Source organism: Emticicia aquatica (assembly GCF_923079645.1).
GTDB lineage: Bacteria > Bacteroidota > Bacteroidia > Cytophagales > Spirosomataceae > Emticicia > Emticicia aquatica.
In genome coordinates this window covers 115,344-173,014 of the sequence record NZ_CAKLPY010000003.1, presented here as the reverse complement: position 1 = coordinate 173,014, position 57,671 = coordinate 115,344, and the positions used below count along the sequence as shown (strand labels likewise).

51 protein-coding genes (1 of these 51 only partly in view) are annotated in these 57,671 nt (G+C 35.2%); 28 read left to right on the top strand and 23 right to left on the bottom strand.

Features of this window, described 5'->3' with window-relative positions:
- On the bottom strand, positions 1–2,194 hold the 5' portion of the coding sequence (locus MJQ71_RS17460) for a 3-coathanger stack domain-containing protein (RefSeq protein WP_238808088.1). 794 nt of this gene lie to the left of the window's left edge; the window shows 2,194 of its 2,988 coding nt (coding positions 1–2,194); its start codon is at positions 2,192–2,194; the stop codon falls past the left edge of the window.
- A 391-nt stretch (positions 2,195–2,585) separates the two neighbouring features.
- Between MJQ71_RS17460 and MJQ71_RS17455 the strand changes: the two genes are divergently transcribed.
- From MJQ71_RS17455 to MJQ71_RS17420, 8 genes are all read left to right on the top strand, one after another.
- Entirely contained in the window at positions 2,586–3,689 is a 1,104-nt protein-coding gene (locus MJQ71_RS17455; RefSeq protein ID WP_238808086.1) for a Re/Si-specific NAD(P)(+) transhydrogenase subunit alpha, read from the top strand.
- A gap of 110 nt (positions 3,690–3,799) precedes the next feature.
- Positions 3,800–4,069 (top strand): NAD(P) transhydrogenase subunit alpha part 2, encoded by a 270-nt coding sequence (locus MJQ71_RS17450; protein ID WP_238808084.1) that lies wholly within the window; start codon positions 3,800–3,802, stop codon positions 4,067–4,069.
- A gap of 7 nt (positions 4,070–4,076) precedes the next feature.
- A complete protein-coding gene (locus MJQ71_RS17445; protein ID WP_238808082.1) occupies positions 4,077–5,477 on the top strand; it encodes an NAD(P)(+) transhydrogenase (Re/Si-specific) subunit beta in 1,401 nt (466 codons plus the stop codon).
- Positions 5,478–5,606: 129 nt separating this feature from the next.
- Positions 5,607–7,397, top strand: coding sequence for an FAD-dependent oxidoreductase (locus MJQ71_RS17440; RefSeq protein WP_238808080.1), 1,791 nt, complete (start codon positions 5,607–5,609; stop codon positions 7,395–7,397).
- Between the two features lie 110 nt (positions 7,398–7,507).
- Positions 7,508–9,307: a 2-oxoacid:acceptor oxidoreductase subunit alpha gene (locus MJQ71_RS17435; RefSeq protein ID WP_238808079.1), complete on the top strand. Its 1,800-nt coding sequence runs from the start codon at positions 7,508–7,510 to the stop codon at positions 9,305–9,307.
- Between the two features lie 4 nt (positions 9,308–9,311).
- On the top strand, positions 9,312–10,358 hold the full coding sequence (locus tag MJQ71_RS17430) for a 2-oxoacid:ferredoxin oxidoreductase subunit beta (RefSeq protein ID WP_238808077.1): 1,047 nt from the start codon (positions 9,312–9,314) through the stop codon (positions 10,356–10,358).
- Positions 10,359–10,468: 110 nt separating this feature from the next.
- Positions 10,469–10,909: a DUF5990 family protein gene (locus MJQ71_RS17425; protein ID WP_238808075.1), complete on the top strand. Its 441-nt coding sequence runs from the start codon at positions 10,469–10,471 to the stop codon at positions 10,907–10,909.
- 203 nt (positions 10,910–11,112) lie between these two features.
- Positions 11,113–12,930: a hypothetical protein gene (locus MJQ71_RS17420; RefSeq protein ID WP_238808073.1), complete on the top strand. Its 1,818-nt coding sequence runs from the start codon at positions 11,113–11,115 to the stop codon at positions 12,928–12,930.
- 43 nt (positions 12,931–12,973) lie between these two features.
- Here the strand turns inward: MJQ71_RS17420 and MJQ71_RS17415 are convergent, their stop codons facing one another.
- Positions 12,974–13,834 (bottom strand): TolB family protein, encoded by an 861-nt coding sequence (locus tag MJQ71_RS17415; protein WP_238808071.1) that lies wholly within the window; start codon positions 13,832–13,834, stop codon positions 12,974–12,976.
- A gap of 70 nt (positions 13,835–13,904) precedes the next feature.
- A complete protein-coding gene (locus tag MJQ71_RS17410; RefSeq protein WP_238808070.1) occupies positions 13,905–15,998 on the bottom strand; it encodes a BatA domain-containing protein in 2,094 nt (697 codons plus the stop codon).
- 269 nt (positions 15,999–16,267) lie between these two features.
- Here MJQ71_RS17410 and MJQ71_RS17405 point away from each other — a divergent pair, with 269 nt between their 5' ends.
- From MJQ71_RS17405 to MJQ71_RS17380, 6 genes are all read left to right on the top strand, one after another.
- Positions 16,268–17,098, top strand: coding sequence for a hypothetical protein (locus MJQ71_RS17405; RefSeq protein WP_238808069.1), 831 nt, complete (start codon positions 16,268–16,270; stop codon positions 17,096–17,098).
- A 188-nt stretch (positions 17,099–17,286) separates the two neighbouring features.
- A complete protein-coding gene (locus tag MJQ71_RS17400; protein WP_238808068.1) occupies positions 17,287–17,538 on the top strand; it encodes a hypothetical protein in 252 nt (83 codons plus the stop codon).
- 8 nt (positions 17,539–17,546) lie between these two features.
- On the top strand, positions 17,547–18,047 hold the full coding sequence (locus tag MJQ71_RS17395; protein WP_238808067.1) for a hypothetical protein: 501 nt from the start codon (positions 17,547–17,549) through the stop codon (positions 18,045–18,047).
- A gap of 20 nt (positions 18,048–18,067) precedes the next feature.
- The gene (locus MJQ71_RS17390; protein WP_238808066.1) at positions 18,068–18,334 is read left to right on the top strand and encodes a hypothetical protein; all 267 of its coding nucleotides are present in this window, start codon (positions 18,068–18,070) and stop codon (positions 18,332–18,334) included.
- A 102-nt stretch (positions 18,335–18,436) separates the two neighbouring features.
- Positions 18,437–19,651, top strand: a complete 1,215-nt coding sequence (locus MJQ71_RS17385; protein WP_238808065.1) for a sensor histidine kinase — start codon at positions 18,437–18,439, stop codon at positions 19,649–19,651.
- A 27-nt stretch (positions 19,652–19,678) separates the two neighbouring features.
- Positions 19,679–20,371, top strand: a complete 693-nt coding sequence (locus MJQ71_RS17380; protein WP_238808064.1) for a LytR/AlgR family response regulator transcription factor — start codon at positions 19,679–19,681, stop codon at positions 20,369–20,371.
- A gap of 7 nt (positions 20,372–20,378) precedes the next feature.
- Here the strand turns inward: MJQ71_RS17380 and MJQ71_RS17375 are convergent, their stop codons facing one another.
- The 8 genes from MJQ71_RS17375 to MJQ71_RS17340 all read right to left on the bottom strand — a co-directional run bounded on the left by MJQ71_RS17375 (position 20,379) and on the right by MJQ71_RS17340 (position 27,345).
- Positions 20,379–20,942 (bottom strand): LutC/YkgG family protein, encoded by a 564-nt coding sequence (locus tag MJQ71_RS17375; RefSeq protein ID WP_238808062.1) that lies wholly within the window; start codon positions 20,940–20,942, stop codon positions 20,379–20,381.
- 1 nt (position 20,943) lies between these two features.
- Positions 20,944–22,338, bottom strand: a complete 1,395-nt coding sequence (locus MJQ71_RS17370) for a lactate utilization protein B (RefSeq protein WP_238808060.1) — start codon at positions 22,336–22,338, stop codon at positions 20,944–20,946.
- A complete protein-coding gene (locus MJQ71_RS17365) occupies positions 22,335–23,075 on the bottom strand; it encodes a (Fe-S)-binding protein (RefSeq protein WP_238808058.1) in 741 nt (246 codons plus the stop codon). The genes MJQ71_RS17370 and MJQ71_RS17365 overlap by 4 nt, the downstream gene beginning before the upstream one ends.
- A gap of 43 nt (positions 23,076–23,118) precedes the next feature.
- Complete coding sequence (locus tag MJQ71_RS17360) at positions 23,119–23,847, bottom strand: hypothetical protein (protein ID WP_238808056.1); 729 nt, start codon at positions 23,845–23,847, stop codon at positions 23,119–23,121.
- A 118-nt stretch (positions 23,848–23,965) separates the two neighbouring features.
- Positions 23,966–25,243 carry a sugar isomerase gene (locus MJQ71_RS17355; protein WP_238808055.1) on the bottom strand — a complete coding sequence of 426 codons (1,278 nt, stop codon included), beginning with the start codon at positions 25,241–25,243 and terminating at the stop codon, positions 23,966–23,968.
- 90 nt (positions 25,244–25,333) lie between these two features.
- Positions 25,334–25,987 carry a nicotinamide riboside transporter PnuC gene (gene pnuC, locus MJQ71_RS17350; RefSeq protein WP_238808054.1) on the bottom strand — a complete coding sequence of 218 codons (654 nt, stop codon included), beginning with the start codon at positions 25,985–25,987 and terminating at the stop codon, positions 25,334–25,336.
- A gap of 23 nt (positions 25,988–26,010) precedes the next feature.
- Positions 26,011–26,865, bottom strand: coding sequence for a YwqG family protein (locus tag MJQ71_RS17345; RefSeq protein WP_238808053.1), 855 nt, complete (start codon positions 26,863–26,865; stop codon positions 26,011–26,013).
- A 123-nt stretch (positions 26,866–26,988) separates the two neighbouring features.
- Positions 26,989–27,345, bottom strand: a complete 357-nt coding sequence (locus tag MJQ71_RS17340) for a winged helix-turn-helix transcriptional regulator (RefSeq protein WP_238808052.1) — start codon at positions 27,343–27,345, stop codon at positions 26,989–26,991.
- 116 nt (positions 27,346–27,461) lie between these two features.
- Here MJQ71_RS17340 and MJQ71_RS17335 point away from each other — a divergent pair, with 116 nt between their 5' ends.
- Positions 27,462–27,833, top strand: a complete 372-nt coding sequence (locus tag MJQ71_RS17335) for a DoxX family protein (protein WP_238808051.1) — start codon at positions 27,462–27,464, stop codon at positions 27,831–27,833.
- 92 nt (positions 27,834–27,925) lie between these two features.
- Here the strand turns inward: MJQ71_RS17335 and MJQ71_RS17330 are convergent, their stop codons facing one another.
- Both MJQ71_RS17330 and MJQ71_RS17325 read right to left on the bottom strand, forming a co-directional pair.
- On the bottom strand, positions 27,926–31,579 hold the full coding sequence (locus MJQ71_RS17330; protein ID WP_238808049.1) for a sensor histidine kinase: 3,654 nt from the start codon (positions 31,577–31,579) through the stop codon (positions 27,926–27,928).
- 131 nt (positions 31,580–31,710) lie between these two features.
- Positions 31,711–31,989, bottom strand: a complete 279-nt coding sequence (locus tag MJQ71_RS17325) for a HesB/IscA family protein (protein WP_238808047.1) — start codon at positions 31,987–31,989, stop codon at positions 31,711–31,713.
- A gap of 104 nt (positions 31,990–32,093) precedes the next feature.
- On the opposite strand from MJQ71_RS17325, the gene MJQ71_RS17320 reads away from it, so the two are divergent.
- A complete protein-coding gene (locus MJQ71_RS17320; RefSeq protein WP_310587541.1) occupies positions 32,094–32,621 on the top strand; it encodes a DUF7935 family protein in 528 nt (175 codons plus the stop codon).
- 55 nt (positions 32,622–32,676) lie between these two features.
- On the opposite strand, the gene MJQ71_RS17315 is transcribed toward MJQ71_RS17320, so the two are convergent.
- Positions 32,677–33,183: a DUF421 domain-containing protein gene (locus tag MJQ71_RS17315; protein ID WP_238808045.1), complete on the bottom strand. Its 507-nt coding sequence runs from the start codon at positions 33,181–33,183 to the stop codon at positions 32,677–32,679.
- 159 nt (positions 33,184–33,342) lie between these two features.
- Here MJQ71_RS17315 and MJQ71_RS17310 point away from each other — a divergent pair, with 159 nt between their 5' ends.
- The 3 genes from MJQ71_RS17310 to MJQ71_RS17300 all read left to right on the top strand — a co-directional run bounded on the left by MJQ71_RS17310 (position 33,343) and on the right by MJQ71_RS17300 (position 36,146).
- Positions 33,343–33,924 (top strand): RNA polymerase sigma factor, encoded by a 582-nt coding sequence (locus MJQ71_RS17310; RefSeq protein ID WP_238808043.1) that lies wholly within the window; start codon positions 33,343–33,345, stop codon positions 33,922–33,924.
- Between the two features lie 16 nt (positions 33,925–33,940).
- Complete coding sequence (locus MJQ71_RS17305) at positions 33,941–35,500, top strand: porin family protein (protein ID WP_238808040.1); 1,560 nt, start codon at positions 33,941–33,943, stop codon at positions 35,498–35,500.
- Between the two features lie 85 nt (positions 35,501–35,585).
- Complete coding sequence (locus tag MJQ71_RS17300; RefSeq protein WP_238808038.1) at positions 35,586–36,146, top strand: thioredoxin family protein; 561 nt, start codon at positions 35,586–35,588, stop codon at positions 36,144–36,146.
- 391 nt (positions 36,147–36,537) lie between these two features.
- Here MJQ71_RS17300 and MJQ71_RS17295 read toward each other — a convergent pair whose 3' ends face one another.
- Both MJQ71_RS17295 and MJQ71_RS17290 read right to left on the bottom strand, forming a co-directional pair.
- A complete protein-coding gene (locus tag MJQ71_RS17295; RefSeq protein ID WP_238808036.1) occupies positions 36,538–36,990 on the bottom strand; it encodes a thioredoxin family protein in 453 nt (150 codons plus the stop codon).
- Between the two features lie 104 nt (positions 36,991–37,094).
- On the bottom strand, positions 37,095–38,432 hold the full coding sequence (locus MJQ71_RS17290) for a thioredoxin family protein (RefSeq protein ID WP_238808035.1): 1,338 nt from the start codon (positions 38,430–38,432) through the stop codon (positions 37,095–37,097).
- Between the two features lie 179 nt (positions 38,433–38,611).
- Between MJQ71_RS17290 and MJQ71_RS17285 the strand changes: the two genes are divergently transcribed.
- The gene (locus MJQ71_RS17285) at positions 38,612–39,859 is read left to right on the top strand and encodes a chorismate-binding protein (RefSeq protein WP_238808034.1); all 1,248 of its coding nucleotides are present in this window, start codon (positions 38,612–38,614) and stop codon (positions 39,857–39,859) included.
- A 28-nt stretch (positions 39,860–39,887) separates the two neighbouring features.
- Here MJQ71_RS17285 and MJQ71_RS17280 read toward each other — a convergent pair whose 3' ends face one another.
- Positions 39,888–41,207, bottom strand: a complete 1,320-nt coding sequence (locus MJQ71_RS17280; RefSeq protein ID WP_238808033.1) for a porin family protein — start codon at positions 41,205–41,207, stop codon at positions 39,888–39,890.
- Between the two features lie 379 nt (positions 41,208–41,586).
- On the opposite strand from MJQ71_RS17280, the gene MJQ71_RS17275 reads away from it, so the two are divergent.
- From MJQ71_RS17275 to MJQ71_RS17255, 5 genes are all read left to right on the top strand, one after another.
- Positions 41,587–42,192, top strand: a complete 606-nt coding sequence (locus tag MJQ71_RS17275; RefSeq protein WP_188766864.1) for an RNA polymerase sigma factor — start codon at positions 41,587–41,589, stop codon at positions 42,190–42,192.
- Positions 42,161–42,397: a hypothetical protein gene (locus tag MJQ71_RS17270; protein WP_238808032.1), complete on the top strand. Its 237-nt coding sequence runs from the start codon at positions 42,161–42,163 to the stop codon at positions 42,395–42,397. The genes MJQ71_RS17275 and MJQ71_RS17270 overlap by 32 nt, the downstream gene beginning before the upstream one ends.
- 178 nt (positions 42,398–42,575) lie before the next feature.
- Entirely contained in the window at positions 42,576–43,721 is a 1,146-nt protein-coding gene (locus MJQ71_RS17265; RefSeq protein ID WP_238808031.1) for a hypothetical protein, read from the top strand.
- 44 nt (positions 43,722–43,765) lie between these two features.
- Positions 43,766–44,719 carry a glycosyltransferase family 2 protein gene (locus tag MJQ71_RS17260; RefSeq protein ID WP_238808030.1) on the top strand — a complete coding sequence of 318 codons (954 nt, stop codon included), beginning with the start codon at positions 43,766–43,768 and terminating at the stop codon, positions 44,717–44,719.
- On the top strand, positions 44,703–46,469 hold the full coding sequence (locus MJQ71_RS17255) for a PorZ beta-propeller-like domain-containing protein (RefSeq protein ID WP_238808028.1): 1,767 nt from the start codon (positions 44,703–44,705) through the stop codon (positions 46,467–46,469). Before MJQ71_RS17260 ends, MJQ71_RS17255 begins: the two co-directional genes overlap by 17 nt.
- Here MJQ71_RS17255 and MJQ71_RS17250 read toward each other — a convergent pair whose 3' ends face one another.
- Together MJQ71_RS17250 and MJQ71_RS17245 are read right to left on the bottom strand one after the other, a co-directional pair.
- Positions 46,470–46,685, bottom strand: a complete 216-nt coding sequence (locus MJQ71_RS17250; RefSeq protein WP_238808026.1) for a hypothetical protein — start codon at positions 46,683–46,685, stop codon at positions 46,470–46,472.
- 6 nt (positions 46,686–46,691) lie between these two features.
- A complete protein-coding gene (locus MJQ71_RS17245) occupies positions 46,692–48,335 on the bottom strand; it encodes a M1 family metallopeptidase (RefSeq protein WP_238808024.1) in 1,644 nt (547 codons plus the stop codon).
- Positions 48,336–48,476: 141 nt separating this feature from the next.
- Here MJQ71_RS17245 and MJQ71_RS17240 point away from each other — a divergent pair, with 141 nt between their 5' ends.
- Positions 48,477–49,724, top strand: a complete 1,248-nt coding sequence (locus MJQ71_RS17240) for an MFS transporter (protein ID WP_238808023.1) — start codon at positions 48,477–48,479, stop codon at positions 49,722–49,724.
- 5 nt (positions 49,725–49,729) lie between these two features.
- On the opposite strand, the gene MJQ71_RS17235 is transcribed toward MJQ71_RS17240, so the two are convergent.
- The 4 genes from MJQ71_RS17235 to gldB all read right to left on the bottom strand — a co-directional run bounded on the left by MJQ71_RS17235 (position 49,730) and on the right by gldB (position 54,107).
- Positions 49,730–50,641 carry an EamA family transporter gene (locus MJQ71_RS17235; protein WP_238808022.1) on the bottom strand — a complete coding sequence of 304 codons (912 nt, stop codon included), beginning with the start codon at positions 50,639–50,641 and terminating at the stop codon, positions 49,730–49,732.
- Between the two features lie 82 nt (positions 50,642–50,723).
- On the bottom strand, positions 50,724–51,146 hold the full coding sequence (locus MJQ71_RS17230) for a Fur family transcriptional regulator (RefSeq protein WP_238808021.1): 423 nt from the start codon (positions 51,144–51,146) through the stop codon (positions 50,724–50,726).
- A 31-nt stretch (positions 51,147–51,177) separates the two neighbouring features.
- Positions 51,178–53,076 (bottom strand): ABC transporter ATP-binding protein, encoded by a 1,899-nt coding sequence (locus MJQ71_RS17225; protein ID WP_238808020.1) that lies wholly within the window; start codon positions 53,074–53,076, stop codon positions 51,178–51,180.
- A 32-nt stretch (positions 53,077–53,108) separates the two neighbouring features.
- A complete protein-coding gene (gene gldB / locus MJQ71_RS17220; RefSeq protein WP_238808019.1) occupies positions 53,109–54,107 on the bottom strand; it encodes a gliding motility lipoprotein GldB in 999 nt (332 codons plus the stop codon).
- A gap of 157 nt (positions 54,108–54,264) precedes the next feature.
- Between gldB and MJQ71_RS17215 the strand changes: the two genes are divergently transcribed.
- Together MJQ71_RS17215 and MJQ71_RS17210 are read left to right on the top strand one after the other, a co-directional pair.
- A complete protein-coding gene (locus MJQ71_RS17215; protein WP_238808017.1) occupies positions 54,265–55,056 on the top strand; it encodes a hypothetical protein in 792 nt (263 codons plus the stop codon).
- A 304-nt stretch (positions 55,057–55,360) separates the two neighbouring features.
- Positions 55,361–57,502, top strand: coding sequence for a peptidylprolyl isomerase (locus MJQ71_RS17210; RefSeq protein WP_238808015.1), 2,142 nt, complete (start codon positions 55,361–55,363; stop codon positions 57,500–57,502).
- The last annotated feature ends 169 nt before the right edge of the window (positions 57,503–57,671 follow it).

The following is a 57,671-nucleotide window of genomic DNA, read 5'->3' as shown; positions in this document are numbered from 1 at the left end:
TAACGTGGTTCAATAAAGTAGTCAAAGCCTGCGGAGCATTGGTTGGAGAAGTATGTCCCGCCTGATTCAAAGTACTTTCTCCGTGGCAAGATGTACAAGTTCTAATTTCACCTGCTCTTGTACTTATCCACAGGCGTTCTCGTACGATTCCTTTGTTATTTTCGTCGGTCAATTGCCAAGACAATGCTCTTTTTGCGGGAACAACCATCGCTACCGAGCCATCGGGATGAATATTTGCACTACCTTGTGAACCCGTTGTTGGAGGATTATAAGTCATTGCAGTTGGGTCATGTAGAAATCTTGCAATACCTCTTCTACCATCTTTTGGTGTTTCCATTCCGCCAATGCCTCGCACCAAGTCGTTCTGTAAAAATTGTAAATGTTTTACTTCATAAATTGGTGAAGGAGTACTTGGATTAACCGTCTGATGCACACTGCCAAACACTTTTAAGTTAAAAGGTTGTTGCTGGTCGGCATCGTCACGGCTTGTCACATCTCTAATTGCAAGTACTGATAAATTATTACGACTCAAAAATTTATGGAAATCATGAACATCCACACCAGCGGCAGTAAAAAGAGCTTGCTCGGTTGAGCCAACTGATTCTTTGTTTAGTGTTGGTGTACTTGGCAACGACCTTGCTCGAACCTCAACTGGATACGTTTCCCAAAGCACACCACTGTAACTATAAAGTTCATCAGGACTCCACCAAGAAACCGTTTTAGTGATTCCTGCTCCAGTAATCGCTGTTGCACTGGCTTTAAAATAGCCTCCAGTTGGCTCTAAAAGCCTAATTCTATAATCATACTTACTGAGCGGTTCGGTAGATGTGCCAATATTTTGGTCAGAATCTGTTTCGTGCGAATGAGAAACAACCACTTGTCCATCAGAAAGTGGCATTGGATTACGGTACAATCCTGAATGATTAACGCTTGGGGTTGCATCAGGAAACCGAGTATCGGGGTGCGTAATATAGGTAAATGTAATTTGTTCGGGGTGCATTCCAGGAGGAGCATTTACTGAAACAACCATTCCTGAGCCATGCGTTCCAAATTCGGGAGCTTCAATACCATAATAAAGCCCAGGCGTTACGGGCGATTCTTGGATGTGAAACATTGCTCGAATCGGTGTTGGACTAATTGGCGTATAAAAATCATGCAAATTGGCATCATTGGTAAAGTTTTGTGTCAAATAATTTCCCATTTCGTGCCGACCCACATGATTCAACATTTCTACATCCGTACCATCTTCATTCATCATCCACGGGTTGAATATATTAAAATTTTGAGGATTTGTATTTGCCCATTGAGGAAGAGATAATAAATCTGTTCGACCAGGTCGAGGTTCTGGAAATATCTCTGTGTCTGGTAAGATACTTGATTTTGCAGCATTAACGGTTTCATCAGCATAATTAAAAGTACCATAAAGATAATTACCTGTATTATTCAAAATATTCTCAATATCAGCGTCGGCTTGTTGGTCACGTTGTAAATGGTCCCATCTTGTAAAAATAAGACGGCCTGCATTATCGATACTCGGAGTAAAATCTCCTGATGGCGAATGAGTAAGCATTTCTAATCCACTTGTTATCGAACAAGCTTTGGGGTCGAGTCGCCAAATACCCGAAACGGTTGGCGAAGACTCATATTCATCGTGCTGTGGATAAAGATGGGCTAAACCGCCACGTGGCATATCAGAAGTAAAAATGATTCGGTCGTCAGTTCCATAAATTGGTTGAATATTATTGTACCCAGTCGGTTGATTTGGCACGAGTGTAATCACAGGCGTATCAAATTTACCTAAACCTGTTATTTCATAAATTTTCCATGTATAACTCTGTATTTGATAACGTGCCGTGGCAGAGCCAACTACCATACTAAACAACGCTTTATTCCCACTCCAATGAACTGATGGGTCACGGACTGCAATAGACGTAGCTCCTTGCATACCTGTTTGACCATAACCAGCAGTTTGAGTCAAATTTTTCAACGAACCATCCGTATATCTAATATACAAATCGCCGCCTCTAGGTGCTGAAAATATACTCGCTTGATGATTTCCAAAAGATTCTAAACTCGTTCCAAATCCAACTGGTTGCGGTACTTGTGTGCAGAACATTATTGGATTTGGTAGGCTTTGAGCATTGGTAATGATGGCGTAAATCCATACAATTACTAAAGTAAAATACTTTTTCATTTCTTAATTATATTAGAAAATAGAATGTTTTAATTGGCTATAAAGTGTGTGTTAAAAGCTAAGTCAAAATAAACTCAAATAAGCACTATTTTACAACTAAAGGTTTGTAAAATAGTGCTATTAAATCTGGTTCAGTTTGACTTTGTATTAATTAATTTCAAATGTAAGCGTATCATTTATCATTCTCTAAAATAGTATCAAGTTTGATGACGAAAATTTACTAAGTGGCAATTCTTGTCGAAATGTAAGCTTAAATTCTGCCTCTTCATGTCATTTTACACGCATTCTTAAACGTCTAATTTCCTTTTAATAAATTATTTTATAAATAAATTGATAAATAATTGAATAATTTCTACATTAGCCCCACGAACAAAATCTGAATGATTGTACTGTGAAATTAGCTGTAATTAAGGAAACCAAACCATTTGAACGCCGAGTTGCTCTCACTCCCGAAGTCTGCAAACAACTTATCCTCGCAGGATTTGAATGTCACATAGAAAAGGATGCTGGAATCTCCTCTTTTTTTGAAGATGTTGCCTATACAAACATAGGAGCAATTGTTCAAAATGATAAATCTGCTTTACTCGCCTCCGCTGATGTGGTTTTGAAGGTCAATCCACTCACCAACGACGAAATTAGTTCCATGAAAAAAGGGGCAGTTGCCATTTCTTTCATGTACGCTACAACTAACCGTGAAATGCTCGATACTTGTGCAAAACAAGGTATTTCAGCCTTTTCGGTTGATGCTATTCCTCGTATTTCGAGAGCCCAAAAAATGGATGCATTAAGCTCTCAGGCCAATTTGGCTGGTTATAAATCGGTCATTATTGGAGCATATCATTTGGGCAAAATTTTCCCACTTTTAATGACTGCTGCTGGCACAATCAAACCCGCAAAAGTAGTTATTATGGGTGCTGGTGTGGCTGGTTTACAAGCCATTGCAACTGCCAAACGGCTCGGTGCGGTAGTTGAAGTAAGTGATATTCGCCCAGAAACCAAAGAACAAGTAGAATCTTTGGGTGGAAAATTTATCGAAGTAAAAGGCGATGATTCTATCAAAATTGAAGGAGGTTACGTTAAAGGTGTTTCCGACGATTTCTTGAAAAAACAACAAGAAGTAATTGCAAAACATATTTGCGAGGCAGATTTAGTCATAACAACGGCTTTAATTCCAGGAAAAAAAGCTCCAATGCTTATTCCTGAAGAAGTCGTAAAAAACATGAAACTTGGTTCAGTAATCGTCGATATGGCGGTTGAACAAGGAGGAAATTGTGCTTGTAGTGAATTTGCAAAAACCGTTGAAAAATACGGCGTAACCATCGTTGGAGAAGCAAATATTCCTTCGATGTTACCACTAAATGCAAGCGAACTTTACGCCAAAAACATTGCAACATTTTTGCTTCATTTGGCCACAAAAGATGCTTTTAAATGGGAAATGGATGAAGAAATCACGAAAGGCTCGTTGATTGTTCATGAAGGAAAAGTATTAAAGTAGCTACCTTCGGATCAGGCCAAAATGCCTATTCGTAGCAGCGAACCACTCTAAACTCGTAATTACTATATATGTTAAACGAAATTATAAACTTCCTCGGCGAAAACATTCAGATGATATACATCATTATATTGTCTGTTTTCGTAGGCGTTGAGGTTATCGGAAAAGTACCTGCCGTACTACATACACCTTTAATGAGTGGAGCAAATGCCATTCATGGAGTTGTCATTGTCGGAGCAATAATTGTCATGCTCAATACTCCTGCCGAAAACATATTGGCTCTAGCACTTGGTTTTGTGGCAGTTGTGTTTGGTACACTCAACGTAGTCGGTGGCTTTGCAGTTACTGATAGAATGTTAGAAATGTTTAAAAAGAAAAAATAGACCCCTCATGGAAGTAAAATATATTCTTGACATTATTTATTTAATTGCTTCGGTAACTTTCGTGCTTGGTTTAAAAATGCTCAGCCACCCCGATACAGCTCGTAAAGGAAATCTTTATGCAGCTTTTGGTATGGCTTTGGCAATTATTGGCACTATTTTGTTGTATAATCATGCCGACGGCTACACCACTCGTGAGCCAATAAAAATCATTTTAATTTTGGCAGCCATCGGTATTGGAACAATTGCTGGCTGGCTTACCGCTCGACGAGTTCAGATGACCAAAATGCCCGAATTAGTTTCACTTTTCAATGGAATGGGTGGAGCTTGTGCCGCCATCATTGGCTTGATGGAATACGAACATAATTTGGGTAAAACTGGTGCTTTAGCTACAATTATTGCAGGATTAATCATCGGTTCAGTTTCATTTAGCGGCAGTATTATTGCTTTCTTGAAACTCAACGAAACAATGAAAAAACCAATCCGAATTCCATCGTATAATATTCTGAATACGGTTGTGATGATTACGCTTATTTTATGTGGCATTTTCATTGTTTATACACAACCTGAGCATCTGTTATTGGTCGTACTACTATTTGTTTTTGCCTTGATTTATGGTGTTTTATTTGTAATTCCGATTGGTGGAGCAGATATGCCAGTAGTCATTTCATTGCTCAATTCATTTACTGGTTTAGCTGCTGCATTTGGTGGATTTTTGTACCAAAACCAAGTAATGCTAACAGGCGGTATTTTGGTTGGTTCAGCTGGTACAATCTTAACTTTAGCTATGTGCAAAGCCATGAATCGTCCGTTAAGCAACGTGATTTTTGGGGCTTTTGGAAGTGGAGCTGCCGCAGGTGCTGGGGCGGAAGTAAATGGTAGTATCAAAGATATTTCTATTTCTGATACCGCTATTTTGATGAATTACGCCAAAAAAGTAGTCATTGTACCAGGTTATGGCTTAGCTGTTGCACAAGCTCAACACGTGATTCATGAGTTAGAACTTTTATTAGAAGAACGAGGAGTTGAAGTGGTTTATGCCATTCATCCAGTTGCAGGTCGAATGCCCGGCCACATGAATGTCCTTTTGGCAGAAAGCAATGTTTCTTATGATAAATTGATTGAAATGGAAGAAATAAATCCACAATTTGCAACAACCGATGTCGTTTTGGTTGTCGGAGCAAATGATGTGGTAAATCCGGCGGCTAAAACCGACCCATCTTCACCTATTTTCGGAATGCCTATTTTAGATGTTGAAAATGCAAAAAATATCATCGTTAATAAACGAAGTATGAATGCAGGTTATGCAGGAATTGATAACCTTCTTTTCTACCAACCCAAAACAAGTATGCTTTTTGGAGATGCAAAAGGCGTTTTGTCAAAACTTGTTAACGAATTGAAACAAATGTAGTTTTTGTATTCTATTGACAAAAAATCATATAATCATTGCCAATTTTAAGATTTAACAAAATTTTATTTGGTATTGCTTTTTAAAATTAAGTAGTTTTACCCACGATTTCAATTTAAAACTATTCAACCATTGGAACCAACGAATGTACACGACCCCGAATACTATCATAAGGTCGTAGATTGTCAGTATGCTTGCCCAGCTCATACACCTGTGCCTGAGTACATCAGGCTAATTGCCGCCGAAAAATATACCGAGGCATATATGGTCAATTGGGAATCAAATGTTTTCCCAGGCGTTTTAGGCCGAACTTGTGATAGACCATGCGAACCAGCATGTCGCCGTGGTCGTGTGGACGAAGAGCCTGTTGCTATTTGTCGATTGAAACGAGTAGCCGCCGATAACAAAGGTGATATTACTCATTTGCTCCCAAAAATCCCTACCAAAGGAAACGGAAAACGTATTGCTTTGATTGGTGCTGGCCCAGCTTCTCTTACCGTTGCTCGTGATTTAGCTCCTTTAGGTTACGAAATACACGTTTTTGATGAACAAATCAAAGGCGGTGGCATGATGCGTAGCCAAATCCCATCTTTTCGTTTGCCAGAAACAGTTTTAGACGAAGAAGTGAATAACATTCTCAACTTGGGAATTCACCAACATTTCAAAACTTATGTTTCGAGCTTAAAAAGTGTTTTAGATGATGGGTATGATGCCGTTTTCATCGGAACGGGAGCTCCTCGTGGACGTGATTTATCAAATCTTCCAGGCCGTGCCGAAGGTGCAGCCAATATACATATAGGCATTGAATGGCTAGCAAGTGTAGCTTTTGAACATACTAAAAAAATCGGTAAGAAAGTTATCGTTTTAGGTGGTGGAAATACTGCCATGGACTGCTGCCGTACTTCTCGTCGTTTGGGTGGCGAAGAAGTAAAAGTAGTTGTTCGTAGTCCATTTTCTGAAATGCGTGCTTCTCCGTGGGAAAAAGAAGACGCCATGCACGAAGATATTCCGATTCTTGATAACCACGTACCTATTTCGTTTGTATCTGAAAATGGCCAATTAAAAGGTATGACTTTCGAGAAAGTTCATGCTGTTTATGATGAAAAAGGTAAACGTTCTCTTGTGCCAACAGGCGAACCGCACGTTTTCATTGAAGCAGACGATGTTTTAGTTGCAATCGGGCAAGAAAATTATTTCCCTTGGATTGAACGTGATTTAGGAATCGAGTTTGATAAATGGGAAATGCCTAACGTCAATAGTACAACTTTCCAATCAACAAATGAGAAAGTTTTCTTTGGCGGTGATGCAGCTCTTGGCCCTAAAAATGTCATTACGGCGGTTGCTCAAGGTCACTCAGCAGCAGTTTCGATAGATTTATATTGTCAAGGAAAACCACTAGATGTTCGTCCTGACCCATTCACTAATTTGGTCTCACAAAAAATGGGTATCCACGAATGGAGTTACGATAGTATCGTGGCTGACGATGACCGTTTTGTAGTGCCTCAAGCAGCAAAAGCAGTAACACTAAGCGACCGTAAAAAGGAAGTTGAACTTGGTTTTGATAAATTAGTTGGTTTCAAAGAAGCCGAACGTTGCCTCAACTGCGATGTACAAACGGTTTTCACAGAAAATCGTTGTATCGAATGTGACGCTTGTATGGATATTTGTCCAACCGACTGTATCACATTTACTGTTAATGGTACGGAAGAAGACCTTCGTACTCGTCTCAAAGCACCATCTTTGCACTTAAATCAAGACCTTTTAGTGTCAAATACATTAGCTGCAACTGGTAGGGTAATGGTAAAAGACGAAGATGTTTGTTTGCACTGCGGTTTGTGTGCCGAGCGTTGCCCAACTTCCGCTTGGGATATGCAGAAGTTTTTCTACAATACCACAAAAGCACATCATGGGTGTAGTCATTAGGTTATCGACATTTAAAATTTAGGTAAAATTATATACCTACTATTTTAACAAAACCTAAGCATAAAATTTATCAATTAAAAAAACTTCCCTTTTTAGGGGATGTAAGTGATATGACAAAAGTCAACGATTTTGTAGTTCGCTTTGCTAATGTTAATGGAACTGGTTCGGCCAGTGCCAATAGCATGTTTGCCAAAGCCATTTTCAGGATGGGAGTGCCTGTTACACCAAAAAATATTTTCCCATCTAATATTCAAGGATTACCCACTTGGTACGAAGTGCGAGTAAACGAAAAAGGGTATTTGGGTCGTCGTGAAGGCATTGATTTAATGGTTTCTGTGAATCCACAAAGTATGTTGAAAGATGTACAAAGTGTCCGTTCTGGGGGCTATTTTATGTATGATAACACCAAACCTCTACACAAAGAATATATTCGTGAAGACATTACCTATCTCGGAATTCCGTTGATGGGTATTTGTATGGAACAATATACTGACCCGCGTCAACGCCAATTATTCAAAAACATCATTTACGTTGGAGCTTTATCGGCTTTGTTGGATATCGAATTTGCTGTTTTGGAACAGCTCTTAGCCGAACAATTCAAAGGTAAAGAAAAATTAGTTGCTCCTAACGTTCAAGCTTTACAGTTAGGTGTAAAATATGTACAGGAAAACTTTACGTTTCCACTTGAAATTCGTGTAGAAAGACGTGATTTAGTAGGCAAAAGAATCATGTTCGACGGAAACGGTGCTTGTGGCTTGGGAGCTGTTTTTGCAGGTGCAACAGTTGCGGCTTGGTATCCTATTACGCCTTCTACTTCGGTTGTTGAGAAATTTGAAAAATACGCCAAGAAATTCCGTACAGATAAAGAAACTGGTGAAAAAAACTTTGCCATCGTCCAAGCTGAAGACGAACTCGCCGCTATCGGAATGGTTATCGGAGCAAACTGGAACGGGGCAAGGTCATTTACTGCCACTTCTGGCCCAGGTGTTTCGTTGATGAATGAATTTTTAGGTTTAGGTTATTTCGCTGAAATTCCAGCAGTTTTGATTGATGTGCAACGTACTGGCCCTTCAACAGGGATGCCAACTCGTACACAACAATCGGATATTACACTTGCAGCTTATGCCTCCCATGGTGATACTAAACACGTTTTGTTGTTTCCAAGCAACCCAAAAGATTGTTTTGAATTAACGGCAGATGCTTTTGATTTGGCCGAACGTTTACAAACGCCAATTATCGTTTTGACTGATTTAGATTTAGGAATGAACGACCACATGAGTGAGCCTTTTGAGTGGGATGAAAGCAGAAAATACGACCGAGGTAAAGTTTATACTGCCGAAGATTTAGAAAATATGGGACGTTTTGGGCGTTACTTAGATTCTGATGGCGACGGTATTCCGTACAGAACTTACCCAGGTACACACCCAACCAAAGGTTCATACTTTACTCGTGGTACTTCTCGTGATGAATATGCAGTTTACACCGAAGACAGTGCCGTTTATGTGAGAAATATGCAGCGTTTGGAGAAAAAATGGGATACAGCGAAAGACATCGTGCCAAAACCTCATTTCTACCAACAAAAAAATATGAGTCCGCTGGGAGTGATTTTCTTCGGTACATCCACTTATTCTTCAGAGGAAGCCATTGATTTATTGAGAGAACAAGACGTAGTTCTTGATGCAATGCAGCTCAAAGCATTTCCGTTTAACAAAGACGTGGAACAATTCATCGAAGACCACGAAGTTGTTTTTGTGATTGAGCAAAACCGTGATGCTCAAATGCGTTCGTTGCTTATCAATGAATTAGAAATTAATCCTAAAAAATTGATTCGTGTCTTGAATTATGACGGAATGCCGATTACGGCTGATAAAATTGTGAAAGAAATTAGTAAAAATCTTGTAACAAACTGAACAAATGACATACGTTCGTCCGACCTTTAGGCATCCTGATTTGCCAAAAAACAAAATAGATTTTACAAAAAAAGACTACGAAGGAGCTTTATCAACGCTTTGTGCGGGTTGCGGACACGATTCTATCAGTGGAGCAATCATCCAAGCATGTTTCGAGCTTGCCATTGAGCCACATCGAATTGCCAAACTTTCTGGTATTGGCTGTTCGTCAAAAACTCCTGCTTATTTTTTAGGAAATTCGCACGGATTTAACTCCGTTCATGGACGTATGCCTTCGGTAGCTACGGGTGCTTATTTGGCCAACCGTGACTTAGTTTACTTCGGCGTTTCAGGCGATGGTGATTCTGCTTCCATCGGAATGGGGCAATTTGTTCATGCTATTCGTCGTAACCTCAACATGGTTTATTTAGTGATGAACAATGGTTGCTACGGTTTAACAAAAGGGCAAGATTCGGCAACTGCTGATAATGGCTCAAAAAGCAAAGCTGGCTCAACCAATATGTTTAATGCCATTGATTTGGTAGGTTTAGGCCTTGAATTGGGTGCAACTTTTGTAGCTCGCAGTTTTTCGGGCGATAAAGCACAGTTGATTCCTTTGATAAAAGCTGCTATCAAGCACCCTGGTTTTGCATTGATTGATGTGATTTCTCCTTGCGTAACTTTCAATAATAATGTAGGTTCAACCAAATCTTATGATTACGTGCGTGAACACATTGATGCCACTTCGACCGTAGATTTTGTGCCAATAATGGAAGAAATTACTGCAAATTATGAGGATTCAAAAGAAATAACTTTACACGACGGCTCAGCTTTGCAACTTCAAAAATTGCATCAAGGTTGGAATCCAGAAGATAGACTTTCTGCGATGACCGCTTTGCAAAATGCCAAAGAAAAAGGAGAAATTTTGACAGGTTTAGTTTATATCGAACCAAATACAAATGCTCTTCACGACGTGCTTCAAACAACCAAAACTCCATTGAATACACTCAAAGAAGACCTTCTTTGTCCAGGTATTGATGCGTTGGAGGCGTTGAATGAAAGTTTGAGATAAGAATATTTAAAGATAAATTGAAAACGCTCAGGAGATTGTAATTTCTTGAGCGTTTTTTATAGTATAGTTTAACGAAATGGCTAACAATTATTTTCAAGTCAATTAATCAAATGAAAAAAGCTTTGAATCTTCGGATTAATCTAATAAATCCACCTATTGGGGTAGATTTTGGTTTACAAAAAGGTTCTGGAAATAGTTACACAATTATCCAAAAGCAACATGCTACCACTAATGATTTGATTTTTGAATTTTCGGTTCTAGTAAAAGATGATGCCGAGAAAAAGCAGTTGCCGAAATTTTCGGGTGATTTTGTTCAAGGCTCAAGTGATAAGTTTGTTTACATTGGTATCGGAACTTATGCAGGTCAATTCGATTCTATTTGGTCAAGAAGGCTCAAAGTTCCTTTGACTGGAATTACATGGGAGCAAGTGGAGCAATTATACAATAATCCTAATGCAGTTTTAGAAACTTATGTGCCAGGTACAGGAAAAGATGGTAGCCCAAACTGTGCAACGGTAAAACCATTTACAGGATGGCTCATTAAAGAGTAAACAAGAAATCTATACTGGAGCAATTATATCGAATTCATCGCTGGCAGTCTCAGACTGCAATTCATCCAAAGATACAGGTACAAGTGATGCTTCGCTTAATACTTCTACCAACTTCAAACTATCTCCTAAAAACCCAATCCATGACAAATGTCATGTTTCAATTACTAGATTTTGCGTTGCTTTGTTAAATTTTCTGAAAAGCAATGATACAAAAAACCTCTCATACCTTTCATATTCCCGTAATGGGCTTAGGTTTCACTATTGATACTCCACTAAAAGTAGCTCGATTTGGCATTTCGTCGGTAATTTCGATTATCGAACACGAACTTATTGAGAAAATGCGAAAGTTTCATTGCCATGAAAATGGCGAAACTTATCATCCGATTACTGAAAAAGAGGAAGATTATCGAGCTAAACGAATTACCGAATATTTGAATTTATTAGACCGATTGATAAAAAAACAGGTCGAAAAACTTCGTGCAGAACCCTTTGAAGAAGGCTCAGAAATTGTAAAATATTTTGAATTACTTCCTGAAACTTCATCTGTCAAGCAACTTTATATCGGAATGCTTCAATTAGAAGATAGTTCGGTAAAAGAACAAATTCAAGAACAGTTACGTCGGTCGATTGTAGCAGGTTCGATTGATGTAAACGTAATGGCAAAAGTTGATAAAACACATTATGATGAAAATGGTGAAATGCTACCAAAAGAGTTTTCAGATGCTCTTTCATCATTTCGTGGCTATGCTCTAAGTAATTTGACTTCAAGTATCGTTTTTTCGGCTGGTTACAATCCTCGTTTGTATGGCTACATTGATGCTTTCAATGATTTTTTCCCCGATGAAAAAGGTTTTCTCAAAAAGAAAATTATTTTGAAAGTAAGCGATTACCGTTCGGCTCTCACGCAAGGTAAAATCTTAGCAAAAAAAGGTCTTTGGGTTTCCGAATTTAGAATTGAATCTGGCTTAAATTGCGGTGGACACGCATTTGCTACTGATGGACTTTTGCTTGGGCCAATCATGGAAGAATTTAAGCAAAATCGAGCAACTTTACAAAATGAAGTATTTGACATCTGTAATCAAGCATTGGTAAGCCGAGAAATGACTCCATTTGCTTCGCTTCCTGCAATGAAAATTACGGTACAAGGTGGTATTGGAACAGCCAACGAAGATACTTTTTTACTAGAACATTATGATGTTGATGGAACAGGTTGGGCTAGTCCATTTTTGTTAGTTCCAGAAGCTACAAATGTTGATAACGACACCCTCCAAAAAATGGCAAATGCTCAAAAAGACGACTATTTTTTGAGTAATGCTTCACCATTGGGCGTTCCTTTCAATAACTTTAGGTTAACAACTGGTGAGTCTCAACGTTTAATGCGTATTGATAAAAATCGCCCAGGAAGTCCATGTTATAAAAAGTTTCTTTCAACAAATACAGAATTTACGAAAGAACCTATTTGTGAATCTTCACGTGAATATATTAATGCCAAAATAAAACAAATAGAAAGCAGCGATATGACGGCTGAACAAAAGTCTGAAAAAATCAATTTCCTAATTCAAAGAGACTGTTTATGCGAAGGCTTGGGTGTTTCGGCTTTACTGAAACACGATATAAATCCAGCCCATAAATTGACGGCTGTAACGATTTGCCCAGGACCTAATTTAGCCTATTTTTCGGGAATATTTTCGTTGAAACAAATGGTTGACCATATTTATGGCCGAACCAATATTCTCAATTCACTCAAACGTCCAAATATGTTTATAAATGAGCTAGTATTGTACGTAGATTATTATAAAAATCAACTCAATAAGCAAGTTGAAAATCTGTCTATGGCACAAATTCGTACCTTAAAAGCTTTTCATACTAACCTATTATCGGGAATTGATTACTACAAATCGCTGGCTTCGTCGTTTAAAAACGAAACCGAACGCTACATAGAAGAAATGAAAGAAGAACTCAGTGCATTGGAACATACAATCCTGACATTGAATTTGCCTTTTGAAGTTGTTGCAAAATAAAAATACAATAAAAACAGCTACGAGTTAAGGCTCGTAGTTGTTTTTATTCATCAAGTACAATCGCTATTTTACTGCCTTTAACAGCCATTCTGCTAATTTTTTTCTTTGGTAAATTTTCAGGTAAAACCACTGGCTTCCATTGTTTTGCGATAGCATCAAAACTAAAAATTTCGGTAGTTTTACTTTCTAAAATAATGCCATTGCTAGTCCAAGCGTTATAATGCTCCGATGCTGGATTACTTTCAGCAATATCAATTATTGTATTTTTTGATGGATTAAAAGTTCTAATAAGCCATTTTTCATCAATTTTCTGTACAAAACTAAATACTTTTTGTTTAGGAATTAGATGTAGTGAACGACCAATATTTGAAGCAACAATGGCATCTTTTTTTGTACTAAGGCTTTGATAATGAAGCGTTTGTGGTTCACCCAACACAAACGTAATCAACTCCTTCGGATTGAGCCAAGCCTGATAACCTATCTTTCCTGTTTTCTGTGATTCAAAAATAATTTGTGTTTCAATCGGGTTATCAATATTGTACTTTACCAAGTCTTGGTCACCATTGCTTTTGCGTTGAACAATACACGAAAGATATTTTTTATCAGGCGTAACAGTAGGTGAATATTCTGAATCAATGGTATTTGTTATCCGAACGCCGACTCCTGTTTTGTAATTATACGACCAAATATCACTTTGCCCGTCTTGCATTGCCGCATAATAAATCAAGGGTTTTGTCGGGTGAAAAAACGGTTGATTATCGTAACCTAACCTATTAGTAATATTTTTCGGATTTGATAAGGTCAAATTTCCACCCGAATCAGACAAGTCTAATAAATAAATTTCCGTGCCATTTTGAGCCAAAAGTTTGCCCGAGAATAATAATATAGTAAGTAGTTTTTTCATAGATTAGGCTTGTTTTTTACGAAAATACTCAAAATTACTCAAACAATTTTCCTCTCAAAAAGCAATAACATTACCCCTTCATCAATCGAATCAATAAAATTTCAATCAATAAAAATATTAAAGCGAGTATTACGCAGTATTTCCAAAGTGGTGTTCCAACGTTGTTTTCTTGGAAAGTTTTCACAAAATCGCCGTCGAGTAAATTATCAAAAATAGTAACATTTTTTTGTCCTGCAAAGAAAGTTCTTAGTTCTTCGGGCGAATAAAAATCCATTTTTGATTCTTCGTTATCGTGGTTAAAAGCCAAGAGTTTTTCTGTTTTTCCATCTAATTGCAGCTCATAATAACCAGATTCAAGCACCTGATTATCAGTCAATTGTGAAGACTTAGGCAATTCTAAAGTCAGCGTATTTCCTACGATGCGTTGAATTGGAATAATTTCTATTTTATTATTTGGCGTTGAAACATTCTTCAGTTTATAAGTAGCATCTTTTTTGCCATTCGGTAATTCGAGCGTAATACTTCCTTCGCTAAAATTATAAGCCGCACGCTCTTGTTTGGTACTCATTGATGCAATTTTAAACATCGTTGGCACAAAAAAAGCGTGTTCGGCAAAATTTCCGTAAGGTTTATCCAAAGGCGAAGCACATAAATAAATCCGTCCTTGGGAGGCTTGAGTAGAAGTAATAAAGTTTTGTAAATTCTTGAAAGTCAATATTTTTTCGCCCACACCCGACCACGTTAATGTGGGTTGCATCAGTGGCGTATTGACAACTCCTTGCAAAGTAGTTCGCTCGAATACATCAATAAAAAACGGATTTTGTCGATTCGGTTCAGCAATAGCTAATTGGCTTTGTGGCAATGTAGGTTGTCTTAACACATTGATTCCTTGAATACCAAAACTACTCAAAAACTGGCTATAATCATCTATTTCAGGGTTTGCAGGAGGAAATATCAATAAAGTACCACCTTGTTTTACAAATTCATCGAGGCTTGCTCGAAATGTCCCTGCTAGTGTTTCAACACCTTCCAAAACAATTAAATTGGCATTTTTAAACTGTCCAACGTCCACATTTGTAGCATTATACGCACGATAATTAAAAAGGCTATCATTGTCAAAAACTTTTCCTATGTAATCAGCCGCACTGCGTTCTTGATACAGATGTAAAATCTGTATCATTGGCGAAGCATCTAAAACAAAATAATAATCGTTATCAAATGTAATGGGTTGGTCATCAAACGAAACTTTTCCACGATGAAAACCCTTGTCTTTTACCGTAAAGTTGAAAGTTGCTGTTGCAGAACCATTCGGTGCAATATCAACAGAAGCTGTAGAAGCTTGGGCATTATCAATAAACAATTTCACAGGTAATTTTTCTACTTCTTCGCTGCCAGAATTAAATACTTTTACATATAAAATATTGTTTTGCATTTCTCGAATGAATGGCGATGCCAACCAAACTGAATCAGTAAAAACATTTTGGTTTTTCTTACCTTGAACTGGCACTAAAAATAACTTATTGAGCGTATCGGTCTTGATTTTTTTCAAATCCCCTACTGTACTTTTCTGAAAATCTGAAAACCAAAACAATTGATTATTTGCACTTGAATTATGCTTTTGAGCCAAACTATTCTGACGCTTGTAAACACTTTCAAGCGTGCGAGGATTCGACGAAAAACCGACTGAAGTAAGGCGGTCTTTTACTTTTACACCATTGGTAACGGCTTGGTCTTCACTCGAAAAATCGTTGGTAACTAATTGAATATTAGGCGATTGGCGAAACAGCGTAAGTAATTCATCAATTTTCGTAACGGCCAAATCCAAATAACGTTTGTTTTCGGTTGTATTTTGCATACTCAACGAATTATCGAGATAAAGGCTATTAACTCCCAAACCTGAACTTCGATTGGTTGCTGCATTTTTAGCGGGCAAAAATGGTTGTGCAAAAGCCAAAACTAAAAATGCAAGAAACAAAAGTCGAGCCGCCAAAATGAGCCACTGTTTCACTCGACGAAAAGCACTTGTTTGCGTTTCGACGGCTTTCAAGAAAGCTACATTCGTAAAAAAAACTCGTTTGGTACGACGAAAATTAAATAAATGGATAATCAAAGGCACAGAAAGAGCCAATAAACTCCAAAGAAAAGACGGAAAAAGAAATTGCATATCACTCCTAACCCCAAAAGAGGTATGTTTTTTTATGAGTTTTTGTATTTAATTATAACGTAAAAGTCTGAAAATCCTTTCAATAAATCATCATCTTTCCACTTTAAATGCCAATTATTATGCCAAAATATAGTGATTTAGTTGCCTAGGTTTTTCAATAAACTTTTTCGTAGGGAAATTAGTTAATATCTTTCAAAAGCATGTTTTTTATTTTAGAAATAGATATTCTATTTTAGGATCAAAACTAACTAAACACACCTGTTTATTTTATGGATGAGCTACAATTACTAAGAAAAAAAACGGGAATGACCATCGCTAAAGCTTGGATACTTATGGTTTCGGCTGTGATTTTATTTTTAATAGGAATGTTTATTCTTGGAGTAATTGCAGCCTTAAAAAACATCAATCCAATATATTTAATTGAAAATGCCATTTTTGGAATCTTAGCGATAATTATCTTTTTGTGTGCTTTATGGGGGTTCTTTATCAATAAAAGACAACTTCCTTTCTTTCAAAAACAGTCATTATTCAGTGTTCTTGTTTGTATTATTATCGCCTTAGCTTGGAGTTTTATTAGCCCGATTATAGTCGATTTTCTACCTTTTAATGAAGATGAAAGTAATAATCTTCAAAGAGTTGGCGTTCACACACTCCTCGGACTGATACTTTCGCTGCTATTCACTACGCTCCAAATTGGTATTATTGGGCATGGATTACTCAAAAATTATCTCTTCAAGCAAGTTATTTTTACCGTAGCAACTGTGAGTATTGTGATGGTTATTCCACAGGCCGTAATTGGTTTATTCATCCAGACTTTAATTATGTTTTATATTTATTATAAAACGGCATCTTTTCAACTACCCTTATTAATGACCGCAACCCTCAGTTTGGTTGAAGATATTTTTAAGTTCATTTTTGGAAATGGCGTTGAAACCAAAAACTATATCCGAATCTATCTTGTACCAAATGAAATATTATATTATTTAGACATTTTCGCTTGTTTTTGTATAATAATCGGAGGTTTATTTTATATCAAAAATCAAACAAAAGCAATCGAATGGCAAAAACCTCAAGAAGATGAAAACATCGCTTTTTTGTAAAATCTAATATGATTTTGTATAAACCTTTTCAAAAACTCATGACTATGACGTTATGAGTTTTTTTATTTCACAATGTTTCCATATTTCATCACAAAAGTTGAGCAGTTCATCACACGCATTTTAACAAGTGGAAGTTTTGCAAGACCTTTGAATCATCAAAATTTAAAACACAAAAATCACTTTCAACAATGAGATATTTAACATTAAACATCAACAAAAATACAAGAATCGATATTGATAATAGTATTTGGGGAAAAGAAACCATCAGATACAATGGTGAGGTAGTATCAGAAAAACAATCGTTTTTAGGAGCTGTTCATACTTTCGAAAAACCAGAAAATGGCGAAGTTGCTAAATATGAAGTTCGAATTGGATTAAATATGTATAAAGGCGTTACATTCGATATTTTCAGAGATAATCAAGCAATCCTTTTAAACTAAAATATAATATGAAATGGTTTAAAAATAGTTCGGATACAAGTTATTTACTGAAAGATAACGACGAGATTATTTTAAAAATGGACTTTTCCTACAACAGTAAAGGAGCAAAAGCCACCTGTCAAAGTAATTCAGAAAACTTTATTATTGAAAGCGAGAGTTTTTGGAAAACGAATCTCTTAATCAAAGAAAATGAAATTATAATTGCCAAAACATCTACTGATAAATGGTATAGTAGCCTTAGCACTTTAGAAATAAAAGGGGAAAAAGTAAAGTTTAAATTTCGGAATAATCCACTAGCAGAAATAGTTTTTTTTATCGAAACCGAGCAAGATTACATACTTACTTGTGGTTTAAAATCAAATAAAAAAGGTATGCCTGAGATAAAGTTAGATTTAGGAGAATCTCTTATAAACAACCCCTTAAAAGCATACATATTGGCTATTTGCTGGTACATTTTCAAGCCAATTGCGGAAGAAAATACAGTAGATATCCTTGTATTAATTGCTTAATAATCATTAAATCTTACGCAATGGAAACCGCTACCAAACAAGATAAATTGATTTTCTTTTTTATTGCATTTGCTTGGCTTTACGCTCTTGCATTTATTTTTTATTACCTAAATCCTGTTTTGATGGCTCATACGGAATTACTTATTTTAACTCCGTTGCTCCTTTCGGTTTTCTTTACATTTATACGATTTGACTGGAGAAAAATATCAAAAATACTGAAAAACCAATATTCACGCCCATTAGTAGCAGTTATTTTGGCCATTATTGTTTATAAAATATTCAAATAATTGGGTTTAGATGATAGCCGTTTTTTTATGTTGATTGAAACAATTATTGGGTCATTTTTTTAGAAAACTCAGGAAATAAACAAATTAAATCCACATAAAATCATGGAAAAAAGCCTAATTTTAGCACCACAATCAATCAAAATTCTCAAGACATTCAATAAGCAAATGATATTTTCGGTTAAACATATTTTTAGCCTTATTTTTTGGAGAGAAACCATCATTCCTATCCTGAAAAACAACTGGATTTTAATCGTTGCGGTGCTTACGGCTTTTAGCTTGACTCACACAATTTGGTACTACACAGTATCTCATCCATTACACACAATTACTGATGAATACTTTAAAATACTCAAAGAGAAAAGAAATTCTAGTAATCTTTTCACTTTAGGGTTCAACTTCGGATTTATAATTGGCTCATTTGTAAAATCAAAAAGTTTGGTTTTTAGCATAATTGGTACTTCTTTACTAATTGCAGAACTAAATTATCAATATTTATTCAAAAATTTATTCATTGATGAAGGTCGAAAGGGAAAGCTATTTTACTTTATAGTACTTTTTTTCTTTTATTCTTTTATCATTATCATTCTAATGGAATCTTTTGGCAAAAAAGCCGAGCCACTTGGTTTACATAAATTTATAACAAACACTTGGGTTGGTTTTTCGTTGCTTTATTCTGTCATTCAATATGTTTCGGAATCTCACAAACGACTCCGAGAATTAGCAATTCAAAAAACTAGAGTTGAACTTACCGCTCTAAAAGCTCAAATAAATCCACACTTTTTGTTTAATGTACTTAATAATCTCTACGGAACCGCCATTGTAGAAGAAAGTCCAAAAACTGCCGAAGGTATCCAACAATTGTCAAACATTATGCGTCATGTAGTTGAAGGCTCAAAAAACGAACGTATTTCGGCAGAAAAAGAAGTGCAATTTCTTTATGACTTTGTAGAATTAAGCAAAATGAGAATCCCGAAACGGGCTAATATCACGATAAATATAAACATTGATTGGGACGAACAACCAACTCAAATTGCTCCGCTTTTAGTAATTCCTTACATCGAAAATGCCTTTAAATACGGCATCAGTATTACGCAAGAAAGTTTTATTGATTTGAAATTTCAAATACACGACCAAAAACTAAGTTTTTCATGCCGAAATAGCATCATCAAACAATTTGACAAATTGGAAGTTGGCACATCAACTGGTTTAGAAAATACCAAACGCCGTCTCGAACTCAATTACCCAAATAAACACACATTAAATATTTCCAATGAAAACAACATATTTGAGGTTTTGCTGGAAGTGAATTTGAAGTAAATCAACTATAAAATCGTACTCATTGTAATGCTAAAAGCAATTGCCATAGATGATGAGCCAATGGCTCTCGAAGTAATCAAAGCCCACGCCAAAAAAGTTACGTTCCTTGATTTACAAGGCACTTTTGTGAGTGCTTTGGAAGCCTTAGATTTCTTAAAAGCGAATCCTATTGATTTAGTTTTTCTGGACATCAATATGCCTGATGTTACAGGACTAGATTTTTCGCAACTTTTACCCCAAAATACGGCAGTTATTTTTACAACTGCTTATTCACAATATGCAGTTGATGCTTTCAATCTCAATGCGTTAGATTATCTTTTAAAACCTATTGATTTTAGTCGATTCATGAAATCTTGTCAAAAAGCTTATGAAACGATTAATCACGAAACACCGAAAATTCCTTATTTATTTATCAAAGATGGTTATGATTTAGTAAGAATTAGTTTAGAAGGGCTATTATTTATTGAATCTGAAGGAAATTATTTAACTTTCAAAGAATCAGAAAAAAAAACACTTACCCGCATGACACTGACTGATGCCATTGAAATGCTACCAAAAAGCGATTTTTTTAGGGTTCATAAATCATTTGTGATTAATCTTAATCACGTTAAAAAAATCGAACGCCATCAAGTTTGGGTAGGAAACGAAGCCGTTCCAATCGCTGCCAATTATCGAGACGATTTAATGGAAATAGTAAAGAAAATTTGGATGGTAAAATAAACAGTAACTAATAAATCAAAACCATCATACTTCTTGCTCCATGAGCTCCAATAACTAACGCTTGTTCAATATCAGCAGTTTTGGATGGCCCCGCAATAAAAACCCCATAACTTCCTACATCTTCGAGGCGTTGATACGCTTGGTGCATATTGGCTACGATATTGTTTTTGTCAAGCACTAACACTAAATGTTGCGTAATAAAAGGCAAGGCACGGTTGAGCATATTGCTTTCAGGAACCCAAATTGTACCATTTTCGGCTACACCAATTTCGCCTTGAATTACAGCCAAATCAACTTGTTCTAAAATGTCTTTGGGTGTTTCAGGGTTTATCTCAATGCTTGCGTTGACAATGTTAGAAGAAACATTTTTCAAATCACTATAATAAGTATCAATCGCTGCCTGACAATCGGCTTTTGTGGCTATTTCAATGGCTCTGCCACCGATACTTTCCAACACAGTTTTGAAGCGTTCAATACTATTATCTCCTTCAAATATTGGCACATTTGGTAATACCGTCAATGAAGGTTTATTAGTCGCGATTCTCGCTAAAATTTTTTCTCTGCTACTCATTTTATTTTCTATTATCCTCGTACCATTCCTTGAAACTCTGTTTTGGTGCATCAGGCAATTCTCGTGCTTTCGCCCACGGATTCATACTTTGATTGTGTGTCATCCCATGTGGCAAAATTCGCAATGCTCCTCGAGCTAATTTTCCACTTAAATCGTACACTTTTGGCATTGAAAGTACTTTTGCCAAGCCTTTCATTCCCCATTTTTTTGAAGTAGATAATTCATTATTATTCCCTACTATTTGTCGCCATTTGTATAACTGTACGTGAATATCAATTTTCACAGGACACACATCAGTACACGAACCGCAAAGTGTGCTCGCAAAAGGCAAACTACTATATTTATGCAAATCAATATTTGGCGAAAGAATTGCACCGATTGGGCCAGGTACTGTAAAGTCATAGCTATGTCCACCACTTCTACGATAAACTGGGCATGTATTCATACAAGCTCCGCAACGAATACATTTCAAAGAGTTACGAAAATCGGCACGCCCTAATTGTTGTGTTCGACCGTTATCAACAATCACGATGTGCATTTCTTTGCCTTCTGCTGGCTTAGTAAAATGTGAAGTGTAAGATGTAATTGGCTGACCAGTAGCACTTCTAGCGAGTAGTCGAGTATAAACTGACAGGTGATGTAGCTTCGGAATAATCTTCTCAATGCCCATGCACGCAATATGTACTTTTGCCAAATTTACGCCTAAATCGGCATTTCCTTCGTTGGTACAAACAACAAAACTACCTGTTTCAGCAATGGCAAAATTCACGCCTGTGAGTGCTACATCGGCCGCTACAAATTTTTCTCTAAGGTGCTGACGGGCAGCTTCAGTCAAAACTTGCGGGTCTTTTTCGCCTTTGGTTGTACCCAAATGTTCATGGAAAGTTTCGCCGACATCTTCTTTTTTGAGGTGAATGGCAGGCATCACGATATGACTTGGAGGCTCATCACGAAACTGAATGATGCGTTCGCCCAAATCAGTATCCACTACATCAATATTGTTTTTTTGCAAAAAAGCATTCAAATGACACTCTTCCGTTAGCATTGATTTACTTTTAACCAAACGGATATTTCTTTCCTCTGCACCAACTGGGCGAGATTTTTTGATAATATCCATCACAATTTGGTTATGCTCAGTTGCATCTGCCGCCCAATGTACATGAACGCCATTTTTTCGTGCATTTTCCTCAAATTGCAACAAATAATTATCTAAATTACTGAGTGTATGGTCTTTTATTTCAGAAGCAAGTGTACGTAAATCTTGAAATTCTGGAATCGGATACACCGCTTTATCTCGTTTCTGACGCACAAACCAAAGCGTTTCGTCGTGCCAGGTCGTACGTTCAAAATCTTTATTAAAAGCTTCGGCTAATTCTGGATGATTTTGGTGATTCATGGTTGATTTCCGTTCAAAATTTCGGCTATGTGCATTACTTTTATAGGTGCTTTTTGGCGTTTTACAATACCTTCGAGGTGCATCAAACAAGATACATCTCCACCTGTTAAAACTTTTGTACCGTTGCGAAGATGGTCGGCAATTCGGTCATTTCCCATACGAGCCGAAACAGCCTCTTCGGTTACGCAAAACATACCTCCAAAGCCACAACATTCGTCATTACGGTCTAATTCGGTAAGTTCAATACCTTTTAATTTTCGAAGTAATTTTGAAATTTGTCCATCTCTCACACCTGTTATTTCGGAAGCATTGGCTTGTCTAAGTCCACGCTGCCCATGACAACTCAAATGCAAACCCACTTTATGAGGAAAATCAACAGGAATTTCTTCAATTTTTAGTACATTTTCAATAAAATCAACAAGTTCATAAACCGACTTCCTAACTTTCTGAACAGCGGGCGTTTGTTCAATAATATCATAATGTTTTTTGATGTGGTAAGTACAGCTTCCTGATGGCGTAACAATATAATCAAACTCAGCAAAAGTATCCACGAAATGTTCATAAACACCTTTAGAATCTTGCTCGCAACCGCCATTGGCCATTGGTTGTCCACAGCAAGTTTGTTTCATCGGAAACACCACTTCCACACCCAATTTTTCCAATAATTGTAACGTTGCAACCCCTACATTCGGATAAAATTGGTCAACGTAACAAGGAATAAATAAGCCTACTTTCATATTTAGTTTTATAAACCTTTGGTTCTTAACTGCTAACTTCAGTTTACACGAGTGCATGAAGTTCTTTTTTACTAATCCATATTGGCTCTTGATGTGGTTTTACGACCAAAACATCAATGGGACCACCAACTGTTTTTTCCTTTTGCTGAAATCTCATCGTATCAATGGTTGTTCTCACGCCATAGACTGCAAAATCAAGTGCGTCTTGCAAAGTCATAAAATTCCATGGAATTGAATTATTTGCTACTTCTACCCAATCATCTCCACTTGGCATTTTTACTGTTAAAAGGAGTCTAGAAAGAACCTCTGTTTCGCCCCCCCAATTTGTGCCATTAAAAGTCTTCTCTCCATCAAAATTTGACCTATGATATACTTTTTCAGCAATATTGATTGAGTAAGTGTGTGGAACCGAAACACCCTCTTCAACATTATAGCCCACCAAATAAAAATAGGTCGCAGGATAATTAAACTTTTCCCCAAAAAAAGCAATTAGTAATGCTGGTATTTCGTCGATAGTTGTTTCAATGTCAATATTTTCTTCAACAAATTGACTAATAAAACCACAAATATTCACTTCATTGACATATACTTCGCCAAAAACGCCCAATCCAAATTTCTCTGCAATTAAGAATATTTTTGAATACGAATCAGATGTTGTAATCGAATTAAACTGTTCACCTGTTTGTGTTTTATCCGTCCAGTTTAAAGTTAGTCGGCTATCTCCCGCAAGTACAATTCCTTCTGCAACATAGACAGCTATTATTAATGACATATTTTAAAGTTTTAATTAATTTATATTCTTGAAAGTGGTTGTTTTAATACAATATCTGTTAAAATTAAAGAAATTGGCTCAAAAATATGGTTTGAGCCAATTTCTTCTAAATTTTGTTTTATAAGCCAGTTGCTACACTAAATCCTCTTTTTTCAACCAAACTTTCTCTAATTTTTGCACTTCGGAAAGCTGCAATTGGGTCAATTGCACCTCCTACTTGACGGCTTGCTTCGGCTACTAATGCTCTGGCATCTGTCAAGAAAGTATCTCTCAATAGTTCTTCAGCACGCAGCACATCATTGTTTTCTTGAGCATCAACCAATGCAACTCTATCGACCAAAAGTGCTTTTGCATAAGTTGTCAAAATTGCATTCACCGACTGCAATAAATCTTCAATTGGGTCTTTTGTATTATGGCTTGCATCAATCATCCAAGCCAATGGTGGATTTTTTACGCTTGGGTCTTGCATTCCGTCAACTAATTCATTAAAAATCAAGAAAAATTGGTATGGTTTAATGCTCCCCGTTGTCAAATCATCATCGCCATACATAGAACCATTGAAATGAAACCCACCCAAACGGCCGAAGTGCATCAAACGTCCAACAATTTGTTCGATATTTGTGTTTGGTAAATGATGGCCTAAATCTACTAAAACTTGGGCATTTTTTCCAATATTTTGACAAAGGGAATAAGACGTTCCCCAATCAGGAATGACCATTGAGTAGAAATGTGGCTCGTAGGGTTTATATTCTATCAACATCGTCCAATCGTCGGGCATTGATTTGTAAATACTTGACAATGAGTCATTTGTACGTTGATACGCTCCTCGTAAATGTGACTGTCCAGGAAAATTTGAACCATCGGCCAACCAGACTGTCAACACTTTTGAGTCCAACATTTTACCGTATTCAATACACTGAATATTGTGCTGAATTGCCAAATCTCTTACTTCACTTTTGGAATGTGAAAGCGAGCCAAATTTATACGAATAAGGTTGGTCTTTTTGGTCTTGAAAAGTATTAGAATTAACCGAATCAATGGTTAAATCATTAGCTTTGAGCAATTGTTTGATGGCATTTGCATCAGATGGAATATCCCAAGGGATGTGCAAAGAAATCGAATTCGACGAACGATTAAGTTGGTGAATCAAACCAACATCTTCGATTTTTTCTTCTAAATTTCGAGGTTCTCCTCCATTAGGGAAACGTCCGAAACGAGTCCCACCAGTACCCAAAGCCCAACTTGGAATGGCTACTTGAAAAGCCTTTATTTTATCAATAATTGTCTGAATATCAATACCTTTTCGGTCGAGAAGTTCGGTCAAATATGTCAATTTAAACTGGTGTTCGGCCTGTAATTTTTCGTTATGGTGTTGAATAATGTCGTTACTAAGCATTGGTTTGAAGGGTTTTGTAGTACTTAAACAATCTACAATTTTAGACCTAAAAAATCATGTAACATTCCTGTACTGTACTGATGAAATTCATCAAATAGTTTTTCGATATTCTTTTGTCCAGTTAATAGCTCCCAACAGAGCAATTACACAGAAAACGGCATACAGCAACGAATATAATTTTACTTCTTTCACAAAATACATATAAGTACTTATTATATCAATTGCCAACCACATCCACCAAGCCTCAACTTTCTTACGAATCAATAAAAATGTAGCAAAAATACTCATTATTGTTGTAAATGAGTCCATATATGGAAAAGCACTTGGTTTGCTGAAAAGTTCGGGAATCAACTCGCTCAAATTCTTTGCAAAAGTGCCTAATAATGCCGTACATACAAGTCCGACTAACGAATAAACACCAAATTGTCTTGGAGATAATTGACTGATTTTCAATTCATTGTGAATATTTGCTTCTTGTTCTTTCGGAAATTTCCATTGCCAAAAACCAATGATATTTGTAATAAAAAAGAAGATTTGTAAAAACATATCAGGATAAAGCTGAATCTGATAAAACATTACAAATGCCAAAGCCACATTTACTAAGCCAAGTACCCAACTCCATACATTTTCACGTACTGACAAAATAACAGCCACCAAACCTGTAAATGTTGCATAAAATTCGACGTAGCTCATTTTTACCCCTAATAACTCAAAAAAGATATTATTTATGTCGAAGAAATTCATTTTAAAATTTTAAGTATCAAAAATTAATAGCATTGTAAACTAAACCAAAATTTATCAAAATTCTTGTTCAATAAATCTTCTTTTTTAATCCAAAAATATATCCTTCCTCCTCCAGCCCAATCCATTTGAACCTCACCATCTGTGCTATCAACTTGCAATAATAATCTCCAATCTACCGTATTTTTTGCAAGTTCTTTCGCTTTTGGCGTTTCAAAAGCTTCAGGGTCATTTATATCAACTCCATTTGTGATGAGTTCACATTCAATTTCCATCGGATTTTGAAGATTATTCGAGTATCCAAGCATTTTATGAATACTTCCGTCATCAACATCGCTTATCAGTTCATCCAATTTCTCTGCCTCATCTTCATCGAATACTTCAAATAAGAAATCACTGTATGGAATATTGATTTCTTGCTTGGCAGTTATTTTATTGACCGAAAATCTTGCCTCTTTACCTAAATCTTTTGGATAATTTGTACGCTTCAAAGTATTCAAATCACCATCAAAATATAAAACACTGAACTTATTTGCTTCTTTTTCACTCATTTCATAGCCACAAGCCTCTTGCAAGGCATCATAAAAGAAATATAAAATACCTGTTTTGGGCAAAATCTTTTCTGCGTCTAAATCAGTAACTTCAGCAAGATTTATTTGGGCAATAAAGGCGAGTAAATTTCCATCTGAATCTTTTTGCCAAGAAATACTCTCTGGCAAATCAGGTTTTCCACCGATTTTTGATTGTCCCAATTTGAGTTCTTTTTCATTATATTCCTCTGTTTCGAGTCTAATAGAATGGCGAAGTTCAGGCCCTAATTTTTCAAGTAAATGCTCAAGTTTATTTTTCTTTAATAGTTTTTCAAGCTCTTTTTGGTTCATCGCAAATAATAGGTTATTTTTTTGAAAGAAAATGGTTATTTGCTCGAAATGTAGGTACATTTTTCGAGTTTTATCGAATTATCTTTACAAATAAATTCCATGCACATTTTCCTTCTGAGCAGGTTATTTTCCTATTATTTTCCTTCTATGTTCTGTACCCCAATTACGAAGTTCTTCAATTAGTTTTTCAAGTGATTTGCCATGCTCTGTAATCGAATATTCGACCGTAGGCGGAAATGTATCGAGTACAGTACGTTTTATTAATTGATTTAATTCTAAATCTTTCAATTCCTTAGAAAGCATTTTATCTGTAATGCCATTTATTTCTTTTGAAATCTGTTTGAATCGCTTCGTTCCAAACGACACAGACAAAATAATTGGCAATTTCCACTTGCCATTCAATATTTCTAAAGCATCCCTTACTGGCACAATCATTTTCGAGCATTCTTCAGGGCTATGTTCTTGATTATATTTTATCATAATTGCACATTTTTACATTACTATCCTCCAAGAAAGTACTATACTTGAGTATAGTACTATTATTTGTATAGCATATATATATAAGTTTGCAAAATCAAACAAAAACAATTCGTAAAATGAAAAAAGACAAGATTATTTATTGGGTAAGCACTGGCTTAATTGGTGCGATGATGATTTTTAGTGGATATTCATACTTTACAAATCCACAAATGGCTGATGCGTTCAAACACGTTGGTTTTCCAGATTTCTTTCGTATTGAGTTAGGCTATGCAAAGCTTCTAGGTGCTTTTGTACTACTTATTCCACAAATTCCTTCAAAAATAAAAGAGTGGGCTTATGCAGGTTTCGGAATCGTTTTTATTTCGGCGGCTATTGCTCATAATAATAGTGGAGACCCAACTTCGGCAGCCCTAACGCCCCTTATAATGCTAGTTATTTTGGTGGTTTCAAATATTTATTTTTCAAAAGTTAATAAAATTGTCGGGTAAAACCTTTGCCCTAAAATTATAAAAGCACGAAGTTTCACTCAGAATTTTATCGAGTGAAACTTCGTGCTTTTATTGTTATTTTCAACAGGTTTTTATTGTCTAATCGCTAAAGGCAAGTCGATGAAGAAAGTTGTTCCTCGGTCGGTTTCTGTTTCAAACCAAATGTTTCCCCCTGCGTGTTCAACACCCCGACGAGCCATGGCCAATCCAAGTCCTGAACCACCTACTTTTGTAGTAAAGTTTGGAATAAAGACTCGTTGACGAATGTTTTCTGGAATTCCCGAACCGTTATCTTGAATCTCGATAATAGCAATATTATCGTCTTCGTTGCGATACAAACGAAGGTTTATAATAGCTCGTTTTTCTTTCGGAACTGACTGTATTCCATTGATAATCAGATTTGTAATCACTCGACTCATAAACTGACGGTCGCCAACAACCCACGCTTCTCTTTCTTTTATATAAGCATTCAACGAAATTCGTTCATCTTCGGCATATAAATCAGCAGATTTTTGTATCAGTGGCACAAGGTCGAAAACTTCATTTCGAGGAACAGGCATTTTGGCAAATTCTGAGAATGAATTGGCGATTTCACTAATATTATCAATTTGCTCGGTTAAAGAATTCAATGCTCGCCCGATACGTTCTTTTGTTTTCGGATTATCAACAACAATGGTTCGTTGAAGTTGCTGAATTGATAATTTCATTGGTGTTAGTGGATTCTTGATTTCATGAGCTACTTGCTTTGCCATTTCTCGCCAAGCGGTTTGTTTTTCACTCATTGACAATGCCACTTTACTTTCTTCCAACTTTTTCAACATTTTATTGTATTCTCGCATCAAAATACCAATTTCATCATCCGAATTCCATTCTAATCGGTCATTAAGTTTATCTAGATTTGTTTTTTTCAATTTCTGAGCCACCAATCTCAACGGGTTTGTCAGAATATTTGATGCGAAATATGATAGAATCAATAAAATCAAGAAAAGCCAAGCAAAAACACTTAAAATTGACGCTACAACGTCGGTTACTTGACGGTCAAGTGTTGGTTTAGCATCAAAAAAAGGAATCCCGATTACACCAATAGGCTTACTATCATGGCCTTTTATGCTCATATAAGCGGTTTTGTAATGCAAATTTCCGAGTGATTCGGGTAGTAAAACTTCGTTTTCTTTTTCTTCAATAATCCGACGATAGGCCGAAGGATTAATAAAAGTAGAAAGCAAACCATATTCGTAAACCAATGGACGAGTCGTGAGATTCAATTTCCCATCGAGACCGTAAAAATTTATATCTAACTTCGTATCTCTTGCTAAATCATTGATTTCCTGCTCCAAAAACGCTCGACTCATACGTTTTTCAATAAAACCTTCGAGTTGAAGTTGAACCGTAGAAGTAATATTTTTGGTATTATCAAGGTAGCCTTTTTCTTGATTACTAATAAAAGTTGAATCAATAACGCTCAAAGTAATAATGATTACTAATAAAAGCGGCAACAAAAAGGCAGCATTGAGGTAAAGTTGTATTTTAGTCGCAAAATTGACGTTCAAATTCTTGAAACCATACCTAATTGCATACAAAATCATCACAAAAATGATGAAAAGCACTGATAACAAAAACAAAAATGAGAAATTGGAAAATAGGTTTTTCCAAGCTAAATATTTCGCTGAAATGACAATTTTTCGACCATTTTGGCCAATTTTTCCAACATGATTATAGTCATTCAATTGGATTCCGCTCAGATACAAAGTTGAATCCGACAAAATACTTAGCGGGAGCTTTCGTATGTAATTGTAGCTTCCTGAACTAAAAATTAGGTAATTTTTTTTGTCAAAAATAGCGTAACTATAATTTTTCGTATCAGGTGTTTGTGTAAATTTTTTATCTAATAATAATTCAGGATATACACTTTGAGCGAACTCATCACGCAATTTTAAATCCAAAACTATGTAACCAATCAAACTTGAATTTTCTTGAATTGGAATAAAAGTAAGGTATTGTTTGATAAAGTTATTGCCTACATCGTTGATAAAAAACACCGAAGGATTACTGGTTTTATATGTCTCTTGCTTGTAGTTTTTTTCATAAAAAGCCAAATTTTGCGACCCTTCCGAAATATCCAATGAGTTACCATTTTTATCAAATGCAAGTACTTCTGTATCGTATCGGTCAAAATATAGGTCAAGATGATTGCTTTTTACGAGCTGCTGGGTTTGCTCACGAGCGAGCGTTTGACGAGTAATTGCTTGTCGAATTGCGGTGTCTTGTTCAATCGTCTGAATCACTCTCGTTAATAGCCCTTCGCCTAATAAATCATTTTCTGCGAGATATTTTTGCCCAAAAATCTGTTTATCAAAAAAGTCTTTTTTATGCTCTTCGGTACGAATCACGTACATTGCAATTAGGGCAAACACAAAAGCTCCCGTAAAGAAATAAATTGTAGTTTTATACTTAAAACTATATAAAAATCGAGGAAATTTATAGAGATAAATGAGTAAAAAATAAGCCCCAGCCAAAACATAAATCCATCTAAAATGCTCAAAAAAGCTTACGATGGCTAGCCCAATGATTAATCCTAAAAACCAATTAATAATGCCTTCTTTCTGATATTTATTGATTCTCAAAAACAAACTACTTTGTAGATGAATAATGAGAAAAAAGATGACCGAAAGTAAAAGATAAAATAGTAGCGTAGCAATTTTCAAAGAAGTAAACGAAATACTCAGAGCTAAATCCAAACTAAACTGAGATTTCTCGTAAATATTGCACAAATTTCGATAGCAAATGGCCGCTGTTACGATTGCCGCAGCTACCAAAATAATTGAAACCAAACCTTGAATTATCCTTGGAGCTTTAAACAATTTGTAATACAGTGTTGAGCGATAGAAAAAGCGAACCAAGTATATTGCCAAGAAAAAAACAACAACCGCATTCAGTAAAACATCACCCAATGAAGGAGCTAACTCATTGATAGTAAAAAACTTAGGATTAAATAAATTTGATTCGTAAAAAATAAAAGGGATACTATTGGCAAGCATTACCAAACGAACAAAAAACAAATAAAATACCAGTAATATAAATGCTCGTCCAAACTGATGTTTTTTACGAAGTCTATTAACCCAAATAACAATATATAAACCAAACAAAAAAACACTTACGCCTAACAGCAAAAGTGTATTGGTCGGAATATTGGGAGAATTGATTTTTTCGATTTGAGGCGGAATGATAGCAAACAAAAAATCCCCTTTTTCGTCAGGAATATTTTGGTATTTTTTCTCACTCAGGTTATGCGTAATTTCTTTGGGTTCGGTAGCGAAGATTTTGTAATTATACCCATTTTTGAGGTAATCATTTTCATTACGAAACTTGCGATAAAGATTAATAAGAGAGAAAATCTCGACCTGATTACCTTGATAATTCAACGATACCGAATTGGTAATATATTTTCCGTTTTCAGTACTTAATAAACTAGCTTTTTCGCCTTTCACAAGTTGATGATAATCAGGCACAAAACGGTGGTCAGACCAATAAAATAACTGTCCTTTTCGAAAAATATAGTATGGATAAATCGTTGGTGTTTCAAAATTCAAAAACGCATTACCTGAAGATTTTTGGTATTGATTCGCAATATTAACCAACTCTCCTTTCGACACTAATATTTCAGCTTTGACTCTGCTTTGAATCGAAGAAAAATAATGTTGTTCGGAAGCAGCTGGTGCATCTTTTTCAAAAATGAAAAAATTCATTGCCGCACCTCCAAACAATATTACAGAAAGAATTAGGAAAATATGTTTTTTAAGAAACTCCAAATGATTCGATTTAATAAGTAATACCCAACTGTTTAATCGAAAACCATGCCAAAAACAGATTATCCACTTTATTGTTTTTGAATCGTAAATCCCATTCCTGATTCTGTTTCGGCATAATCAATCCGAACACCAATCAAATACATTAAATGTCGCTTATCAATCAAAACATTAACACCTTCGATGTCATAAAGTTCGTCGTGTTCAGTTGCCTTATCAAGCCCCAAAAGGTAGGTTGCCGAGCAAGCCCCGCCTTTCAAACCTACACGAAGAGCGTAGCCCGCAGGAATTTGGGACGAATTTAAAGATTTTAAAATTTCATTACGTGCAACTTCCGAAAGACTTACCATATTTATAATTTTCTACAAATATACTCATAAAAAAGCTCCGTAGGTTTTTGAACCACAAGTTGCTTGCTTACTTTTGTAGCACTCATAGTACAAAAACAAAGTCAATGATGCAATCAATAACCGAATTACTGAAAATCCTTATTCCTTCAGCAGCAGTTTTATACGGAATGTACTTAACTGTACAAACCTTTTTAGAAAAACAGTTTGAGCAAAAACAACTTGAAGTAAAACAAAAAAATACCGAACTTGTCACACCAATTCGCCTACAAGCTTACGAACGAATGACCTTATTTTTAGAACGTATCACTCCTAATAATCTGCTCATAAGAATTAACAATATGGATATTCAAGCAATTGACTATCAGAGACTTATACTTCAAGAAATTAGAGAAGAATTCAATCATAATCTTTCACAGCAAGTCTATATGTCGCATGAAGCATGGGAAAAAATTCGCAAAGCGATGAATGATGTGGTGGCATTAGTTAATACATCTGCCACCGAAATTGACTCAAATTCGGCATCTATCAATCTTTCTAAAAAAATCTTTGAGAAAGTAATTTCTGAAAATCAGCAACCTACAATGGAAGCATTAAAATTTTTGAAAGAAGAAATACAGACAATGTTTATGTAACAAATTAGCTATTTTCTGCTGAACAAAGTTTCCAAAAAATAGCTTGAAAAATATATCATTGATAATTACCTAACGGTTTACGAATTCTTTTTTTTCGGGTTTTGGTCTTAAAATTTTCAGATAATACACTGATATTTCCATCGACTTCAAGCATGGCTAAATCAACTTTTTCAATACTATCAACACCGTGTTCTCGAATAGCGGCTGCCAATTCTTGCATCGAAAAACCTGCTTTTTCTAAATTTCTCTTATTCGCAACGCCGTCATAAATAAGTGTAATTGGCTCACCTTGTATCCATTTACCAATTGGTTGAAAATTATAAATAAGCTTTTTAAGAATATAATTCACAATAAACAAGGCACTTGCGGCAACCATTCCACCAACAAGTGAGGTATTTGGACCGACCATTGCATTCTGCACTGAATTACTAATTAGCAAAATAAATACTAAATCAACTACTGATAATTGTGACAATTCTTTTTTTCCGAAAAGCCTAATTGCGATAATTATAAACCCATAAACTGCAACAGCTCGCAGCACTAAGTCGATATATTCCGTCATAATACAATAAGTCGTTTTGATAAAATGTTATTACTTATCACAGACTGAGAAAAATATTCTTGACAAAGACAACTTGCTTTTTGCCACTTTTTTTTCTAATCTTGGAGTAAAATTATCAATAAACGCAACCATTTAAAAAAAATTTACGTACAATACTAAATGGCGAACAATCAGCCAACAGAAAGTCCGGAAGAATTACTCTATAAGAGTATTAAAGGAGACCGTAAGAGTCAAGAAAAACTCTATCGACAGTTCTATGGGTTTGCTATGGGCGTGTGCATGCGTTACACTCAAAACCGAGAAGAGGCTTTGGAAGTTGTAAATGATGGTTTTTTGAAAGTTTTTACAAAAGGCGACCAGTATGATTCTAAATACCCCTTTAAGGCTTGGTTTAGGCGTATTATTGTCAATACTGCATTAGATTTTTATCGGAGTCAGCAAAAACATTATTTCCACGAAAACATTGAAGAAGCATATAATGTTTCTTCTGTTGATAGCAGTCCGCTAAGCCAACTCAATCACGAAGAACTTATTGAATTAATTCAAAAATTACCATCAGGCTATAAAATGGTCTTTAATTTGTTTGTTATTGATGGATTTTCACATGAGGAAATAGGTGTACAACTCGGAATATCAGTTGGAACGTCAAAATCAAATCTTTCCAGAGCAAGAGAAGCCCTAAGAAAAATGATTTTGAAAGAAGAAAGGTCAATATCGAATCCAGACTTTAAAGAAATATAATCACTTTTTTAAGTTAATGAATATAAACCAACATGATTTATCAGATGATGAGTTAGACAATCTTTTCAGAAATTCGGCTGAAGAATTTGAACTAGACTTTAATGCTGATTCATGGACAAAAATGAGCCAAAAGCTTGATGCGGCATTGCCCCAGTCAAGTAGTCGAGCAGTAAGTTCTCGACTTAGACAAGGTTTATCGCTTTTGATTGGTCTATTACTTTTGATTGGAGGATATTATTTTTATCAACCTTCATCAAGGCAATCAAATGAGATGCAAAGCAATGTGAACCAAAACATTAAAAAAACGCCAATTGAATCACCTAGACAAAAGTATGTAGATACAGATAAAGTTGATACAGATAATTTAAAAACCAAAGAAAACAACGAAAGAAATACAATATTAGCTAATGAAAAAATACAAAAAATCAGTGCAGTAAATATTTCCGATAAACCCATCGTATCTACAACAAAAGAGATTCTTTTAGAAGAAAAAAACTCAATCAAAAATACCGTCAAAGAAACTGATTTTGATGATCAGAATATCAATGCTGGTAAAAATATAACTACTAATAAGCGTAACAAATCAGCAGAAAAAGTTCTGTCTAAAAATAATTCACAATCCTCAAAAATTCAGGTTTTGGAAAAACGAAACTCTTCTGAGTTGCGTTTGAGTTCATTCTCTGAGAAGCAAAATAAAACACAAAAATCAAGCGATATATATTCAAAAATTGACTCAAAACAGACTCATGTTTTTGAAAAAGACAATGATATAGCACAAACATCTGCAAATATAAATAACGTAAATACTCAGAAAGATGTATTGTTTACTTCAAATACTGAGCAAAAAGACATTCGTTTAGCATTAAAAGACCTTTCACTACTTTCACCAAAGCATTTGCTTATTCAATCAAATTTTAATTTACCACAGATTACTTTTGAAGAAAAAGTTGATGCAATCATTATTCCGAAAAGTCAAAGTACTGCGTTTAAAAAAGGTTTATATTTCCGTTTGGCTATTTCACCAGATTTGAGTTTAATCACTACCGATGAAATCACAAAACTTGGCAGTAATTGGGCCGCTCTCATTGAATACCGATTTAACAACCATTTTAGTGTTCAAACAGGTGTTATTCGCTCGATGAAGTACTATGATTCTTATCCAGAATCGTATGAGTGGCCTTACAATTGGCCAAATCCTCCTGCATTAGTTGACATCAACGCTACTTGCAAAATGTTGGATGTGCCATTAAATATTAGATACGATATTACTCAAAAACCTAACAGTCGATGGTTTGTAAGTTCGGGAATGACTAGTTATTTTATGCTAAAAGAACAGTATGTTTATAACTATGAAAATCCAGCAGACCCCAAAATAAAATGGAAAAATTGGGAGGGTAAAACAGGCCCTTATTACTTAGGAACTATGAATTTTTCGATGGGTTACGAACGTCAGATATTCGGTAAATTAAGTTTACAAGCTGAGCCGTTTTTTAAAATGCCCATTTCAAAAGTTGGATTTGGACAGGTACATTTATCAACTATTGGTCTATTTATATCTGCAAAATACCCCCTTTGAGGTTTAACCACAATTCGGTATAGTATTTGTATAAAATATACTAAAACTTATAATAAGACCGTTTTTATCTAAAAAAACTACAATAATGAAGAAAATATACTTTTTTTTGATGTTTATATGTGTTAGTAATTTCATTTTTGCTCAACACACTGCTTCATCAACGAAAAAAAAAGAAGTTGAGTGGCTAACAATTCAAGAAGCTTACAATCGTACCCAAAAGGAACCTCGCAAAACAATAATTGATGTTTATACTGCATGGTGCGGATGGTGTAAAGTAATGGATAAAGAAACCTACACAAACCCCGAAGTAATTGATTATCTCAATAAAAACTTCTACATGGTAAAACTTGATGCCGAGTCGAAACAAGATATTGTTATTGGGAACACAAAATACATTTTTGATGAAAAAAGTGGGGCAAATCAAGCAGCATTGGCTTTGCTTCAAGGAAAAATGAGTTATCCGACAACCGTTTTTTTAGATGCTCAATACAACATGATTCAACCATTACCAGGTTATTTGGATGCCAAAGCTTTTCACCAAATCGTGACGTATTTAGGGGGAGATTATAATAAAAAAGAACCTTTTGAACAATATAAAACAGGCACTTACAAAGAAGTATTCAAAACTATATTAACAAAATTATAAGTTGCTTTGTCTAAAAAATTAAGCCCGATTTTCATAATGAGAATCGGGCTTTTTTAGTTATTCATGACTGGCGTAAATTGTCTGAATTTAGTAATTAAATTTTTAATTTTGTAACGGTTTTAACCAAAAAGTATTTTTATTTTAGAAAGTTTAAAAGACAAGTTTTCTATATGTTTTCTACGGCTACAATCCTTATAAGTAAATTAAAGCAAAGTTATTTTGGATACAAAAGGTTAAATCATGTTTCACGGCTGTGAACACAAATGTACGACGGCAGAACATTAAAGCATAGCGGGAAAATACGTTATTCACTAGGGGTTTTTACGCATTCTTTTTGAAAAAATTAAAAAAATCGCTAATAAATGTGAGTATTTTTAATCATTTATCAAAATTAATGCTTTTCGCTTTGATTTCTCTTTATCACAAAATCCGCTTCTTGAATAAGCATTTCTGGTGGCATAGTACCTTCAATTCGGTGCAATACTTTTCCTTCTGGACTAATAAATAAATATGTAGGAAATGAATCTATTCTATAATTAATGCCAACATTTACACCATCAAACGACTCGCCATCAACTTTAAAATTTAGAAACGTTTTATTGAATTTCTCTGTCACTCGGCTATCTTTAAACGTATGTTCATCCATCCACTTGCAAGGCCCGCACCACGTGGTATAGACATCCACAAACAATACTTTTCGCTGCCGTTTTGCTTCGGCAATCATTTGCTCCATCGTTTTATCACTATTCTTTACAAAACTCAATTGGCTAATATTTCCTCTACCACAGGCATACACAAATACGATGAGTGATATTACACTCATGGTTAAAACTATTTTCTTCATTAAATCTGCTATTGTTTAGCTATATCAATTACAAATTTCTTGCCCTTTTTCAATAGGCTTAAACCTTTATGAAGAATTTCATTGAAAAAGCTTAAAATCAATTGCTAATTATTGCTGTTTCTTATCTCTTTCAAGGTTTGTTGCAAGTCTTTTACATCTCCGCCTTCTTTCTTACCTAATTTAATAGCCTTTTTCTCTGCTTTTATTGCCTCTTTTTTTCGACCTAACTTGATGAGTAAATTGGCGTAAGTATCCAAATTTGCAGGTGTTTCTGCCAACGAAATGGCTCTTTCAGACCAAATTAAAGCTTGTTCTAAATCTTTTTGATTTGAAATCATTTGAACATATCCCCAAGCATATTCGTTGAGGAGAAAAGATGTAGTTTTTTGAGCATTATCAACCAAATTATCCAGAATCATTTGAAACTGTGGCGTTGATTCATCTAGTTTTTTTAGCCTTGCACTTTCTTTAAATTTTATAATATTTTGTTGGGTTTCGGCAACTAAATCATTCATAGTTTTTGCCATTAACTTAGCACATTCTCTTGTTGCAATTTTCTTAAAATTCTCGCCATCTCTTGTGATTTTTGCAAATTCCAATCGAAATTGCTTTTCTTCGGCCTCAAATCCAGTTGCACTATATGACGTTGCTCTCACAGCATCTATTAGTCGTTCCAACATGGCTTTATCACGGCTATCAATGGCTTTTTTAAAGGTATTTCTTTTCGCTTTTGAAAGTCCACTCAACACATATTTTTGTTGTTGAGCAGTCATATTTAGGTATCTATCTAAAGCCTCTTGCAAAATCTCAAAGGCCTTAGAATCAACCGTTCCAATATTTTCCGAAATCAATAAAAGGACTTTTTCAGTTTTATACAAAGACGCTGGAATCACTTTTAGATATTCATCTAACAAAGAGGCATTTTCGCCACCATTCAAGTTTTTTCGCTTCATGTACTCATACAAAAAATCGGCATCTCTTCTACCTGCATTAAAATCTTTTTCTAAATTTTCGGAAGATTTATAGCTTTTTCCAGCAGTAAGAGCTTTTTCAGCTTCATTCAAAAATTTGTCAATAGGTATTGCACCAATCATTCGATAAACCAATTCTCCGCTACCATTGACAAACAAATAAGTTGGATAAGCCGTAATTGCATATTTTTTTGCTAACTCAATTCCTTCACCTTTTTCGGCATCAATTTTAAAATTCATGAATTTTTCATTGAATTTTTCACCAACTCTTGAGTCGGTAAAAACTTTTTCTGACATCACTTTGCAAGGGCCACACCAAGTTGTGTAAATATCAATAAAAATAAGTTTATCTTGTTTTTGTGCTTTATCAAGTATTTGTGCCCATGAGCCTTCAGTAAATTGTATGCCTTCGATGTTTGCAGCAAACGACGAAAATGACAATATAACTAATAGATAAAGTACTTTTTTCATTGATAAAATTTTAGTTTTGCATTATTTAGAGCAAAAAACATACGAATATCAATATTCCAAAAAACTTCTGCTATTTTTCGGAATATTTTCTTTTAAAATTTGTTTACTTAAAACAGACTTATTGGTCAAATTGACCAACGTCTATTGACAATTGATTGAGCGGATTTCCGCATTTAATAATGACAACATCATTTCTTGAAAAAAATAAATGGGCGACACTCCGTTCTCGCCAAAACCTGTGGAATGCAAGCAAAAAGTTGGCTTATCCAAGCGTAATGTGGCGTTTACCTCGACAAAGCGACAAGCATTTTTTATCTTCATTCAATGAAATTCCGAAAAAAACAAAAATAGATTTTGAAGAAATTGGGTCGGGTTTTGCCTTTTCTCCTTTTGTTAATCCAGATGGTACTGAAACATTTTTTTTGAAAGCTGATTTACATTACCTTTTCAAAGAAACCGAAACAGACGAGCGTTTAGAAGAGATTATTTCGCCGACATCAATTAATCCTCAATTTCTTGAATTAATGAACGATTTAGGTAATCATTCTATTTCGATTCCTCAAGAAAATCTCAAAACCACAACGCATGAAACCCAAAAAGAAGATTTTATACGTTTGGTTTCAAATGGAATTAATCAAATTGAATCTGGATTATTTCAAAAAGTTGTTCTTTCTCGCACAAAACACGTTATTTTATCTTCAGATTTCGATGTAGTTTCGGTTTTCGATAAATTGTGTAAAACATATCCTGCTGCTTTTGTTTCTGTAGTTTCTCTACCACATTTAGGCGTTGTTTGGATGGGTGCTTCCCCAGAAACATTGGTAAGTCAAGACTCAAAAGGTATTTTCCGTACAATGGCACTTGCAGGTACGCAATCGGCGTTTGACTGTGAAGGAAACTTGATAAAACCTTCGGAGGCCTTATGGCGACAAAAAGAGATTGAAGAACAATCGTTTGTAACCAGATATATTATTAATTGCTTGAAAAAAATCAGGGTCAGAGAATTTGAGGAAGAGGGGCCTAAAACTATCATTGCAGGCAATTTGATGCACTTACGAACCGATATTATCATCAATACAATGGATATAAATTTTCCACAATTGGCCACTGTTATGCTGGATTTGCTGCATCCAACATCGGCAGTTTGTGGAATGCCAAAAATACCTGCTACTGATTTTATTTTGGCCAATGAAGGCTATAATCGTGAATTTTATAGTGGTTTTCTGGGGCCTGTAAATACCCCATCTGCTGATGGATTAACTGAATCACATATTTTTGTTAATCTTCGAACCATGAAATTGCAAAATAATGTTGCAACGCTTTATGCAGGTTGTGGCATCACGGCTGATTCTGATGCTGAAAAAGAATGGCAAGAAACTGAAATGAAGACCCAAACTTTGGGTAAGGTTTTGAATAATGAGGTATAATAAACTCATACCTCATTATTCAATAAAATTACCTAAAATATCGTGGATAACGAGTAAAACGTAAACCGATTGTAAAATCAAGACGACTCAGATCAATCGGAGTTGCCAAGTTTATAGCACCCCCACCTGCACCAAAATCTAAAGCTCGCATTTTACCATAACTATAGCCTGTTTCTAAGCTCAAAATAATATCTCGACCAGTTATATCATTTCCTAGTAAAAAATCAATCCCTAATGTTGCTGACGCCCCAAAATCCATCCCTTTAAAAGTATAACTGGCATCATCATAAGTACCTTTGTCATTATAAAAATAAACACCTGGCGAAACCCCCAAAACAACCATTGTTTTAAAATCAATATTTTTTCTATAATACAAAACTGGGCCAACAAATTTTGTTGAACGCTTATTCGTAACATTTCCTTTGACAACCACATTCAAAATTTCGTTGTTATAGTCAATGTTTTCTGCTTTATTCTGTGATTTAAAATTATTAAACATCATTCCCAAACCAATGTGGTCGGTAAAGAAGTATGCCGCATCAGCTCCCCAAGTAAATCCTCTTAGCAATTTTTCTTTATATAAAGAGTAGTCATTTTCGATAGGAATCTTTGCTAACATATTGCCAAAACCACCTCTTCCACCAATCCGCCATTTCAAATAGTTACTAAATTCATTATCTGTTTTTTTGGTTGATAATGGCATTTCGGCTTCCTCTTCTTTGACTTTCTTTTCATTTTTTTGTTCAGCTACTTTCTCTTTTTGTGGAGTCGATTTCTTTTCTTGACTTTTTTTGTTTTTTTTATCAACATCATTGCTTGGTTCTGTTTTTTTAGATGAAGATTCATTAGCCGCTACATTTTCGTCAGGCTTTGCTTTTATTTCATTCTTTTTACTTGATTTTTTGGCTTCTTCCTTCGATTTTGATGAATCGCTTTTGCGAGTATCAACTCGTTGTGTAGAAGCCGAATTTTCCTCTCTTGCTTCTCCGATACCTTCTGGCAATTTATTTCCTTTCGTAACAATATCGCTTGGATAAATATTATATTTAAAATCAGAAACTAAATTCTTGAAAATTTCATTTCTCAAAACTTTTCCTGTTGGAGAAAGATATGCATAAATAAAGCGATTGGGCGTTTCGTCCAAAATTCTACAACGAATCTTTTCCCCTGCTTGAGTCGTGATTTCGTCTCTTTGTGCGAAAGACTGCGAAGCCGTCAAAACTAAGAAAAATACAATTATCACCTTGCATAGTTTCATGCTCAAACTTGATTTTGTTTGATTAAGCCAATCAGTATTGCGATTAACTTGATTAGTATTTTCAAGGATATAGTGAGAAAGTTTATTCATTTTTAAATGAAATTTTCGTATAAAGTCTAGCATTTTTTTAAAATTATTTTATTCCACTTTATATATGGTGCAAAAATGATACCGAAAAAAAACAATGTTTTGTTATACTACTTTAAATATCTGAATATCAGTTATTTACAATTTCAAAATTGTACAAAATGATTGGTACTATTTTTGAGTTATATTTTGCATAAAATGGTCAAAACGAAATATCATTTGGAAAATTAACAAACCATTAACTATTTTTTTTGAATCAAACACTTGACACGAATCATAATTTATACATATCTTTCGGCATCAAATTAATATTCTTCATAAAATTAACCCCAAATATACAATATGGCATAAAGCTCTACGTTAACTAAATTGAAATACAGAAATGGGAAAAATCCAAGTTAACGACAGTGAGCTTGTTTCATTGTATATCCGCGGCAACGAAAAGGCGTTTGCTACGCTTGTTCAGCGTTACAAATCAAAAGTTTATACCACGATTTACCTTGTTGTAAAAGACCAATATGTAGCAGAAGATTTGCTACAGGATACTTTCATCAAAGCTGTAGAAGTTTTGCGTGATGGTAAATACAACGAGGAGGGTAAATTTTTACCTTGGGTGTTGCGAATAGCTCATAACCTTGCGATAGACTATTTCCGTAGAGAGAAACGCTACCCAACCGTGGTGTTTGAAGACGGAAGTAATGTGTTTAACACACTCGAATTTGCCGAAGATTCAATAGAATCGATGCAAATCAAGCGTGAATCTCACGAACACTTGCGTGATTTAATCAAAAGATTACCTGACCAGCAGCGTGAGGTTTTGGTGATGCGTCATTATGATGACATGTCGTTCCAAGAAATAGCCGATGCAACTGGCGTGAGTATCAACACGGCCTTAGGGAGAATGCGTTATGCTCTCATCAATCTTAGAAAAATGATGGGAAAATCAGCGTATGCTTATGACACAAACCTTTACCAGCACGCAGAATGATGTGATTCGTTATTTGTATAATGAAACATCAAACCAAGAAAACTCTTTTATAGAAGAAGCTCTTCTTTATGACAAAGAATTGCTTGAATTCTATCTTGATTGTGCCGACCTAAAGTCAGGCCTAGACACAATTCAACTCTCCCCGTCAGACCGGGCGATTGAGCAAATCTTCAACTATTCAAAGAATTACCAGCCTAAGATTTAATCTTAGGCTTTTTTTGTATTTGGTCTATTGGTATCGAAAAATTGATTTTTATCGAATAAATAGGCATCTTTGTAGTTGAATAGATGTTTAAAAACTAATGTCTATATAATCCACTATGGCATAGTCTCCTTAGGCTATCTGCCTGTCATTTATAATATACTATTCATAATTATCTTAGATGTCGTTTTTAGAAAATATTTACTCTCGCTTCGAATCAAAAATTGCCTTGTTTTTATCAAGTCCTAACTGGAAAACTAAATCGGTGATTGTAGCAGTTGGCATTATGCTCCTCTCTTTTTTTAATAATTTTTCACCACTTCGACATTTCAAAGATTATTATGATGCAGTAAAAGAAAAAAGGGAATATTTCCTTTACCAAACCATTGAAGACAGGGCTTCAAACCTTACTTATGATTGGACTTACCCAGAATTTACGGGTATGAACAACCGAACTTTTAGATTAACAATGCCCATTGTTGTTAAAGTTTTTCATATTAAACATGTAAGTATTGTTCTTTATGGTTTGCAATTAATATTGGGCATTTTGTTTTTATACATGCTTATCAATTTTCTCGAACGAATTATTATTGATAAACTCAGTATTTTTTATGGTTTATTAGGTATTGTTACGACATATATTGGGGCTTCTTTTTTTATAGATATTGCCAGTTATGGCGATTTCTTTTGCTATTTCTGCTTATTTTTAGCCATTTATTATCGAAACCCAATACTAATATTCCTTTTTCTTTCTTTAGCTTTTTGGGGAGACGAACGAGCAGGTGTTGGCTCAGGAATGGTGTTTTTATGGTGGTGGTTTGTACCACAATGGCAAGAAAATAAACGTTTTAAGATTCAAATAAATTTGCAAATGCTCGCAATAATAGCTGCTTGGACTACCTATGGAGTCATTCGTAAATTTTACTTAGTTGACCAATTAGGTATGCACGATACTACAAAACCAGGCGAATTTGCTGAAATGTTTGGCGGAAGTTGGCCTGTATTTGGTTTAAAATTTTTATGGGTGTTTGAAGGCTGGTGGATATTGATTTTGTTCACTTTTTTATGTCTTTCAGTAGCTAAAGATTGGTTACGACTTTTGGCAATTTTAGGAGCATTATTGGCTATGCTCGTTGGTTCATTAACTACTTTTGATTCAACTAGAAGTGGTTCTTATGGATTGATTATGATTTTCCTTTCACTCTTTATTGCTCAAAAATATCTTACCTCAAAAGAACTCAAAATAGTTCTTTTGATAATTGCCATTATCGGATTTTTACACCCAATGACAACCCGTACTAATGGAACTGGTTTTTTCTTGATGTAAGAACTAAGTTTGAGTAACTTTGCTGAAATAAATAGAAAAATTTAATGTTTAAACTACTTTTGGTTGTTCCGTGTTACAATGAGCAAGAAATTCTTCAGAAAACATATACAACTTTATCCTTGTATTTTTCTGAGTTAAAAGAACGAAAAGCTATCACTTCTGATAGTAAAATCTGCTTTGTAAATGACGGAAGTCGTGATGCCACTTGGTCAATAATAAACAGTATTTGTGAACAAGATAAAAATGTGATTGGCTTAAAATTGTCGAGAAATTTTGGGCATCAAGCGGCGTTAGTGGCTGGATTATTACACAATAAAAATCTTTTTGATTGCTATATTTCAATTGACGCTGACCTTCAAGATGACTTACGTGCCATTGATGGAATGTTGGAAAAATACCAAGAAGGTTCAAAAATTGTTTACGGTGTAAGAAACGATAGAACGAGCGACTCATTCTTTAAACGATTTACTGCTGAAACATTCTATAAGTTAATGCAACGAATGGGCGTACCAACGGTTTATAACCACGCTGACTTTAGACTAATTGATAATCAAGTACTTAATGAGTTTTCAAACTTCGGTGAAACCAATTTATTTATTCGAGGAATTATCCCTATGATTGGTTTTCAAAGTGATAAAGTTTATTATAAAAGACTGGAAAGAGAAGCAGGCGAATCAAAATATCCTCTTAGAAAAATGCTAATTTTTGCTTGGAATGGCATTACTTCTTTTTCGACTGTTCCGATGAAACTCGTACTTTGGTTTGGAATTTTCAATTTTGTTTTTGCAATGGGCATTACGGTTTGGGTGCTAGTATGTAAATTATTTGGATTTACAGTTCAAGGTTGGACATCGATTGTATTACCGATGACGTTTTTTAGTGGGTCAAATATGATTGCAATTGGCTTAATTGGAGAATATGTCGGTAAAATATACGAAGAAGTAAAAGCTCGCCCAAGATATATCATTGAAAGTGTTGTGAATGAAGAAAACCAATAAAAACCATTCGTGGTTATTTATCCAAAATGCCTTGGTTTTATTTAAACAAGGCTCTTTTTATTTTGTAATTTCATTCGTTATTTTTTTTGAAACTTCGGCTCAAATCCCTACTCATACTTGGCGAACACACGCTGATTACAGTGATGCCAAAGGTCTAGAAATTGTACAAAACCTTGTCTATTGCTTTTCTAAAAACGGTTTTTATTATTTTGATAAGACTAATAATCAAGCCATTACATTATCAAAACTTGATAACCTTAGCGAAACAAATATTGCACAAATCAGATATAATGCTGAATTTAAAACGCTTTTGGTTGCTTATCAAACTGGCAATTTAGATATTATAAATATTGCCCAAAATGGCATTCCTGAAAAAATACAAAACATTGATTTTATCAAGCGAACGGATGCGATTCAAGATAGTAAATTTATCAATCAAATAGAATTTCAAGGCGATTTCGCCTATTTAGCGGCAGATTTTGGTTTAGTGGTTTTGGATATTAAAAAAAACGAAATCAAAGAAACTTACCAAAATATAGGCAAAGACGGTAAAAAAGTAGCCATTAAACAAATGGTTTTTGCTCGTGACAGCCTTTTTGTGAATACTTCTGATGGAATTTTAGGAACAAAGTTTGCATCAAATATCAATTTGCAGTTTTATGGAAATTGGAAACAAATAACTGATAATCAGCTATTTAAAATCAAAACATTTCCAAAAGATAATTTAATAAAATATCCAAATGAAATTGAAACTGACACAGATGGACACATCTGGATTGCCGATGGCATAAACGGTTTAGTTAGCAATTTTTCGGGTAGTTTTAAGAGTTATCAACCAAATAGCGTTAAAAGTGATATTTTTGATATTTTCTATCAAAATCAAAAATTATATGCGGTAGGTATTGAGGGAAATGTATTTGAAAAAAACGAATGGAATACGCTTAATCTAAACACGCTGCCAACAAGTACAAATGATATTATTGACCAATATGGGTATCGCTGGCAGCTTAATGGACAAATATTAAAAGTAACTGATGATGCCACGAATCGCACTCGCTATTATTCATCAGGGATTGATTTGCCAAGTATTTATGTCAATACTATAGCATTAGACCACGACAATCTCCTTTGGGTTGGCACAAATAATGGCGTTGCTGTAATTGTAACTTCAAAGGATATTTTTACAACTAGCATCAAGCCCTACACTCCTTTTTATCAATCTCGTCGGTTGCTTTTACAAGAAGTTGTCAATAAAATAGTAGTTGATGGTGGCAACAGAAAATGGATTGCTACGCAAAATAGTTTGAACCTTTTTTCGCCATCGGCTGATGAACAAATTTTAAACTTTACGGAAGAAAATAGTCCGCTCCCATCAAAGAATATTATTGATTTAGCCATTGACTCAAATTCGGGAGAAGTTTTTATTTTGACACAAAATGGGCTACTATCTTACCGAAATGATGCCACCGAAGCAAGTGAAAACTTGAGTTCAATAAAAATATTCCCAAATCCTGTTCGACCTGATTTTCAAGGAGTTATAACTATTTCTGGACTGATGGAAAATACCACTATTAAGATTACTGATACTGGTGGAAGGCTTATTCATGAATCAAAATCGAATGGAGGCACAGCTTCTTGGGATTTGCAAAATTCGCAAGGAAACCGTGCCACATCAGGAATTTATCTAGTTTTTTGCATCGCCGAAGATGGTTCTGAAAGTTTTGTTGGAAAAGCAGCGGTTATTAGATAATTATTGCCTTTCTTCTTCTGATTTTCTAAAAAAATGTATATAAATCGGCAAAATAAGCAAAGGAGAAGCAAATAAAATTCCTGCAACCCAAGCTACGGTTCGAGTTTTGTTTGAAAATAGTTCTGGATTATAATATGGGAGCGAAATAATAGCTAAAAATAGCAAAATTGAAACCCAAAACTTTTTTATAAAAACAATTATTTGACCATTTTTCATATAAAATCATTTAGTTAAAGATTTTGAAGTAACATAAAAGTTCTCATCAATTTTTAGCTCAGACTTTCCTTTCAAAGTTTTCCACGAAGTAGTTGGATAAATAAACTCCTCTTTTCCGCCATCAACCGAAACTTTTATTGGCATATCGAAACCATCAACGCAGTTGCTCCAACGATAACTTATTTTATTTTTTTCTACCGAATATTCCAAAACTGGAATATTTGTGTTTCTCAAATATTGGTCAAAAACTTTACTTAAATCTCGTTTAACATTTTTGGACAAATAGTCTTCAATTTGTTTTGTCGTAACAGTTTGGTGATAAAAAGTTTTATTCAATCCTCGTAAAATTTGTCGCCAACCTTCATCATCATTTTTAATCTGACGAATTGTATGGAGCATATTTCCACCCTTCGGATACATATCACCAGAGCCACTTTTGTTTACATCATAAGTGCCAATAATCGGAATATCATTACGAATTCCTTTACGCGTGCCAATCACATATTCTGATGCTGCTTTTTTGCCAAAGTAATATTCTGTAAAAAGGCTTTCCGAATAGTTAGTAAAACTTTCATGAATCCACATATCAGCCATGTCTTTATAAGTAATATTATTGGCAAACCATTCATGCCCTGACTCGTGAATAATGATAAAATCCCATTTTAAACCCCAGCCCGTACCTGATAAATCTCGTCCGAGATAACCATTTTTGTAGCCATTTCCATACGTTACTGAGCTTTGGTGTTCCATTCCTAAATATGGTACTTCAACCAACTTATAGCCGTCTTCATAAAATGGATATGGGCCAAACCAATGTTCAAAAGCCTTCATCATCATACTTGCTTGCTTAAACTGCTCTTTTGCTTTATCAAGATTTTCTGGCAAAACGTAATAATCCATGGTTAGTTTACCTTTTTCACCTTCAAAAACCTCATCAAAATGCACATAATTTCCAGCATTTACATTGATTCCGTAGTTATTAATAGGGTTTTTCACAAACCAATCGAAGGTTTTTGTCCCATCTTGATTTTCAGTTACTTTCCTTAATCTTCCATTTGAAATATCTGTCAAATTTTTCGGTACAGTAACGCTCACCAACATACTATCACACTCATCGTACATATGGTCTTTACACGACCACCAAGCACTTGCACCCAAACCTTGACAAGAAGTTGCCACAAAATCATTTCCAGATTTATCTTTTACCCATTGAAATCCACCGTCCCAAGGTGGACGCTTGGCGATAATCGGTTTTCCAGAATAAAACACCACAATTGATTCGTTATTTCCTTTGATTTGTTCTTTTTTGAGCGAAATCATATAGGCGTTTTTGCCATCTTGTTTGAAAGAAAGTTCTTGTCCATCCTGCATAACTTTTTCTATTTTTAATGGTGGTTGCAGGTCTATTTGAATCGTTTGGTAAGGTTTCAAAACTTCATAAAAAACAGATGTATTTCCCGAAATAGCTTTTTCAGCGGGTTTGACATTTACTCGCAGTTCATAATATTTCAAATCCCACCAAATTCGCTCGGGAGTAATGCTTCCACGCAATGAATCGTCTCGGGTAAAAGCAGAATTTTGAGCCTGTCCACAAGCACTAAATAGAAGTAAAGTATAAAAGAAAAACGCAATGAGTTTAAGCAATTTCATATTATTGGTTTGTTTGTTGCCCAAAGTTAACTGAAATTCTTAATTTTGTAGAAAGTAGGAACTACAAATTAGTTATAAACTGTTGTTTTTAGAAATAACAAAAAAGTGGGTATTTTCACGTCATTCCCGCAAAACTATCCAATGAAACAAAGCAAAGACCCATACGCAGCCCTACGTTTTCCTGAATTTAGATATTTCATTACCGCACAATTTTTGTTTACGGTTGCCATTTTAGTGCAAGAAGTTGTTGTCAGTTTTTATCTTTATGAAATTACACATGACCCTCTTTCATTAGGTTTAATCGGGCTTTTTGAAGCAGTTCCATATATTTCATTGGCTCTTTTTGGTGGGTATTTTGCTGACCGTCGAGACAAAAAAAGAATCATCCAAGTGTGTTATGGAATCATTGTTTTATGCTCATTTTTATTACTTTGGGTCACTTATCCATCTGATAACCAAGCGATTGACATTCCAAAAATCAAGTTTGTTATTTACTTAACCGTTTTTATTTTGGGTTTGGCAAGAGGTTTTTACGGGCCATCTTGGTCTTCACTCAAACCTTTTTTAGTACCAGCCGAACATTATCCAAACTCAGCTTCGTGGAGTAGTCAGTTTTGGCAATCTGGAATGATTCTTGGACCAGCTTCGGCGGGTTTTTTATATAGTTGGTTAGGCCTTACGAATACGCTTATTTTAGTTTTAGTTTTGTTGGGAATCGCTTTTGTTTTAGTTAGTTTGATTGGCAAAAAACCGATTCAAAAATCTGAAACGCATCAAAATATTTTCCAAAGTTTGAAAGAAGGAATCGATTTTGTTCGAAAAAACAGAATCCTATTTTATGCAATTTTGCTTGATATGTTCTCGGTTCTTTTTGGTGGCGTAATTGCTATTTTACCTGTTTTTGCCAAAGATATTCTGCACGTAGGAGCAGAAGGCCTAGGTATTTTGAGAGCCGCTCCAGGCATAGGTGCAGTATTGACAATGCTCGGAACAGCATATTTCCCTCCTACTCGAAAAGCATGGAGAAACATGCTTATTGGTGTAACAGGCTTCGGAATTGCAACTTTAATTTTCGCAATTTCTACTAATTTTTGGTTATCAGTTGCTGCATTATTTCTGACTGGAGCATTTGATAGCATTAGCGTAATTGTTCGCCAAACAATCTTGCAAGTACTTCCACCCGACGAAATGCGAGGGCGTGTAAGTGGTGTAAATGGTATTTTTGTGAGTTGTTCAAACGAACTTGGAGCTTTTGAATCGGGTCTGGCTGCTAAGTTTTTTGGGGCAGTACCTTCAGTATTATTTGGAGGCGTAATGACTTTGGTTTTTGCAACCATCATTTTTTTCCGTTCAAAAGAGCTTTTTGAAGTAAAACTAGAGAAAGAGTAAGTATTTTATTCAAAAAACACTTCTTTTTGTTTTCTTTTTCGCCCTAATGTCATCATTATTACTCCCGCCAAAATGATTGCGGAAGCCACCATCGAACGAGGTGTTAGACGTTCATTGAGAAAAATCCAACCAAGAAAAATCGCCACAACTGGATTTACATAAGCGTACGTTGCAGTCAATTGTGGTGGTGCATTATTTATGAGCCAAACATAAGCCGTATAACCCACATACGAGCCAACCGTTATCAAATAAAACATGGCTAAGTAAGTTTCTTGCCTCATACTTTGCAAAGCATGTAATTGATTTTGCTCAAAAAGAAGGCTCATTATGAGTGAAAAACAACCACCAACTGTCATCTGAATAGCCGTCGATTGTAGCGGTTTGGGTAATACCAAATATGGAGATTTTAACGAACCAAAAGCCCAAGCAATTGAGCCGCCAAATACCAAAAGAGCAGGAAATAACGCTACTTCACGCTGGTTGATTTGGTGTGAAGGATTCAGCAAAAAAGCCATTCCAACAAGGCCTAAAACTAAGCCAATTGAACCAATGATGGTGGGTTTTTGATTACTAAACAACAGAAAATCTAGTAAAATCATCCAAGCTGGCAACGTTGCTACCAATAAAGCAACCAAACCCGAAGGCATAAATTGTAAGGCATAGGCCACTACGCAATTTCCTACACCACTTAAAAGCACACCAATAAACGCTGCATTTCGGGTCTCCTTCATTGATGTCAAACCTTCGCCTTTAAGAAGCGTAAAAATAAAAAGTAATGAGCCTCCAATCAGAAAACGGGTACAAGAAACTAACATCGGCGGCAGTACGTTGATGGCATATTTTACTCCTAAAAAAGTAGAACCCCAAACCACATAAACGAGTCCGAGTGCGATGTATATTTTAGTTTTTTGTGACATCTAAGAACGAAAGTAGAATTGAAAAAGTAGCCATTTTGCAGAGAATTTCAACAAAATGGCATGAATATGATTTTTTGAAAGATTATTTCGCAGGACAATTCGGGCAAATACCTTGAACCAGCATATTTACTTCGGTTCTTTTATACCCTTCAGGCAGGCTAATTATTGGAATATGTACACTTTCGATGCAAGTTGTGTTGCCACAAGCTAAACATTTAAAATGAACGTGGTCATGGTGGTGATTTTCGTGGCTACACTCCGATATTTTACATAAAGCGTATTTTGTACCACCTTCATCATCTAAAACTTTATGAATAATTCCCTTTTCTACGAAAGTTTTAAGCGTACGATAAATCGTTACACGGTCAAAACGCTGCCCAAACAACTCTTCCAAATCACCATGAGAAAGGGCATAATTATAACTTTGGAATGATTGTAAAATATCCGCTCGACAGCCCGTGTGTCGTAAATCGTATTCTTTAAGTGTATCTTTTGAAGGATTCATACCTTTAAAATTTCAGATGAGGCAGTCAATATTATTCAACAAGCAAATTTACGTTTTCAAACTGTAATTTCACCAAATTTGCATAGATTCCGTCCTCTTTTAAAATCAATTCATCGTGATTGCCTGATTCGGCGATCTCGCCATCTTTCAAGACATATATTTTATCTACATTTCTGATTGTGGCCAAACGGTGAGCAATGATAATTGTCGTACGGTTTTTCATTAATTCATCCAATGCATCTTGTACCAATTTTTCTGATTCCGAATCTAAGGCACTTGTTGCTTCATCAAGAATCAAAATGGAAGGATCTTTCAATATTGCACGAGCAATGGCGACTCGTTGACGTTGTCCACCTGAAAGTTTCACGCCACGCTCTCCAACTATCGTTTGAAATTTATCTGGAAATGATTCTATAAACTCTAAAGCATTTGCTTTTCGGGCTGCTTCAAAAACATCTGTTTCGGTTGCATTTGGTTTTCCGTAAGCTATATTTTCGTAAATTGTTCCTCCAAAAAGCATTACTTCTTGCGGCACAATGGCTATATTACTTCGGAGTTGCGTTATATCTTGTGTTGAAATATCTTCTTTATCAATTAAAACTTTGCCTTTATTCAGCGGATAAAGCTTCATCAATAATTGAACAATTGTTGATTTTCCTGCACCACTATGCCCAACAATAGCAATTTTTTCGCCAGATTGTATTTTCAATGAAATATCTTTCAAAACCGTAATATCAGGTCGAGAAGGATAAGCAAAACCTACATTTTCAAATGAAATATTTCCTTCAACTTTCTTAAAATCAAGCGTATTTGTTACGTTTACTTCTGATTTTTCATCCAAAATTTCTAAAATTCTTTCCGATGCACCCACAGTTCTCTGAATTTGAGCGTACATATCACCCAAACCACCAACCGAACCACCAATAAAACCAGTGTAAATAATGAAAGTAAATAAGTCTTTGAAAGCCAATTCGCCTGATAAGACCAAATTTCCGCCATACCAAACAACACCAACAACACCACCAAACAAAACCAAAATGATAAAAGAGATAAAACCACCTCTAAACGTTGCCGCTTTCAAAGCGTAATCGACAACTTTTTGAATTGATAATCCGTAACGTTTTACTTCGAGACGTTCGTTTGTAAATGCTTTCACGACATTGATTGATTGCAAAGTTTCTTCAACAATGATATTTGTTTGAGCCAATTCGTCTTGCACTTTTTTAGAATTTTTACGAATAAATCTACCAAAGACAATGGCAGCAACCACCAAAAAAGGAAACGTAGAAAGCATAAAAAGTGTCAGCTTTCCTGATAAAAGCGAAATAAGCAAAACACCACCTACGAGCGTAAAAACCTGACGAAACAATTCGGCGAGCGTAATCGACAGCACATCTTGCAATTGCGTTACGTCAGACGTAATTCTACTCATGAGTTCGCCCACACGACTTTTTTCAAAAAAGGAAATAGGAAGCGTAATAATTTTTGTATAGAGTTCACTTCGCAAATCTCTCATTGATTTTTCAGAAACCTGCGTGAAAGTATAAACACGAAGAAACGAAAATACCGCTTGAAGTAACAATAAAATGATAAAAATAGCAGTAACTTCATTAAGTGTGAGACTTTCTGAAGATTTGAAAAGATTTTGGAGTTTTTGAACAGCCATATTTCCTCCCATAATTTCGGAAGTATTTACTCCCGAAGTATTTTTAGGAGAAACAATCGCACCCACCATTTGCCCCATTAATAGAGGAATACTCATTGAAGTGATTTGCGATAAAATAAGGAATATAAAACCTATTGCAAATGTACCTTTATAAGGAAGTGTGAACCTAAAAATCTTTAATGCTTTTTTAAAACCTTCTTTTGTAACTTTCTTTTTGTCTTCTTCCGAAACTCCTGCTCCAAAACTACTGCTTCTTTTTGCCATAATTACTACCTTCAACGGTTATTTAGATGCTATTAATCTTCTAATTGGCCTTTATATTTCGATTTTTCAAAAATATCACGGGCATTAGGGTTTTTCATTAAATCAATTAACGAAATTGAAGGATTTTCGGTTCGGTATCGGCTTACAATTCGCCAGCCGAGCCATTGACCAATCCGCCCTGGACAGTCGCTCCCGATTTCATTCACTTTCGGTCGGTCGCCAATATATTTTTCTTTTACTCGGTCATTCGTTTCATAGAGTAGTTTATTGTCAATAAAATAAGCCCAAACTAAATCCTGAGAATTCCAGGTTTTGGTCATATTTGAATCAGCGTAGGCAATCACCAACGAATCGGCTACATCGGGAAGCATCGCACGAGTAAATTCATAACTTTTCCCATAGAAAACCATATCGCTCATCAAAGTTCGGTCTTTTGGGTCGATTGCGTTATATTTATTCGACAAAATAGTTAAAATTGATGGCACGATGTAAGGTTTATCAAACCGTTGTAAAAGATATGAAGGATATTGTGGTCGATATTTGGCTTTTGGTCCAAGAAAAGTTTCCAAAGGAATCACAATCAAATCTTCGGAAACCATTAATTCCAAATCGAGTGCCGTAAAAGTCGTAATAATTGTTGGCTCTTTAAAATCAGGATAATAATATTTGATATGTTTGAAGGCGGTTTCTAATTGTTTCTTAATTTCGTCCAGATTTCCGAACGTTTTTTTTGTTTCCTCATAAAAAGCTTTTGTATCAGGATTTGTACAAATAAGCTCAATTCTATTGATTAAAGCTGTATCTTCGGGTGTTGTTTGGTAAAACTGATTAACAAATTTCGTGTTGTTTTTTAAAAACTCTTTGATTTGGTCTTTCGTTTGCAATTGCATCATTGCCTCGTCAAATCGTTGAATATTGACATCAACTTTGATATTAGAAGTATCTACAGTTTCATTGTCTTGGCATGAAAAAAGAGAAATAGCAATAAAACAGAAACCCACAATTAAAAAACTAAAAGAAGAAAATTTCATAAACGGTTATTTTTTTTAAATAAAAAACGCACAAAAATAGATAAATATTTGCCCTTTATCATCTAAATTTGTAAAATTGTAGCCTATTAATAAATTTGCAGGAAGCTTGATTGCTAAAAATCAGGCAAATTATAAAACCTTTAATTAACCACTAAAAATGTTTCATGTAAACTTTTCAGCTAAGTCATTTGTCAATACTACCCTATTAGTAGGTATCTACTTGTGTTCTTTCCAAGTATTTGCTCAAAAAAACACAAAAAACCACAAAGTTGGGAATCGTATTGACGCACTCATTTTGAGAAACCGCAGGTTAACTGGTGAAATAAATGCCTTGAATCAGTTATTGATTAAGCAAAGTAATCAAATCATTTCGCAAGAAGGGATTACTAACTATTATAAATCAATGTTGAAAACTTCGAGAGATTCAACAGCCAATATCACTAAAGCCTATGCTGAGTACAACCAAAAAGCTGAAGCCGAAATTACAGCTTTAAAAACAGCATTTGCCGATTCGATGGAGCTTTTCCAAGAATTCAAAAAATTAGTTTACAAAGAAAGAAATAAAGTAGTCAAAGACACCAACGTTGTTAGAGTTTACACAATGCCTTATGACCAAGTACGCGTACGGGTTTTGAGAAAAATCTTAGACGAAGGTATTGGTTTGGTTATTGAGCGTAATACCGACGAAGGTTTTTTAGTCTCCAAAGTATTCAAAGACCGTAAAACCAAAGGTATTTTCAAAAAAAGCCTCGAAACACGGGTTGATTGCGACATAAAAATGGTTCAACATCCATACGAAGACAACAAGACACTTTTTTATGCTTCAACGAGAGTTCAAGAAAAAAGTAAACGAGACAGTCAGTTTATTGAATTAACCGATACTAAAGTTATTAAAGATTATCAGAAAAAACTCTTGAAGTTTTTCGATGATTTCTTGGTAGCAAATTGACTCTTTTTTTAAGCAGTATAACATAGCTCTATAAAATCGTAAGGCCCATGTACATTCGTGGGCTTTTTTTTTAGTGCTAAAATGCTTTTTTATTAAGATTTTATAGGTCAGTTTAGGCACTTCAATAGATACTAATACCTCATTTGACAGAAAACTTGTTAAAATAGATAATATATCAATTGGATTTCCTTGATAATCTATATGAATCTGCTTATTTTTGCACCTCTATTTTTCAAAAAAAATACAAAACAATAATTTAGCAATAAAACAGTCCTAGAAGTCCAGTAATAAATTAAAAAAACAAATGGCTTTAATTAACAAAATTCGTGAGCGTTCAGGTGTTGCAGTTGCGGTTATCGCAGTTGCCCTCATTTTATTCATTGTCGGAGGTGATTTATTCGGTGGAAATGGTAAAGGAGGCGGCCTATTTAGTAGTAATGACAATAAAATCGGTGAAATTGCAGGTACAAGTATTGACTATCAAGCATTCCAAGTAAAATTGGACGCTGCTCGTGCCAATTATGAGCAACAAGCAGGTAGAGCATTACAAGAACAAGAAGTTCAACAATTGCGTAGCCAAGTTTGGGAGCAAATGATTTTTGACATTACTTACAAAGCAGAATTTGAAAAATTAGGTTTGAAAGTTACGGCAGATGAGCTTCGTGAAATGATTCAAGGTACTAAAAACCTTAGTCCAATCATTAAACAACAATTTACTGACCCACAAACTGGACAATACGACCGTAATCGTCATATTGAATTTATCAATGCCGCAGCAGCAAATCAACTGCCTGCCGCTCAAAAAACTGCTTGGGACCAAATCAAAGAACAAGCCATTCAACAACGTTTGTTAGAAAAATACAATGCTTTGCTTTCATCATCATCGTTTGTAACAAATGCTGAGGCTAAAAGAGAATATGAAGCACAAGCAACTAAAGCAGATGCTCGTTATTTGTACGTTCCTTACACAAGTATCATCGACACAACTATCAAAGTAACTGATAGCCAATTGTCTGATTATTTGAGTAAGCACAAAGAAGAATACAAAGGCTATGATAGCCGTTCACTCGACTATGTTGTGTATCAAGTAATGCCAACTAAAGAAGACAGTGCGGCTTTATATGATGATATCAAAGGTTTTGCAAAAGGTTTAGCTGCTGCACAAGATGCAAAAGCTTACGCCGCCCTTAATTCTGACTCTCGTGTTCCTTATGAGCGTAGTGCTAGTGAAATCTCTCCAACATTGAAAGCTGCTCTTGCAACTGCAATTCAAGGTTCGGTAATTGGGCCATTCAAAGAAGACAATACTTACTCGATTCATAAATATGAAGGAATCACTACTGATTCTCTTTATACTGTTCGTGCAAGTCATATCTTGATTCGTGCAGACAAAACTGCTCCTGATTCAGTTAAAGCTGCAGCTCGTACAAAAGCTCAGGACATCTTGAATCAATTAAAACAAGGTGCTGATTTTGCAACTTTGGCTCGTACAAATAGCCAAGATGGTTCGGCACAACAAGGCGGAGACTTAGGTTTCTTCAAAAATAATGGAGCGATGGTAAAACCATTCGAATCAGCAATCTTTAATTTCGGTGGACCTGGCTTAATGCCAAATGTTGTTGAAACTGATTTTGGTTTCCATGTTATTAAGGTAACTGAAGGCAAATCGAACACAAAATACAAAATTGCTACTATTAGCCGTGAGCTACAAGCAAGCGAAAGTACAAGAAATGCAATTTATCAAAAAGCAGAAACATTGCGTGCAAGTTGTGATTCTAAAGAAGAGTTTGAAGCAGCTGTGAAAAAAGATGGTAAATTATTTATCTTGAAAGCAGATAAAATTTTCCCAGAAGCAACCACTTTCAATACAATCCAAAATGCTCGTGAAGTTGTTTTGTGGGCATTTAATAAAGATACCAAAGTTGGAAAAATTTCTGACCGTGTATTTGAAATTGGAGATAATTTTATCGTTGCAGCTGTGACTGCTGAAACTGAAAAGGATAGTCCAAAAGCTGATGACTTCAGAGATGCTTTGACTGCTAAAGTTCGTAACGAAGTCAAAGCAGAACAAATCTTGAAAAAATTGGGCGGAGCTTCAGGAACTCTTGAACAAATAGCTCAAAAATATGGTGCTGGTGCATTGGTTGAAGCTGCTTCAGGAATCAACTTCGCTACAGGAATGTTAACATCTCCAGGTATTGACCCAATTGCTATTGGTAAAATATTTAGCTTACAAACTGGTAAACGTTCAAAGCCTTTCGTTGGTGAAAATGGTGTGTTTATTGTTGAAACTACTAATCTTGTAAAAGCTCCTGAAATTGCAGATTATACACAATACAAAAACCAAGTTAGCCAACGTAATGGTGGATATGGTGCTTCGTATATGGCTAACCAAGCAATTCGTGACAATGCTAATATCAAAGATAACAGAGCTAAGTTTTTCTGATATTCTTTAAGAATATCGTTTACAAAAAAGAGGAATACGTATTGTATTCCTCTTTTTTGTTTTTATAAAATGCTTTAATGCTACATAAAACTAATCTTTTTGACAAATTTATCATAACTATCATTGTATCTTTACTGATATTTTGATAATTATTTTTGAAATTTATTCA

Excerpts from the sequence above, each read along its gene's own strand:
- MJQ71_RS17310 (WP_238808043.1), top strand. The coding sequence starts at position 33,343 with ATGGCGAACAATCAGCCAACAGAAAGTCCGGAAGAATTACTCTATAAG.
- pnuC (WP_238808054.1), bottom strand. The coding sequence starts at position 25,987 with ATGAATTTCTTCGACATAAATAATATCTTTTTTGAGTTATTAGGGGTA.
- MJQ71_RS17365 (WP_238808058.1), bottom strand. The coding sequence starts at position 23,075 with ATGAAAGTAGGCTTATTTATTCCTTGTTACGTTGACCAATTTTATCCG.
- MJQ71_RS17385 (WP_238808065.1), top strand. The coding sequence starts at position 18,437 with ATGGAAAAAAGCCTAATTTTAGCACCACAATCAATCAAAATTCTCAAG.
- MJQ71_RS17240 (WP_238808023.1), top strand. The coding sequence starts at position 48,477 with ATGAAACAAAGCAAAGACCCATACGCAGCCCTACGTTTTCCTGAATTT.
- MJQ71_RS17400 (WP_238808068.1), top strand. The coding sequence starts at position 17,287 with ATGAGATATTTAACATTAAACATCAACAAAAATACAAGAATCGATATT.
- MJQ71_RS17335 (WP_238808051.1), top strand. The coding sequence starts at position 27,462 with ATGAAAAAAGACAAGATTATTTATTGGGTAAGCACTGGCTTAATTGGT.
- MJQ71_RS17405 (WP_238808069.1), top strand. The coding sequence starts at position 16,268 with ATGGATGAGCTACAATTACTAAGAAAAAAAACGGGAATGACCATCGCT.
- MJQ71_RS17375 (WP_238808062.1), bottom strand. The coding sequence starts at position 20,942 with ATGAGTAGCAGAGAAAAAATTTTAGCGAGAATCGCGACTAATAAACCT.
- MJQ71_RS17340 (WP_238808052.1), bottom strand. The coding sequence starts at position 27,345 with ATGATAAAATATAATCAAGAACATAGCCCTGAAGAATGCTCGAAAATG.
- MJQ71_RS17275 (WP_188766864.1), top strand. The coding sequence starts at position 41,587 with ATGGGAAAAATCCAAGTTAACGACAGTGAGCTTGTTTCATTGTATATC.
- MJQ71_RS17320 (WP_310587541.1), top strand. The coding sequence starts at position 32,094 with ATGATGCAATCAATAACCGAATTACTGAAAATCCTTATTCCTTCAGCA.
- MJQ71_RS17380 (WP_238808064.1), top strand. The coding sequence starts at position 19,679 with ATGCTAAAAGCAATTGCCATAGATGATGAGCCAATGGCTCTCGAAGTA.
- MJQ71_RS17445 (WP_238808082.1), top strand. The coding sequence starts at position 4,077 with ATGGAAGTAAAATATATTCTTGACATTATTTATTTAATTGCTTCGGTA.
- MJQ71_RS17265 (WP_238808031.1), top strand. The coding sequence starts at position 42,576 with ATGTCGTTTTTAGAAAATATTTACTCTCGCTTCGAATCAAAAATTGCC.
- MJQ71_RS17235 (WP_238808022.1), bottom strand. The coding sequence starts at position 50,641 with ATGTCACAAAAAACTAAAATATACATCGCACTCGGACTCGTTTATGTG.
- MJQ71_RS17410 (WP_238808070.1), bottom strand. The coding sequence starts at position 15,998 with ATGCAATTTCTTTTTCCGTCTTTTCTTTGGAGTTTATTGGCTCTTTCT.
- MJQ71_RS17300 (WP_238808038.1), top strand. The coding sequence starts at position 35,586 with ATGAAGAAAATATACTTTTTTTTGATGTTTATATGTGTTAGTAATTTC.
- MJQ71_RS17355 (WP_238808055.1), bottom strand. The coding sequence starts at position 25,243 with ATGCTTAGTAACGACATTATTCAACACCATAACGAAAAATTACAGGCC.
- MJQ71_RS17370 (WP_238808060.1), bottom strand. The coding sequence starts at position 22,338 with ATGAATCACCAAAATCATCCAGAATTAGCCGAAGCTTTTAATAAAGAT.
- MJQ71_RS17435 (WP_238808079.1), top strand. The coding sequence starts at position 7,508 with ATGACAAAAGTCAACGATTTTGTAGTTCGCTTTGCTAATGTTAATGGA.
- MJQ71_RS17295 (WP_238808036.1), bottom strand. The coding sequence starts at position 36,990 with ATGAAGAAAATAGTTTTAACCATGAGTGTAATATCACTCATCGTATTT.
- MJQ71_RS17420 (WP_238808073.1), top strand. The coding sequence starts at position 11,113 with ATGATACAAAAAACCTCTCATACCTTTCATATTCCCGTAATGGGCTTA.
- MJQ71_RS17280 (WP_238808033.1), bottom strand. The coding sequence starts at position 41,207 with ATGAATAAACTTTCTCACTATATCCTTGAAAATACTAATCAAGTTAAT.
- MJQ71_RS17415 (WP_238808071.1), bottom strand. The coding sequence starts at position 13,834 with ATGAAAAAACTACTTACTATATTATTATTCTCGGGCAAACTTTTGGCT.
- MJQ71_RS17325 (WP_238808047.1), bottom strand. The coding sequence starts at position 31,989 with ATGGTAAGTCTTTCGGAAGTTGCACGTAATGAAATTTTAAAATCTTTA.
- MJQ71_RS17230 (WP_238808021.1), bottom strand. The coding sequence starts at position 51,146 with ATGAATCCTTCAAAAGATACACTTAAAGAATACGATTTACGACACACG.
- MJQ71_RS17360 (WP_238808056.1), bottom strand. The coding sequence starts at position 23,847 with ATGTCATTAATAATAGCTGTCTATGTTGCAGAAGGAATTGTACTTGCG.
- MJQ71_RS17430 (WP_238808077.1), top strand. The coding sequence starts at position 9,312 with ATGACATACGTTCGTCCGACCTTTAGGCATCCTGATTTGCCAAAAAAC.
- MJQ71_RS17255 (WP_238808028.1), top strand. The coding sequence starts at position 44,703 with ATGAAGAAAACCAATAAAAACCATTCGTGGTTATTTATCCAAAATGCC.
- MJQ71_RS17270 (WP_238808032.1), top strand. The coding sequence starts at position 42,161 with ATGACACAAACCTTTACCAGCACGCAGAATGATGTGATTCGTTATTTG.
- MJQ71_RS17250 (WP_238808026.1), bottom strand. The coding sequence starts at position 46,685 with ATGAAAAATGGTCAAATAATTGTTTTTATAAAAAAGTTTTGGGTTTCA.
- MJQ71_RS17215 (WP_238808017.1), top strand. The coding sequence starts at position 54,265 with ATGTTTCATGTAAACTTTTCAGCTAAGTCATTTGTCAATACTACCCTA.
- MJQ71_RS17330 (WP_238808049.1), bottom strand. The coding sequence starts at position 31,579 with ATGAATTTTTTCATTTTTGAAAAAGATGCACCAGCTGCTTCCGAACAA.
- MJQ71_RS17225 (WP_238808020.1), bottom strand. The coding sequence starts at position 53,076 with ATGGCAAAAAGAAGCAGTAGTTTTGGAGCAGGAGTTTCGGAAGAAGAC.
- MJQ71_RS17210 (WP_238808015.1), top strand. The coding sequence starts at position 55,361 with ATGGCTTTAATTAACAAAATTCGTGAGCGTTCAGGTGTTGCAGTTGCG.
- gldB (WP_238808019.1), bottom strand. The coding sequence starts at position 54,107 with ATGAAATTTTCTTCTTTTAGTTTTTTAATTGTGGGTTTCTGTTTTATT.
- MJQ71_RS17290 (WP_238808035.1), bottom strand. The coding sequence starts at position 38,432 with ATGAAAAAAGTACTTTATCTATTAGTTATATTGTCATTTTCGTCGTTT.
- MJQ71_RS17245 (WP_238808024.1), bottom strand. The coding sequence starts at position 48,335 with ATGAAATTGCTTAAACTCATTGCGTTTTTCTTTTATACTTTACTTCTA.
- MJQ71_RS17395 (WP_238808067.1), top strand. The coding sequence starts at position 17,547 with ATGAAATGGTTTAAAAATAGTTCGGATACAAGTTATTTACTGAAAGAT.
- MJQ71_RS17315 (WP_238808045.1), bottom strand. The coding sequence starts at position 33,183 with ATGACGGAATATATCGACTTAGTGCTGCGAGCTGTTGCAGTTTATGGG.
- MJQ71_RS17285 (WP_238808034.1), top strand. The coding sequence starts at position 38,612 with ATGACAACATCATTTCTTGAAAAAAATAAATGGGCGACACTCCGTTCT.
- MJQ71_RS17260 (WP_238808030.1), top strand. The coding sequence starts at position 43,766 with ATGTTTAAACTACTTTTGGTTGTTCCGTGTTACAATGAGCAAGAAATT.
- MJQ71_RS17345 (WP_238808053.1), bottom strand. The coding sequence starts at position 26,865 with ATGAACCAAAAAGAGCTTGAAAAACTATTAAAGAAAAATAAACTTGAG.
- MJQ71_RS17450 (WP_238808084.1), top strand. The coding sequence starts at position 3,800 with ATGATATACATCATTATATTGTCTGTTTTCGTAGGCGTTGAGGTTATC.
- MJQ71_RS17390 (WP_238808066.1), top strand. The coding sequence starts at position 18,068 with ATGGAAACCGCTACCAAACAAGATAAATTGATTTTCTTTTTTATTGCA.
- MJQ71_RS17425 (WP_238808075.1), top strand. The coding sequence starts at position 10,469 with ATGAAAAAAGCTTTGAATCTTCGGATTAATCTAATAAATCCACCTATT.
- MJQ71_RS17305 (WP_238808040.1), top strand. The coding sequence starts at position 33,941 with ATGAATATAAACCAACATGATTTATCAGATGATGAGTTAGACAATCTT.